Raw genomic sequence first — 55373 nt, 5'->3', positions numbered from 1 at the left:
CCGCGAGCGTACGGTCTCCCGGCGCTGGGCCATCGACCCGGAGAATCCCGTGGTGCTCGGCCCGCACGGCACCCGGCTGACCCCGCGCGGGTCGACGGCGGTGTTCCTCGCCTCGGTCCGGGGCCGCAGCATGCCCTGGTCGGCGACGGACGTGGCGATGGTCACCGAGCTGGGCCGGGGTCTCATGGAGATCGCGGTCGTGCACGCCCGGCAGCTGCTGGCCCTGAACACCGAGCTGAGCCGCAGCAACATCGACCTGGACTCGTTCGCGCACGCCGCGGCGCACGACCTCAAGGAACCGCTGCGGGGGATCGCCAACACCGCGACGTTCATCATCGAGGACGCGGCCGACGAGCTGGACCCGGTGAGCGTGCGGCGGCTGGACTCGATCCAGCGCCTCGCGACCCGGATGGACGAGCTGCTCAACGCACTGCTGTACTACTCCCGTCTCGGGCGTACCGAGCTGCGCCGGGAGCCGGTCAACCTGCGGGCCGCGGTGCTGCACGCGCTGGAGGTGGCCGGGCCGCGGCTGGAGGAGGCCGGTGTCGAGGTGGAGCTGCCGGACCCGGCGCCGATGCTGGCCGCCGACCCGGTGCTCTTCGACGAGGTGCTGGTCAACCTGCTGGTCAACGCCGCCAAGTACGCCCGGGTGGACGGTCCGCGCCGGGTGGCCGTGGGCTGCGAGGGTTCGGCGCTGTTCGTCCGCGACAACGGGCTCGGGATGCCGCCGCACCTGCGGGAGCAGGCGTTCCAGCTGTTCCGGCGGCTGCACCCGAAGGCGGATCAGCCGGACGGCTCGGGTGCCGGGCTGGCGATCGTGCGGCGGATCGTGGAACGGCACGGCGGCCGGACCTGGGCCGAGGAGTCCGCCGGTGGGGGTACGACGATGTGGGCGACGTTCCCCGAGGATCAGGGTCTCGAGCGCCAGTAGTCCAGGGTCTGCTGCAGCACCGTACGGAAGAGGGCGAAGTTGATCGGCTTGTAGATGTAGCTGTCCGCCCCGGCGGCGTAACAGGCGTCGGCCTCGGCCTGGTCCTCCGACGACGTGAACACGACGAGCGTCAGCCCGGCCAGGGCCGGTTCGGAGCGGACCCGTTTGATGACGTCGAGGCCGCCCTCGCCGGGCATGTTCAGATCCAGCAGGACCAGCCGGGGCCGGATCGCGCCGGGGGCGGTCAGCCGGGGCAGTACCTCGGCGCCGGAGCGCAGGAATTCCAGCTCGACCGCCGGGTGCGACTTCCCGATCGCCCGGCCGATCGCCTCGACGTCCTCGTCGGTGTCCTCGACGACCAGGATCAGGTCAGCCATCGTCGGGCTCCCCGGCTCGGACCGCCAGCACGGCGATGTCATCGGAACCTGCGCCACCGAACGCGGCGGAGGCCTGGCTCACCTCGTGCACGAGCGTCTCGACCGGGGTGTCACGGAGGCGTTCGAGCGTGGCGGCCAGCGCCTCGTGCTCGAACATCACCCCGTCACCGTCCCGGCTCTCGGTCAGCCCGTCGGTGAACATCAACAGGGTGTCACCCGGCGCCAGGTGCAGCCGGGAGTGGCCGATCCGGGGCTGGGGGAGCACACCCAGTGGCACCCCGCCGCCCCGGGCGGGCTCGGCGGGCCGGCCGCGGCGCAGCACGATGGGGACCGGATGGCCGGCCGACATGTAGCGCACGCCGAGCCCGCCCCCGGCGGCCGGGCGCAGCGTGGCCATCCCGGCGGTGACGAACCGCCACGAGCCGTCGCGGCGCAGACCGGCGTTGAGGCGGGCGAACGCGCGGGCCGGTGACACTCCCTCCTGCAGCAGCGTGCCGAGGGTGTGCCGGGCCATGCCGGTCAGGGCCGCGGCCTCCGGGCCTCGGCCGCACACGTCGCCGATCAGCGCCGACACGACCCCGTCCGGGCGGGCCACCACGTCGTAGAAGTCGCCGCCGACCTCGGTGACCCGGTCGCCGACCGCGTACGACGCGGCCATCGTGAGGCCGGCGACAACGGGCAGCCGGCTGGGCAGCAGGTGCTGCTGCATCGTGACCACGTCGCGGCGGAGCTGTTCGTACAGCTCGCCGTTGTCGATCGCGAGCGCGGCCCGGTAGGCGAGGTCGCGCAGGAAGTCCGGCGGTGGGATCCGGTCGTCGTCGCGGTCGAACAGGAACAGCAGCACCCCGAGCACCCGCCCGCGCGCCCGCAGGACCTGGGCGTGGATGGTCCGGGTCCCGGTCGTCTCGAGCAGGCCGGCCTGGACCCGCTGCAGCGTCCCGTCGACGGCCTGGCTCGCGAGTTCGGTCAGGCATCCGGCGGTTCGCGGGTCGGCGAGCGCGGCGTCCAGCCGCCGCATGTCGACGTGCACACCGTTGCGCAGCACCAGCTTGTGGTCCTCCCGGACGTAGACGAGGCAGCCCTCGGCGATGGCCGGCACCGCCATCCGGGCCACCCGGTGCATGGTCTGGGTGGTGTCGAGGACGGCGTCCATCTGCAGCGAGGCCTCGGCCAGCAGGGCATCGCGGACCTGCTGTTCCTCCTCGGCCCGGCCGGACAGCAGCCGGCGCACCGCCTCCCGGGTCACGTCGATGACCTGCCCGAGGCAGGCGGTGACCCGGTCCGGGTCGGCCTGCTCATCGGTGATCGCCATGATGGTGCCCGGCGCGTCACCCGGCACCTCGAAGCCTGCGATCACCGCCGATCGCGCGCCCCGGTCGCGGAGCCGTTCGAAACCCGGGCCGTCCATCCCGCCCTGCTGAGCGATTCGTCGCGCCAACGGCCGGTCTTCGACCGTCAAGGGCAGACCGGCCCATCGGTACGCGGAGACGGCGCCGTCCCGGTCGTGCCGCAGCCCCCATACGGCCAGCACCCCGGGCTCGCCGAGCAGCGGCGGCAGCACCAGCTCGGCCAGCTCGTCCCGGGCGCTGATCATGGAAACGGCACTCCAGAGGCGGTGCAGCGTGGCCGCCCACCTCATCTCCGACCCGTGCACCCCGCGCACCCCCTCGTCCATCGTCTTCACGCAGCGTAATAGGCCAACGGGCCGCGGCAAGTATCCGATGATCGTTGCACTGGTGCAAGTAATGGGTCGGCGCCGGGCCGGCGGATGAGCCCGGCGGACGTGCGACCGGCCCGGCCACGCACGGAGATCCGTGGTGGCCGGGCCGGTCGCTGATGCTTTTCGGGACCCGTAGGTCGTACTTATGTGGTCGGTCTTGTTCCGCCTTGTTCCGGTTTATTCCGGGACGCGGCGGTAGGCGCCGTCGCTGGCGCTGGTGGCCATCGAGGCGTAGGCGCGCAGCGCGGCGGAGACCGGGCGGACCCGGTCGACCGGGCTGTAGGGCTTGAGCCGGCGTTCCTGCTCGTGGCGACGCTGGGCCAGGTCCTCGTCGGTGACGTTGAGTGTGATCGAGCGGCCCGGGATGTCGATGGTGATCTCGTCGCCGGTCTCGACGAGCGAGATCAGGCCGCCCGAGGCCGCCTCCGGGGAGACGTGGCCGATGGAGAGGCCGCTCGTGCCGCCGGAGAACCGGCCGTCGGTGATCAGCGCGCAGGCCTTGCCCAGGCCACGGCCCTTGAGGAAGCTCGTGGGATAGAGCATTTCCTGCATGCCGGGGCCGCCGCGGGGGCCTTCGTAGCGGATGACCACGACGTCGCCCGCGAGGACCCGCTTGCCGAGGATGCCGTCGACCGCGTCGTCCTGGCTCTCGAAGACCCGGGCCGGGCCGGTGAACTTCCACAGCGACTCGTCCACGCCGGCGGTCTTGACGACGCAGCCGTCCGGAGCGAGGTTGCCGAACAGGATGGCCAGGCCACCATCGACGGTGTACGCGTGCTCGACCGACCGGATGCAGCCACCCTCGGCGTCGGTGTCGAGCGTCGCCCAGCGGTTCTCGGTGGAGAACGGCTGGGTGGTGCGGACCCCGCCGGGAGCCGCGTGGAAGAGTTGAAGTGCCTGCTCGGTGGGCTTGCCGCCGCGGATGTCCCAGTCGTCGAGCCACGACTGCAGGTCGGGGGAGTGCACCGAGCGGACGTTCGTCCTGAGCGCGCCGCCGCGGTTGAGCTCGCCCATCAGCGCCGGGATGCCACCGGCCCGGTGGACGTCCTCCATGTGGTATTTCGGGCTGTTCGGGGCGACCTTGGCCAGGCACGGCACCCGGCGCGAGGTGGCGTCGATGTCGGCGACGCTGAAGTCGAGCTCGGCCTCACGGGCCGCGGCCAGCAGGTGCAGCACCGTGTTGGTGGAGCCGCCCATCGCCACGTCGAGCGCGACCGCGTTCTCGAACGCGTCCCGGTTGGCGATGCTGCGGGGCAGCACGCTCTCGTCGTCGTTCTCGTAGTACTGCTTCGCGATGTCGACGATCAGCTCGCCGGCCTTCTCGAAGAGCGCCTTGCGGGAGGCGTGCGTGGCCAGCGTCGAGCCGTTGCCGGGCAGCGCCAGGCCGATCGCCTCGGTGAGGCAGTTCATCGAGTTGGCGGTGAACATGCCGGAACACGAACCGCAGGTCGGGCACGCCGAGCGCTCGATCGTGCCGAGCTGCTCGTCGGTGACGCTCTCGTTGGCACTGGCCGACATCGCGTCGACGAGGTCGAGCTTCTCGTGCACCACACCCTCGATGGCGACCGTCTTGCCGGCCTCCATCGGGCCGCCGGAGACGAAGACCGTCGGGATGTTGAGCCGCAGCGCGGCGATCAGCATGCCGGGGGTGATCTTGTCGCAGTTCGAGATGCAGACCAGGGCGTCGGCGCAGTGCGCGTTGACCATGTATTCCACGGCGTCGGCGATGAGCTCGCGGCTGGGCAGCGAATAGAGCATGCCGCCGTGGCCCATGGCGATGCCGTCGTCGACCGCGATCGTGTTGAACTCGCGGCCGACCCCGCCCGCCGCGGCGATGGAGTCGGCGACGAGACCGCCCATGTCCTTGAGGTGGACGTGCCCCGGTACGAACTGGGTGAAGCTGTTGGCAATCGCCACGATGGGTTTGCCGAAGTCGTCGTCGGTCATGCCGGTGGCGCGCCAGAGGGCGCGGGCGCCGGCCATCGTCCGACCGTGTGTTGAGGTCCGGGAACGCAGCTCAGGCATTACTCCATACTGCCACCGCCGGTAAGGACCGGCACCGTGTCGGGGAGCACGTCGTCCACAGGTCGGGACGCCCCGGGTCTCGTGTAAATGATCGTTGTACGGCAGAGTGTCCCCGTGCACTCACCGTCCGGCGTGGAGCTGGCCGGGCTGGCGAGCTTCCTGATCGCTGTCCCGGCTGTGGCAGTGCTGGCCAGTTCCGGTCGCCGGCACACCGGGGCGGCCCGCCGCGCCCACCAGTTGCTGGCCGCCGGCGCCGCCGTCACCACCGCCGCCGCGCTCGCCGGGGCGCTGAGCGCGCTGATCATGGCGCACGGCACCGATCCGCACCTGCGCACGCTGGGGCAGACGGTCGCGGTGGCCATGGCGCTGGGCACCGTCACCCTGCTCACCGGCACCCTGATGCTGCCCGGAGCCGCCGAGAACCGCCGGGCGGCGCTGCGGCACCTGCTCGACGGCCTGATCATCGCGGCGTCGCTCTGGTTCGTCGGCTGGGTGCTGGTCTGCCCGCCGACGAAGATCCTGGGTTCCGTCACCCCGGTGCAGTGCATCTCCGTGCTGCTCCCGGCCGGTGTCGCCGCGGTGGCCGTCGGCCTCACCACGATCCTCGCCATGCACGCGCACCGGCCCCGGCACATCACGGTCCGGGTCGCCGCCGGGGTGACCGTCGTCGCGGTCGCCGCCACCGCGCTGTCCAGCGGCATCTGCCAGGGCTCGGCCGCGCTGGTACTGTTCAGCGCCGTCCTGCTGCCGGCCGGGCTGTTCGTCGTCGCGCGCGGGGTCCGCACCGCGGATCTCCCGGTCACCGTCAGCGGGGACATCATCCAGCGCGGCTCCGGGTACGCGTTCGTCCCGATGGCCGCCATGATCATCGCCGGCACGTTCCACATCCTGGCCGGTGGCCAGTTCACCGCGTGGGGCTTCTTCGGTGTCTGCGTGGAAGGGTTCGCGCTGGTCACCCGCCAGTATCTGGCGCTCGGTGACGTCCGCGACCACACCCTGCTGCTCCGGCAGCGGGAGGCGCACTTCCGCGAGCTGGCCCACACCGATCCGCTGACCGGGCTCGCCAACCGCCGCGGCCTGGTCCGGGCGCTGCGCGAACGAGATCCCGGCCGGCGCACCCTGGTCAGCCTCGACCTCGACGGCTTCAAGAACGTCAACGACATGCGCGGGCACGACGTCGGCGACCTGGTGCTGGCCGAGGTCGGCGACCGGCTGCGGCGCAACCTGCGCGACGGCGACGTGGCGGCCCGGCTCGGCGGCGACGAGTTCGCGGTGCTGATGGCGGCCACCCCCGACGAGGCCCTCGCGGCCGGCCGGCGGCTGCTCACCGTGCTCTGCGAGCCCTACGAGACCGGCGCCGGACCGGTCTTCCTCTCGGCCAGCGTCGGCGTGGCGGGATCGCCCGCCCCGGGTGACACCGGCGAGCTGATGCGCGACGCCGACCTGGCCCTGCGCTATGCCAAGCAGCGCGGCAAGAACCGCGTCGAGCGTTACCAGAAGCAGTACGACGAGCTCCTGCGCCGGCACAGCGTGCTGGAGACCGAACTGCGCCAGGCCATCGACCGCGGTCAGCTGCGGCTGGTCTTCCAGCCGGTGGTCGCTCTGCCCTCGGTACGCCCGGTGGGTGCGGAGGCCCTGCTCCGCTGGACCCATCCGGAGCTGGGCGCGGTGCCCCCGGTCGAGTTCATCCCGGTCGCCGAGGAGTCGGATCTGATCTGCGTGCTCGGCACGTGGGTGCTCGACCAGGCCTGCGCGCAGCTCGCCCGCTGGCTCGCCGCCGGCCACGACGTGTGGGTGTCGGTCAACCTGTCACCCAAGGAGCTGCACGCCGCCGACTACGCCGGTCAGGTCGCCCGGGTGCTGCGCAAGTACGGCGTACCCCCGCAGCGGCTCGTGCTGGAGGTCACCGAGCACGCCGTCGCCACCGACATGGACGAGCTGATCCGGCGTCTGGTCGAGCTGCGGTCCACCGGGGTGCGGATCGCGCTGGACGATTTCGGCGCCGGGTATTCCTCGCTGGGCCAGCTGCGCAAGCTGCCGGTGGACATCCTCAAGATCGACCAGACGCTGGTGGCCGAGCCCGAGTCGCGTACCGGCATGGCCGCGCCGCTGGTCGACGTCGTGGTGCGGCTCGGGCACCGGCTGGGGCTGGAGGTGCTCGCCGAGGGCATCGGCACCCCGGCGCAGCGCGAGGTGGTCGAGGAGGCCGGCTGCCGGCTCGGGCAGGGCTCGCTGTTCGGCTGGGGCGTGCCACCCGAGCACCTGGAGGCCCAGTTGCGCAACGCGCGGCAGTCGGCGACCCGTCCGGTACCCGTCGCGCGGGCGCGTCCCAGTGTTACGCCGAGCGCACCGGCGCGCAGCCAGATCGTCATGCTCGGACCCGGGATGCGGCAGGTCAGGGCCGTTCTGCCGACCGACCCGTCCTTTTCGGGTGACCAAGATGTGAGATCAGTTGACGCACCACGTGAGATGGGGCAGTCTTAGCCGCATGTGTTCGTCGTTCCTCGTAGTACTTAGTTGAGCGCGCTGCCCCCGCTGAGTTTCTGGGCAGTGCGCTAGGTCCCGTGCGAAAGCACGCGGGCCTTTTTTGTTGCTCCGGGACGACCTAAAACCGACTGAAGGTCTCAAGCCATGACTAGACCCACGCCCGAGTCCCTCGCCCACCGAGCTACCCCGGCCACCGTCGCCGCGGCCACCGTGACGCCCGCCGTAACCCCGGTCGCGCCGACCGCGGTCACCGGCGCCAGTTCGCTCGTGCGGTCGCTCGAGGCGCTCGGCGTCGAGGTCGTCTTCGGCATCCCCGGCGGCACGATCCTGCCGGCGTACGACCCGCTGTACGACTCCAAGATCCGGCACATCCTCGTCCGCCACGAGCAGGGCGCGGGTCACGCCGCCACCGGATACGCCCAGGCCACCGGCAAGGTCGGCGTCTGTATCGCCACCTCCGGCCCGGGCGCCACCAACCTGGTCACCGCGATCGCCGACGCCTACATGGACTCGGTGCCGATCGTGGCGATCACCGGACAGGTGTCCCGGCCCTCGATCGGGACGGACGCCTTCCAGGAAGCGGACATCCAGGGCATCACCCTGCCCATCACGAAGCACAACTTCCTGATCCAGACGCCTGAGGAGATCCCTGAGGTCCTGGCGGAAGCCTTCCACCTGGCGTCGACCGGGCGCCCGGGTCCCGTGCTCGTGGACATCCCCAAGGACGTGCAGCAGGCGCAGACCACATTCGCCTGGCCGCCGGTGCTCGACCTGCCCGGCTACCGGCCGACGCTGCACCCGCACGGCAAGCAGATCCGCGAGGCGGCCCGGCTGATCGCCGCCGCCAAGCGCCCGGTGCTGTACGTCGGCGGCGGCGTGCTCAAGGCCGGCGCCACCGACGGGCTGCGCAAACTCGCCGAGCTCACCGGCATCCCGGTGGTCACCACGCTGATGGCGCTCGGGTCGTTCCCCGACTCGCACCCGCAGCACCTGGGCATGCCCGGCATGCACGGCACCGTCCCCGCGGTGTACGCGCTGCAGAAGTCCGACCTGCTGATCGTGCTCGGCGCCCGCTTCGACGACCGGGTGACCGGCAAGCTCGACTCGTTCGCCCCGGACGCCAAGGTGGTGCACGCCGACATCGACCCGGCCGAGATCGGCAAGAACCGGCACGCCGACGTCCCGATCGTGGGCGACGCGCGGCACGTCATCGACGAGCTGATCGCCGCGATCACCGGGCCCAGCGCCATCGATCCCTGGTGGGCCGCGCTCAACGACCTGCGCGAGCGTTACCCGCTCGGCTACGACGAGCCCACCGACGGCACGCTCGCCCCGCAGTACGTGATCGAGCGGATCGGCGAGCTGGTCGGCCCGGACGCCGTCTACGTCGCCGGCGTCGGCCAGCACCAGATGTGGGCGTCGCAGTTCATCAAGTACGAGAAGCCGGGCACCTGGCTCAACTCGGGTGGCGCCGGCACCATGGGATACGCGGTGCCCGCCGCGATGGGCGCCAAGGTCGGCCGGCCCGACACCGCGGTCTGGGCGATCGACGGCGACGGCTGCTTCCAGATGACCAACCAGGAGCTCGCCACCTGCGCGCTCGAGGGCATCCCGGTCAAGGTCGCGGTCATCAACAACGGCAACCTCGGCATGGTCCGGCAGTGGCAGACCCTGTTCTACGAGGGCCGCTACTCCAACACCGAGCTGGGCACCCACAAGCACCGCATCCCCGACTTCGTGAAGCTCGCCGAGGCGCTGGGCTGCGTCGGGCTGCGCTGCGAGTCCAAGGACGAGGTGGACGCCACCATCAAGGCGGCCATGGAGATCAACGACCGGCCCGTGGTCATCGACTTCACGGTCGGCAAGGACGCCATGGTCTGGCCCATGGTGGCCGCCGGCACGAGCAACGACGAGATCATGTTCGCCCGGGACGTGCGCCCCGCCTTCGAAGAGGACGACCTGTGAGCACCCTCAACAAACACACACTCTCCGTGCTGGTCGAGAACAAGCCCGGCGTCCTCGCCCGGGTGAGCGGCCTCTTCTCGCGGCGGAGCTTCAACATCGACTCCCTGGCGGTCGGCGAGACGGAGAACCCGGACGTCAGCCGCATCACGATCGTGGTCAACGCCGACTCCTCACCCCTGGAGCAGGTGACCAAGCAGCTCAACAAGCTGGTGAACGTCCTGAAGATCGTCGAGCTGGACCCGCAGCAGTCGGTCCAGCGCGAGCTCCTGCTGGTCAAGGTGCGCGCCGAACGCGCCGTGCGCGGCCAGGTGCTCGAGACCGTCGAACTCTTCCGGGCGAAGGTGATCGACGTCGCACCGGACACCCTCACGATCGAGGCGACCGGCAACCCCGACAAGCTGGACGCGTTGCTGCGCGATCTCGAGCCGTTCGGCATCAAAGAGATGGTGCAGTCCGGCCTGGTGGCCATCGGCCGCGGCTCGCGCTCCATTACCACCGGCCCAGCGCTTCGCGCCGCCTGATCAGCATTTCCATTTGAAAGGGAAGTCATGACCGCGGAAACGTTCTACGACGACGACGCCGACCTGTCCATCATCCAGGGGCGCAAGGTCGCCGTGATCGGGTACGGCAGCCAGGGTCACGCCCACTCGTTGTCGCTGCGCGACTCGGGCGTCGACGTCGTGATCGGTCTGAAGGACGGCTCCAAGAGCCGCGCCAAGGCGGAGGAGCAGGGCCTGAAGGTCCTCACCCCGGCCGAGGCCTCCGCCTGGGCCGACGTGATCATGGTGCTCGCTCCGGACACCGCGCAGCGCAAGATCTACACCGAGTCGATCGAGCCCCACCTGACCGCGGGCAAGGCCCTCTTCTTCGGTCACGGCCTCAACATCCGCTTCGAGCTGATCAAGCCGCCGGCCGACGTCGACGTGGCCATGGTCGCCCCCAAGGGCCCCGGCCACCTCGTCCGCCGCCAGTACGTCGACGGCAAGGGTGTGCCCGCGCTCATCGCCGTCGAGCAGGACCCGACCGGTGGCGCGCAGGCGCTCGCCCTGTCGTACGCGAAGGCGATCGGTGGCACCCGCGCCGGCGTCATCAAGACGACGTTCAAGGAAGAGACCGAGACCGACCTGTTCGGCGAGCAGGCGGTCCTCTGCGGTGGCGCGGCCGCGCTGGTGCAGACCGGCTTCGAGGTGCTGACCGAGGCCGGTTACGCCCCCGAGATCGCCTACTTCGAGTGCCTGCACGAGCTCAAGCTGATCGTCGACCTCATGTACGAGGGCGGCATCCAGCGGATGCGTTACAGCATCTCGGACACCGCCGAGTTCGGCGATTACACCCGTGGCCCGCGCGTGATCAACGCCGGGGTCAAGGAGGAGATGAAGAAGATCCTCTCCGAGATCCAGTCCGGCCAGTTCACCCGTGAGCTGATCGAGGACGACGAGAACGGTGGCCCGCTGCTCAAGAAGTACCGCGAGCAGGGCGCGGCCCACCCGATCGAGGTCACCGGCAACAAGCTGCGCGGCATGATGAGCTGGGTCGACCGCCCGCTCACCGAGACCGCCTGATATCTGTACGCCACGCCCGGGCCGCATCGTCATGATGACTGTGCGGCCCGGAGTGCGTGACGGGTTGATTACCTGAAACGTGGGCGTTACGTGCCGCTTACCTGATTGGCGTCGTCATCGAATTGTGCACTGTTCAGGCACTTGCGGGTGGTGTCGAACAGGTAGCCTCGCCGCATGCGACTGGCTGATTCTTTCCGGAGTGAGCGCTTCGGCGCGGTCCGGATTCATGAGCTCCAGAGGGTGATCGAGCTCGACTCGGGCGCCGTGCACGATACCGGCCAGCGGAACCTTTCAGCTGGTAGCCGCGTCGTGCCGCCGGAAGCAATGCGCGCTGTCGAGTCGCAAATGGTAATCGTCGTACCGTGCATGAATGAGACACGAAGCGTCATCGAAGGCGTGCTCTCCGGAATTCCCCACGACTGCCTCATTGTGCTCGTATCGAACAGCGACAGGAAGCCGGTCGACCGATACGAGATCGAGGCACAGACACTCGAGCAGTTCTGCCGGCTAGCCAACCGGTCCGCCATTGCCGTCCATCAGAAGGACCCCGGACTCGCGGCGGCCTTCAAAGCGGCCGGCATGGAAGAGCTCATCGGCGACGACGGTCTGGTCCGCAACGGCAAGGGCGAGGCCATGCTGATCGGCATGGCGGTGGCGGCGATGACCGGCCGCCGTTACCTCGGCTACGTCGACGCGGACAACTACGTACCGGGCGCGGTCAACGAGTACTGCAAGGCGTACGCGGCGGGCCTCCATCTGGCCGACAGCCCGTACTCGATGGTCCGCATCTCCTGGCACTCGAAGCCCAAACTCCGCGACGGCCGGCTGTTCTTCAGCCGCAAGGGCCGCAGCTCCCAGATCACCAACGAGTGGCTCAACAAGTTCATGGCCGAGTACTCCGGCTTCGGCACCGAGGTGATCGCCACCGGCAACGCGGGCGAACACGCCATGAGCCTCGACCTGGGCCTCAAACTGCGGCTCGCGGGCGGCTTCGCGGTCGAGCCCTACGAGTACATGGACCTGTTCGAGCAGTTCGGCGGCGTCCTGGAGAGTAACGACCCGGACGTGATGGCCAGCTCGGTGCCGATCATGCAGATCGAGACCCGTAACCCGCACTTCCACGACAACAAGGGGGAGGACCACGTCCAGGGCATGCGCATGCAGGCCCTCAACGTCGTGTTCCACTCCCCGGTGACCCCACCGTCGGTCCGTCAGGCCATCGTCGACTTCATGGTCTCCCAGGGCGCCCTCGAGGTGGGTCAGGAACCCCCGAGGGAACGGGTCTATCCGCCGGTGGGCAGCCTGGACCTCGAACTCCTCTACGACGGCCTGGACGCGGAAGCCCTGACCTTCCGCCAGTTCGACGGCCGGGCGTCGGCCGGCCTCGCGCCGTTCCCCCCGATCGTCCGCAACTCCATCCCGCGCCAGAAGGTCTGACAACACCCAACCGGCGAGCGTGGCGGCGCTTGCCGGTTCTCCGTTTCTGCGCCTACCCGCCCGGGTTGGCGATGCGCCGCAGAGCCTGCGCATAGCGTTTCGTGAAGTAGGCCTGGACCAGCCGGGTAGCCGGCCCGCCGGCCCGAGCCAGCAGCGTGGCGGGCCGTGAGAACGCCCAGATCTGCGCCCGGACATCCCCCGATCCGGTCAGCTGAACGGCGAACGCCTCCTCACCCCGCTCCGGATGACCGGGCAGCGTCCCGTAAGCGAAGCCCCGCCGATCCGGCTCCTGGATGACGTAGACCACTTTGCACGGCACCCGCAGCCCGACCGGCCCGACCCCGAGCCGCAGCGCCACCACCGTCCCGGGCGCTGCGACCCCGGGCGAACCGGTGAACCGGAAGCCGGCACCACGATGCATGTCCCAGCGCATCAGCCCGTCGGCGGCCCGCTCGAACGCCTCCCGCCCGGCCCCGATCGACACATCCAGCCGGACATGCCCGTACCCGGCGGGCAACTCGGCGTCCCGGGTGGCGCCCACTTCCGCATAGGTCAGATCGAACTCGCCCATGTCAGCGCTCCTCCGGCGACTCGGGCCGCTCGTTCCCCGGTCCGGGATCCCGCACCGGCCCCCACTCCGGCCCCCACTCCGGCGGGGTGGACGCGGGAATGTACTCGGTCGGAGCCTGCTGGGCCGTCGCCTGAGGCGGGTGGGTAACGGCCGTGACCTGCTCAGGGACCGCCGGGCCGGCAACGTGCTGTCCCGGCCAGGTCTGCGGCCCGGGTGGCGCAGCCGCAGCCGCAGGTGCTGCCGCCGTCGCCGCCGCAGCGGTTGGGGCCGCCGCCGTCGGGGGCGTTGCTGCTGCCGGTGCCGCCGCTGGTGCCGCCGGCTCCGGCGATGCCTGCGCGGGTTGCTGGGTCCAGACCGGCGTCGCGGGCGCGGGCTGGCCCGGCCGGCCCGGCTCCTGCCACGAGGCTGGCTGGCCCGGCTGGCCCGGCTGGCCCGGCTCCTGCCAGGGCGCGGGTTGGCCCGGCTGGCCCGGCTCCTGCCACGGGGCTGGCTGGCCTGGCTGCCACGGGCCGGGGTTGCCCGGTTGGCCCGGCTGCCATGGCCCCTGCCCCGGCTGGCCCGGTTGCGGCCACGGGCCCGGCTGGCCTGGGTAAGGCTGGCCCGGGTAAGGCTGGGCGGGATACGGCTGGGCGGGATACGGCTGGGCTTGGTATGTCTGGCCTTGCGTCGGCTGGCCTTGCGTCGGCTGGGCTTGCGTCGGCTGGGCGGGGTAGGGCTGCTGCGGCTGCGTCGTATAAGGAGTCCAGGGTTGGCCCGGCGGTGGAGTGGCCGGGTACGGGCTCTGCCATGGCTGGTAGGCCGCCGGCGGTAGCGGGGTGCCCGAATCCGCCAGTTCGTTGAGCCAGTCCCTCTCCGCCTCCGCCCAGACCCGCCGGGCCGCGAGGTACAGCGGGCTCTGCCCGGTCAGGATGGGCAGAGTGATCCCCAGCCCCAGGATCAGCGCGAGCAGTCCGTAACGGACACCGTCGTTGTTGGTCTCGTCCAGCACGCCCTGCACGAGGCTGATCAATCCCGCCAGCACGACCAGCGCTCCGGTCAGGTGCACGCCGATCGTGGAGCCGTCGCGCACCAGGGACCAGGCGACCGCCGCCACCATCGCGGCGCATGCCGCGAACAACGCGGTGAGCAGCCCTTGACCGGCGGCCTCGCCGACGCTGTCGCCGGTGATCTCGGAAAAGCCGGTGGTCACCACCAGCGAGACGGTGGTGGCGATGACCAGCAGCACCGCGAGCACGACCAGGAAGGTGGCCGAGACCACGGCGCCGAAGGGCACGCGGAGGGGCGGCTGCGGCACCGCGTGCGTCGAGACCTCGTCGGTCTCGTCGGTCTCGTCGCCGGGTTCGTCGGCCGGGGCTGTCGTCATGTCAGGAGGTTATCGGCCGGGCGGCAAGGGGGTGGGGGCCCTGTGGATAACCCGGCCCGACCGCCCGCGGTCCCTGTGGACAACGGCCGGCCCGCCGCGGCCGGCCGTGCAGGATGGGCGGACACCCGATGGTCGTCGATCCGGCGGCATCACCGTGACGAATGCGCCGGCACATTTCCAGCGTGTGAGGACTGTTATCGCGTGATGACATAACGTGGTTTCCGGCCCCCTGCCCAGCACCGCCCGATGATCTGCGAGATGGAGACTCATGACTCCCGTCGTACTGATCGCTGAAGAACTTGCCCCCGCCGCCCTCGATGTCCTGGCCTTCGATTTCGACGTGCGACACGTCGACGGGACCGACCGGTCCGCCCTGCTCCGCGTGCTTCCCGAGGCCGACGCGCTGATCGTGCGGAGCGCCACCCAGGTCGATGCCGAGGCCTTCGCCGCCGCCTCCCGGCTCAAGGTGGTCGCCCGCGCCGGCGTCGGTCTGGACAATGTGGACGTCATGGCGGCGACGTCCCGTGGCGTCATGGTCGTCAACGCACCGACCTCCAACATCGTCTCGGCCGCCGAGCAGGCCATCGCTCTGCTGCTCAGCGTCGCCCGCAACACGGCAAGTGCGAGCGCGGCGCTCAAACGCGGGGAATGGAAACGCTCGCGCTACACCGGCGTCGAGCTGCAGGGCAAGATCGTCGGAGTGGTCGGGCTCGGCCGGATCGGCGTCCTCTTCGCGCAGCGCATGGCGGCGTTCGGAACCCGGCTGATCGCGTACGACCCCTACATCCAGCCGGCCCGGGCGGCGCAACTGGGCGTACGCCTGGTGGGGCTGGACGAGTTGCTGCGTGAGAGTGACTTCATCTCGGTGCACCTACCGCGTACCCCGGAGACCTTGGGCATGATCGGGGAGAAAGAGCTGGCGACCGTCAAACCCGGCGTGCGCATCATCAATGCCGCCCGTGGCGGTCTCATCGACGAGCAGGCCCTCGCCGACGCCCTGGCAGAGGGTCGGGTGGCGGGCGCCGGTCTCGACGTGTTCGTGACCGAACCCGCCACGTCCTCGCCGCTGTTCGGTTTCGACAACGTCGTGGTGACCCCGCATCTGGGCGCGTCGACCGTCGAGGCGCAGGACAAGGCGGGGCTCGCCGTCGCGCGCAGCGTCAAGCTGGCGCTGCAGGGCGAGTTCGTGCCCGACGCGGTCAACGTGCAGGCCGGTGGCGTCGTGGACGAGGACGTCCGCCCGCTGCTGGGGCTGACCGAACGGCTCGGCAAGGTCTTCACCGCGGTGGCCGGTGGGATCGCGGCCGGCGTGACGGTCGAGGTGCGCGGCCAGATCGTCTCCCATGAGGTGGCGGTCCTCAAGCTCGCCGCCACCAAGGGTCTCTTCGCGTCCGTTGTGGAGGAGCGGGTCACCTATGTGAACGCCCCGCAGATCGCGGCGGACCGCGGCGTCGAGGTCGAGCTCTTTGTCGACCGCGAGGCCTCCGAACACGACAACCTCGTCACCGTACGAGGTGCGCTGCCCGACGGGCGCAGCGTGAGTGTTGCCGGGACGGTGGCGGTGGCCGGTGGCCGTGAGATCCGCAAGCTGACCCGGCTGGACGAGTTCGAGCTGGAGCTCGGTGCGGGCGGAGTGCTGTTGTTCTTCCGCTACGCCGACCGGCCGGGCATGGTCGGCCGGATCGGTTCGATCCTCGGGCAGTCGGGCGTCAACATCGCGGCTATGCAGGTCGCCCGGCGGGAGGCTGGTGGCGAGGCGTTGATGGCCCTGACCGTGGACTCCTCGGTGGACGCCGAACTGCTGTCGACGGTCGCGGAAGCGATCGGCTCGGCCAGAGGCAGCATCGTCGACTTGCGCGAGGAGTGAGAGGAATGGTCAGCGCGCCTTCACCGGCGGGGGATAGACGGTGCCGTCCTGCAGGTCGAGCAGATCCAGATTCAGCTCACCGGCGAGTCGCTCGATCGTTTCGAGTACGGCGTCCGGGCACCGTTCGTCCAGGCGCATCGTGATGTGGTCGGCGGCGGCGTGCAGCGGTGCGGTGGCCCAGGGCGAGCCGTCGAGGGTGGCCCGGGGCCCCCGGTCCGGGTAAGCGCTGGTCAGGGCGTCATAAAAGGCGACGACGCGCGGATCGGCCGGCCGTTGTGGGTGCTCACCGCGAGCGCAGCGTGCGTTGGCTGCCCGCACGTCGTCCGGCAGGTCCGCGTTGTCCATGGCCCACACCACGAGGTCGAAACTCACCGGCGCATGGTGCCATACAAGCGACCGAGACATCCCATTGTCGCGCCGACACGCGGGGGATGCGTCTTGCGCGAGATTAGTCCGCATCGCTAGCGTTGGTCCATGCCGTGCGGGCGCGGCGGATTTGTCTTCGGGTGACATCTCCGTGGTTGTCCCGTGTGGTGGTTGCACCCTCGGCGGGCGCGAGCCACGCGTACTCGTCGTGACAGCCCCCGCGATCGTTGCCGCGATCAGCGGGGGTTGTTCGCGTCCGGCCCCTGACGCCCGCCGCGCCCGCCCGGCCCGCCCGCTCTGCCAGATCCAGCCCGCGCGGAACCCGCTCTGCCAGGCCGGGTTCGCGCGAACCCGGCCCGCGCGAACCCGGAGCCGCCGAACCCGGCCCGCGCGAACCCGGAGCCGCCGAGCCCGGAGCCGCTGCTTCTGCCGGCCGGCCGCTCTCGGCCTTCCCCGCAGGGCTCCTGCGAAAGCACCGCTTCCGGTGCGCGGCTTGATCCGTTGGCCGGGGCTGTGGCCTGTTGGAACAGTGGTGACGAGTCACCTGGCTGAACGAACGCTTAACCACACTCTGGGACCGGCGTACCGAAGATCGGGACAGGCGGCTAGGCTCGACCGGTCGGTACGAGCGAGGGAGTGGACGTGACGGTGGCGCGGATCGCGGTGGTGGCCGGTGACGGCATCGGGACCGAGGTGACCGCGCAGGCTCGCAAGGTTATCGAGGCCGTTCTTCCCGGCGCCGAATACAACGAGTATGACCTCGGCGCCCGCCTCTACAACCGCACCGGCGAGGTCCTTCCGCAGGCCGTGCAGGACGAGCTGGCCGGCCACGACGCCATTCTGCTCGGTGCGATCGGCGACCCCAGTGTGCCGCCCGGCGTGCTCGAGCGGGGCCTCCTGCTCAAGCTTCGCTTCGACTTCGACCAGTATGTGAATCTTCGCCCGTCGCGGTTGTGGCCCGGGACCGTCAGTCCGCTCTCCGGGATCAAACCCGGTGAGATCGACATGGTGGTTGTCCGGGAGGGCACCGAGGGCCTCTACGTCGGCGCCGGCGGGGTGCTGCACAAGGACACCCCGGCCGAGATCGCGACTGAGGAGAGCCTCAACACGCGGTACGGCGTCGAGCGGGTCGTGCGGGACGCCTTCAGCCGGGCTCAGCGGCGGGAGCGGCGGCATCTGACGCTCGTTCACAAGACGAACGTGCTCACTCACGCCGGAGGGCTCTGGGCGCGCACCTTCAAGGCTGTCGCCGCCGAGTTCCCCGAGGTCGCGACCGAATATCAGCACATCGACGCCGCGAGCATGTTCATGGTGAGCAACCCGCAGCGTTACGACGTGGTCGTGACCGACAACCTCTTCGGTGACATCATCACCGACATCGCCGCTGCCGTCACCGGTGGCATCGGCATGGCTGCCAGCGGCTCCGTCAACCCGGAGCGGAAGTACCCGTCGACGTTCGAGCCGGTGCACGGGTCCGCGCCGGACATCGCCGGTCAGGGCATCGCCGATCCGGCCGCCGCGATCCTGTCCGCGGCGCTGCTGCTCGAGCATCTCGGTCACCCCGACGAGGCCCGGCGAGTATCCGAGGCGGTCGCGGCCGAGGTCGCTTCCCGTGCCCCGGGAGCGCCGCTGCGTACCGCCGAGGTCGGGGACCGGGTCGCCGCCACCGCGGCCGCCTGATCCCACCCGCCGCCCATCAGGCGGCAAGGCATCCGCGCCGATCAAGCCGGCCCGGGCGGCACCAGTTCCGACCAGGCCTGATGGCCCGAACTCCGGCCGGCGGCTCCAGCTCCGAAGCCCACAAGCGGGGCCAAGGTTCCGAGAGCTACAGGGCAGGGCCAGGGTTCTCAGTCTGCAGGGCGGCCAGGGCTTCGAGGGCTGTAGGCGGGGCCAGGAGCGGTGAATGCTCTGAAGCCCGCAAGGGGTGGCCAGGGTCTCGAGGCCCGCAGGGTGGCCCAGTTCCTGGGGTGTGCAAAGCGCGCCAAGGCCTGGTAGCGCGCAAGGGCGGCCAACGCCGGAGCGCGCGTCGGCGACGATGCCCAAAAGGTGCCGCGCCCGACGGCCAAGAGCCCGACGCCAGAGCGCGATAGGCAAGCGCCTGACGGTCACGTGCGTGAACAGTCGACGTGGTGGCGAGTTCGGGGGCGAACAGCCCGCGTAGGTCGGCGTGGTCCAGGTTGTTGCCGGCGGGTGCGCGGGTCGTACCACCCTGCGGCCGCCCACTAACTTGCTGTGCGTGACCGGCTGGTTACGTCCTGGGCTGGGCTCCGCTGTTAACGGCCGTTCGGGGTAAATTCATGGGGCACTGCGGGTGCTCCCTCATGCTCGATTCCATTCTTCATTGTGAGAGAAAGCAGGTCTGCTGCCATGAGCGGTGGTGACAACCTCGACTTCGAGATTCGTCCGAATCCGGCGCCCGTAAGCGACGCGGACCGCGCGTCGATGCTGACCAACCCGGGCTTCGGGCGGATCTTCACCGACCATATGGTCACCGTCCGTTATGCGGAGGGTAAGGGGTGGTATGAGCCCCGGGTGGAGGCTCGTGCTCCGATCCCGATGGATCCGGCGGCCGCGGTGCTGCACTACGCCCAGGAGATCTTCGAGGGTCTGAAGGCGTACACGTTGCCCGACGGCGGGATCGCGATGTTCCGGCCGGATGCCAACGCGAAGCGGTTCGCCCAGTCGGCTCAGCGGATGGCGATGCCGGCGCTGCCCGTCGAGACGTTCATCGAGTCGCTGCACCGGATCATCACGATCGACCGGCAGTGGATCCCGCAGAGCGAGGAAGGCAGCCTCTACCTGCGGCCTTTCGCGTACGCGAGTGAGGTCTTCCTCGGCGTTCGCCCCGCGATGGAATATCTCTACCTTGTCATCGCGTCGCCGGTGGGTGCGTATTTCAGTGGTGGGGTGAAGCCGGTGACCGTGTGGGTGACGCCGGATTACACCCGGGCCGCCCCTGGTGGGACCGGTGCCGCGAAGTGTGGCGGTAACTACGCGGCCGGGCTGTCCGCTCAGGCCGAGGCCATCGAGCACGGCTGTGACCAGGTGGTCTACCTGGACGCCGTCGAGCGTAAGTACATCGACGAGCTCGGGGGCATGAACATCGTCTTCGTGCAGGACGACGGGACGCTGGTGACGCCGCCGCTGACCGGCACGATCCTGCCGGGCATCACCCGGGATTCGGTGCTGAAGCTGGCACAGCGGGCCGGGCGCCGGGTCGAGGAGCGGCCGGTGAGTTTCGACGAGTGGCGCGACGGTGCGCGGTCGGGCCGGATCCGGGAGACGTTCGCCTGTGGCACGGCCGCGGTGATCACGCCGATCGGCACGGTGAAGTCCCCGGAGGGCGAGTTCACCGTGGCCGACGGCAGTTCGGGTGAGGTCACGATGGGCCTGCGCCAGCAGCTGACCGACATCCAGCGGGGCCGGGCGGAGGACCCGTTCGGCTGGGTCCACCGGGTCCCCCAGGACTGAGCAGGGCTAGGCCGGATCCAGCAGGTGGTCGCGCATGGCGGCCACCTGCTGGTCGGAGACGCCGATCTCCCGGACGTACGCGGGCACTGAGCCGTAGCGGGCACGCAGGTCGCCGAGGAAGAGGTGCATCGCGTCGGCCGGGCAGTTGTACATGTGGTACTTGTCCTGGATCAGGTGCGGCCTGGACTTCCGCAGATAGTCGGACAGCGAGGCCATCGACGCCTGGGTCAGCGCGTAATCCGCGGCGATGTCCTCGTCCGAGACCCCGAGCAGGGACAGTGCCAACGCGCACACCACGCCCGTACGGTCCTTGCCGGCCATGCAGTGCACGACCGCCGGCGCAGCCGCGGGGTCGGCGATGAGCGTGAGCGCCGCGGCGAGCCCGGCCCGGCCGTCCTCGGCGAAGTTGAGATAGCGGTCCGCGAGCCACCGCTCGTGCGGCAGGTCCGCCGGTTCCGGCACGCTCTGCCAGTCGACGTGCTCGATGACCAGGTTGTGGTAGTCGAGGCCATCGGCTTCCGGGACCCGGCCGTTCTCGGTGACCTCGACGACCCGGCGCAGGTCGATCACGGTCCGGACGCCGAGTGCCTCGAACGTCGCGAGGTCGTCGCCCTTCAGGCGGTGCAGCGAGTCCGAGCGGAACAGCCGCCGCCAGCGGACCGTACGGCCGTCGATGCCGTGGTAACCGCCCACGTCGCGGAAGTTGTAGGTGGTGGCGAACGTCAGAGTGCGGGAGTAGCTCACATCGCACCCTAACCCGTCCCGGAGTCTGGACTTCCGTCCCAAAATCGGGCTGGCAGTGGCATGCTTCCGTACGTGACCCACCACTACGTGCTGATTATTCGCACCTTGCGCGCCGGCTGACGATTCCCGCCGCCGCGCAGACCTCCCGCATCCGCGGGGGGTCTTTTTGTTGGGCCACCCCCGTTCTCAGGAAGGAAGCTCGCATGGTCTACCAGGTCTTCGACACGACGTTGCGTGATGGCGGCCAACGCGAGGGCATCAGCTACTCGGTGGCCGACAAGCTCGCGGTCGCGCGGCTGCTGGACGAGTTCGGTGTCGGCTTCATCGAGGGCGGGTGGCCGGGTGCGATGCCCAAGGACACCGAGTTCTTCGAGCGCGCCAAGACCGAGCTGCAGCTGACGAACGCGGTGCTCGTCGCGTTCGGCGCGACCCGCAAGGCCGGTATCGACGTGGCCGCGGACAAGCAGGTCAAGGCGCTGCTCGACGCGGAGACCCCGGTGGTCTGCGTGGTCGCGAAGTCCGATATCCGGCACGTCGAGCGGGCGCTGCGCACGACCGGCGAGGAGAACCTCGCGATGGTCCGGGACACCGTCGCGCACCTGGTCGCCAACGGGCGCCGGGCGTTCGTCGACTGCGAGCATTTCTTCGACGGCTTCCGGTACGACCCGGAGTACACGTCGTCGGTGGTCAAGGCCGCGTTCGAGGCCGGCGCCGAGCGGGTCGTCATGTGTGACACGAACGGCGGCATGCTCCCGTCGATGATCACCGCCGCGATCAACGACGTGGTTGAGCGCACCGGGGTCAGCCCCGACCAGCTCGGCATCCACTGCCAGAACGACACCTCCTGCGCGGTGGCGAACACCATCGCCGCGGTCGAGGCGGGCGTCGAGCATTTCCAGTGCACGGCCAACGGCTACGGCGAGCGGCCCGGCAACGCCGACCTGTTCGCCGTGGTCAGCAACCTGCAACTCAAGCTCGGGCTGAAGCTCCTACCGGACGGATGCCTCGAGAAGGCGACGCGGGTGTCGACCGCGCTCGCCGAGATCGCCAACATCGCTCCCGACACCCACCAGGCCTATGTCGGGGCCGCCGCTTTCGCTCACAAGGCGGGGCTGCACGCGAGTGCGATCAAGGTGGATCCGCTGCTGTACAACCACGTCGATCCGTCGGTTGTCGGCAATGACATGCGGATCCTGGTGACCGAGATGGCCGGCCGGGCCAGCATCGAGCTCAAGAGCCGTGAGCTCGGGCTGGACCTGGCCGGCCACCCGGAGACCCTGACCGAGGTGACCCGCAAGGTCAAGGAGCTCGAGGCCGGCGGCTGGTCGTTCGAGGCCGCGGACGCGTCGTTCGAACTGCTGGTCCGCGATGCGCTGCCGGGTGCGGCCCTGACCAGGCCGTTCGGCCTGGAGTCCTACCGGACCCAGACCGAACACCGCGAGGACGGCACGGTCGTTTCGGAGGCCACCGTCAAGATCCGGGTACGCGGTGAGCGCGTGATCGCCACCGCGGAGGGCAACGGCCCGGTCAACGCTCTGGACGAGGCGCTGCGGGCGGCGCTGACGCAGCACTACCCGGAGTTGAAGGAATTCCAGCTCGCCGACTACAAGGTGCGCATCCTCGAGGGTTCGCACGGCTCCAACGCGATCACCCGGGTGCTGGTGGAGACCAGTGACGGCGGCCGGGACTGGACCACCGTCGGCGTCCACGAGAACATCATCGAGGCCAGCTGGAAGGCCCTCACCGACGCGCTGACGTTCGGGCTCAAGTAGGCGGATCATTCGCGCCTGGTCATTCGCGCCTGGTCATCACGCGCAGGGTGATGACCAGGCCGGCGATCGACCAGGCGGCGAGTACGGCGAACGGCAGCAGCGGGACGCCGCCCGGCGGTGAGGTCAGCGCGTCGCGGACGGCGTTCGCCATGTGCTCGAACGGCAGCACGTGGTGGATCGCCTGGAGCCAGCCCGGCAGCCGGTCCGCCGGGAAGTTGATCGGCGAGAACATCAGGGACACGAAGATCAGCGCCTGGGAGACCAGGTTGGTGACGGTCGGTGGCAACGCGTACGCGAGAGCGAACCCGATGGTCGTCGCGGACAGTGCGACCAGCAGCATCGCGGGTACTACCAGCCAGCTCACGTGCAGGTGCAGGTCGAAGCGGATGATCGCGGTGACGAGTCCGAGGACGAGTCCGGGCAGCCCGGTGACCAGCCAGGTGGTCAGGTCGGCGGCGAGCACCGCGGTCCGGGGGACCGGCAGCGTGCGGTTGTAGGCGAACGTCCCCTGCGCCTTCGCCTCGGCCACGACCTGTGGTGCCATGACCATGCCGATGGTGATCAGGCCCAGGGTGGGTGCGCCGGTGGACAGGTACAGCGCGGTGGCCGGGTCCACCTCCGGCATCAGGTAGGCGAAGCCGATGACGATGCCGACCGCCAGGAACGTCTGGATGATCAGGAAAAGTGGCAGCAGGAACCGCATCCGCAGCGCGGTCCAGCGCACCAGCAGCAGATAGCTACGCAACCAGGACCGCATCGGATTCCCCTCGGGTGAGGCCCACGTAGACGTCTTCGAGTCCGGCGGGATTGAGCGAGAAACGGTCGGTGTGCCGCCCGGCCCAGGCGACCGCCTCGACGGAGTCGGCCGCGGCCAGGGTCAGAGTGAGTCGATCCCCGTCCCGCCGCCCGGAACTGGCCCACCGCGGAAGAGGCCCGTCGAAGGACAGGGACAGCTGCATCTCGCGGCCGGCGGCGAGCGCGGCCGGCGTCCCGGCGGCGACGACCCGGCCGTGGTCGAGCACCACCACGTGGTCGATCGTGCGTTCGGCCTCGGCGATGTTGTGGGTGACCAGCACGACCGCGTGGCCGGCCGTGGCCAGGGCACGGACCTGGGCCCAGAGCAAGCGGCGGCGCACCGGGTCGACGTCGTTGGTCGGTTCGTCCAGCATCACGAGCTTGCCGGGCATGACCGTCGCCATACCGAACGCGGTCAGCCGCCGGATGCCTCCGGAGAGTTTCTCGGCGGGCGAGTCCGCCCATTCCTCGATGTCCAGTGCGGCCAGTAACGCCGAGGTCCGCCGGCGGACCTCGCGCAAGGATCCGCCGCGCAGCCTGCCGACGATCTCGATGGCCTGGCGGGCGGTGACCCCGGTCAGCGGGGCCTGGGCCTGCGGCTGGAACGAGCAGACCGTCCGGGCCCAGGCGGCCTCGGCGACCGGGTCGCGGCCGAGCAGCTCGACCCGGCCGGACGTGGGGCGGACCAGCCCGACGACCTGGCTGAGAAGTGTGGTCTTGCCGGCGCCGTTGTGCCCGAGCAGGCCGACGACCTGGCCCTCGGCGACATCGAGGCTGATGCCGTCGTTGGCGCGCACCCCGCGCCGGTACTCCTTGGTCAGGGACTCGATGTGCAGCATCACCATTCACATACCCTTCGGTATTCGGATACCGCTTAGTATCTGGATACCGTGGAGAATGTCAATCGGTAGGATGCGGAAGTGACCGAGCGACTGACCCGTGCCGAGCAGCAGGCACGCACCCGCGAGAAGCTCCTGGACAGTGCGGAGACCCTGTTCGGCGAGCAGGGGATCCATCAGACGTCGCTGGATCAGATCGCTGCGGCCGCAGGCCTGACCAAAGGCGCGATCTACGCCAACTTCGGCGGCAAGAAGGAGCTGATCACCGCGATCGCGGAGCGCAAACTCGCGGAGGACGTGCCGGTCCGGCCGCGGGAGTCGCTGGAGTCTTGGATCGGGGCGCTCGGCGGCGACTTCGAGACCAGCATGCCCAAGCCGGAGATCCGCCGCTTCGCGCTGGCGTTCGTGGAGCTGTGGCTCAACGGCATGCGCGACGAGGGGAGCACCGAGACCGTGCGGCAGTGGCTGCGCCGGGTGCGGGAACTCCACGCGCGCGACGCCGAGGCGCTGGGGGTGCACGATCCGCAGCGGACCGCCGCCCTGCTGCTCGCCTTGGATGTCGGCATCGGGCTGCAGAGCTTCATCGACCCCGAGGCGGTGCCGCCCGAGTTCTACACCCGGGGGATCGAGGCGGTGCTCCGGGCTACGCCGCCGGAATGACGACCGACGCGATGACCGCGCGGTGGTCGCTGTCGCGGGTGGTGTGCACCGAGACCGCTCCGACGCCCAGGCGCTTGTCGACCAGCACGTGGTCGATGGTGACCGGCGGGATCGGGGCGCCGTCGTACGGCCCCCAGGTGCCGATCAGGCCCTGCCCGGTGGCGTCGGCCGCGTCCCGGTAACCGCCGTTGATCAGGTCGCGCAGCGGCTTGTGGTCCAGCGTCGAGTTGAAGTCGCCGAGCAGGATCCGGGGCGGGCCGTTCTTGTCCGCGCGCGGTTCGGCGGCCAGGTCGGACTTCCAGTCGTCCAGCGCGGAGACCGCGTACGGGGCCGCCGGGTGCGCCGACTCGATCACGATCGCTCCGGCCCCGGGCGGCTGCACGGTGCCGTACGCCTGGTTGAACAGGCCGGCGCCGTTACGGCGTACCCCAGGGTCGGTGATGGGAAAGCGCGAGTAGAAACCCGAACCGCTCGCACCGGGCTCCGCGCCCAGCGTGGAGTAGGGCAGCAGGGTGCCGAGACCGGCCTGCTCGAGCCGGGTCGCCGCGTTCGGGCTGAACTCCTGCAGGGCCAGCACCGCCACGTCGTTGTCGCGCACGTAGCCGACGATCTGCTCGGCGTCCGCGTTGCCGAACAGCATGTTCTGCGTCATGACGGTGACGGTCACCCCGGTCTGCGGGCCCCGGTCACCGTCGGTGAACGCGCGGGGGAGCACGGTGAGCGCGAACAGCGCCACCGTCACCGCCGCCACCGAGGCGGCCAGCCAGCGCCGCGTCGCCAGAGCCAGGATCAAGGGCACCACCGAGGCGGCCGCGATGTACGGCGTGAACGCGAACAGCTGCACCAACAGCCCCCGCTCCGCGCCGGTGATCCGGATCAGCACCCAGGCGACCGCGGGCAGGATCAGCAGCCACAGGAACACGTGCCAGACGGTCCGGCGGACCCGCGCCGGTCTGGCGAGCGGCTCCGAGCTGGTGATCGTCATGGCGGGAACGGTATCCGGCCGGGGCTACCCGCACCGAGGTATCCCGTCGTACGTCACATCACCGGTACGGGTTGAAGTTCTGCGCCGCCATCAGGAACCACGCCGTGGTGCCCACGTGCTGCCGGGCGAAATAGCCGAACTCGAACCCGCTGTCGAACGAGCTGGTGGCCGCCACGATGCCGCCGCCGGCCGGCAGCGGGGTCCCGGTCCAGGTCCCGCCCTCGCCCGGCGCGGACAGGAAGCCGTCGCTGGTCCGCCCGACCGTCTGGCCGGCGCCGAGCGACTCCTGCGCGCGTACGGTCTCGTGCAGCAGCTCCCGGGCCCGCGCGGCGTCGCCGGGGGCGTCGCGTTGCAGCAGGGCCAGCGCGACGTGCGAGTTGCCCTCCAGCCAGACCGCGTCCCCGGTGCCGCGGGCGTGGCTGCTGTACGTCACCCCGGACACGCTGCCGTCGGTGTTCCACAGGTTGCGGGTCGCCCAGTCGACGGCCGCGTCGTAGCGCGGGTCGCCGAACCCGAGCAGCTCCCACGTCTGCGCGTCCTCCGGCACGTTGCCGACGTTCAGCGCGTTCGGGTCCTCCCCGTCGAGCCCGCCGAGCGTGCCGGTCCAGAAGTGCCCGCCGCCGCGGTGCCACATGGCCCGGACGAAGTCCGCGGCGACCTCGGCCCGGCGGTTCCAGCCACGGTCGCGGGTGAGCTTGGCGAGCAGGTCGAACAGCGCGTACACATCGATGTTGTGTTCGGTCGAGGCCCACCGTTGCGGCGTCTCGCCGTCGGCCTGCAGCCCGCCGTGGTAACCGCCGTAGTGGTAGGGCGAGCGCCGGTCGGCGATCCAGGTGCCGAGCGCGACCGCGCCGGCGAGGTACTTGCCGATCCGGGTGTCGGTGTACAGCTGGGCGAGCGCGAGCCCGGCCCAGGCCAGATCGCCGGTGGACGAGCCGCCGAAACCGAACGGCCAGAGATGCGCGGCTCTGCCGTCCGTACCCTTCAGGCCCGGGAAGTAAGGACCTTGACCGTAGAAACGCATGGGACCGGACGCGTACGCCTGCCGCAGCCGCCCGTCCGTGTGCGCGGCGTCATGGTTCTGGGCCCAGAGCAGGGCGTCGCCGATCAGCCGGGCGCGGCGCACGTTGGCGACCGTCGGATTCGCCAGATAGGCGAGGGTCGCGAGCGCGTTGTCGTAGACGAACGCGGTGGTCATCAGCTCGGACTCGTTGTTGTAACTCTGCAGCAGCCGGGGCTCGCCACCCTGCACGTACGCGTCCTGCACGACGTCGAGGTAGTGGTAGGCCCGCTCGACCGGCGCGCTCAGCCCGGCGTCGACGACATCGCGCGGCGAGGAGGCGCTGGTCTCAGGGGCGAGCCGGGGCGCTCCCGCCGCACGGGGAACCGGTGCGATGTGACCGGTGAACGTGGCCGCGGACACGGTGAGGTTCGTGGGCATATGGCCCCCTTGACTGCCAGGTCACCGCCGGTGCGACGGTGACCTGGCACTCTACTCACACGTCAGCGATCAGGTCCGGGCGTCGACGACCTCACCGATCTTGCTCGCCACCAGCTCGTCGCGGATCACCGCGGCGTCGCCCTCGACCACCAGCGTCAGCGTGTCCGGGTGCAGGTGCTCCGCGGCGGCCGCCGACACCTCCTCGGCCGTGGTCTCCAGCAGCTTGCGGCGCAGCGTCGGGTAGTAGTCGTCCGGCAGCCCGTGGATCACCAGCGTGGCCAGCGCGCCGGAGATCGAACCGGGGGTCTGCATGTCGACCGACAACGACCCGGCCCGCCAGGTACGGGCGGTGGCGAGCTCGTCCTCGGTCACGCCGTCGAGCTGGGTCCGGGTGATCTCACCGACCGTGTCCGTCAGCGCGGGCGCGGTCACCGCGGTCTGCACCGACGAGCTCACCCCGAACCGGCCGAACCGGCGGGTCATCGCGAAGTCCGCGCGGATGCCGTACGTGTACCCCTTCACCTCGCGGATCAGGTGGTTGAGCCGGGACGTGAACGCCCCGCCCAGCACCGTCGCGGCCAGCGTGATCGGCACGTAGTCGGGGTGCGCGCGCTCCGGGGCCCGGTGCCCCAGCCGCAACGTCGACTGCACCGAACCGGGCCGGTCCACCAGCAGCACCCGGCGGCTCCCGCCGGCCGGCACCGCCAGCGGGCCCTCGACCGGCAGCTTCTCGCCGGCGGAGTTCGCGAACGCGGCCGCCCCGAGTTCCTCGAGGTCCAGCTGGTCGAGGTCACCGGCGACGAGCAGCACCCCCGGGCGCTTGAGCCAGGCCGCGTGGAACTCCGCCACGTCCTCGACCGTCACCGCCGCGGTGGACTGCGGATCGCCGTTCAGCGGCCGGCCGTACCGCTCGCCGGCCCCGAACAGGTCGGCCCGCAGCACGGCGTCGGCCCGCGGACCGGGCTGGGCCCAGTCCATCCGCAGCGCGGTCGCCTCGTCGTCGCGGACCCGGGCGACGTCCGCCGGGTCCAGCCGCGGGGTCCGGGCCGCCTCGGCGAGCAGCCCGGTGGCCCGCGACAGCAGCCCGACCGGCACCGAGACCCCGACCCGGAACGAGTCCCAGTCGACCGAGGTGCTCAGCTCGGCGCCCAGACCTTCCAGGGCCAGCGCGTACGCGGCCGAGTCGCGCGTGGTCGTGCCCTCTTCCAGGCATTTGGCGAGGACACTGGCCGTACCCTCACGGCCCGCGGTCTCCCGGGCGGCGCCGGCGTCGAGCAGCAGCGTCGCGGAGGCGAGCAGCTGACCGGGCATGTGGGCGGCGACGACCTCACCGCCGGCCACCGACGCGCGGCGCAGCTCGGGGAACACGTACGGCCGGGCCTCGCCCGGGTCGGGCCGCATAGCGACGAGGCTCATGCTGAGCCTTCCTTTCGCATGCCCTCGTGGCCCTCACCGTCAGGGCCGTTGCAGGCCGGCGGTAGGCGTAGTTCGGTGCAGTCGGTCATGCTTCGGTCCCTTCAGACTCGGGCAGGTAGGTGAGGGTGACCCGGGATTCCGGGTTCAGCGTGCGGGCGGCGTTGGCGACGTCCTCGGCGGTGACCGACTGCCACTGCGGCAACCGGTACGCGGCGGAGGTCGCGTCGCCGAACTGGGTGGCATACCGGCCGAGCGTGTCGGCGCGACCGCCGACCGTGGCCATCTGCCGCCACCACGACGTGGTCAGCAGCGCCTTGGCCCGTTCCAGCTCGGCGTCGGTGACCGGCTCGGTGGCCATGCTCGCCACCACCTCGGCGACCCCGTCGGTCAGGTCGGCGATGTCCACGCCGTCCTTCGCGGTGGCCGTGATGATCAGCGGTGCCGGCGCGTGCGCGAGGTCGACGCCGTACGAACCGATGTAGTCCGGCTGGGCGATCCGGGCGCCGTCGGCGAGCCGCTGGTAGAGCCGGCTGCCACGGCCGTTGCCGAGCACGGTGGCCAGCACCGTGACCGCGTCGTACCCGCCGGTGCCGAACGGGTGGGTGCGGTGCGCCAGATAGACCCGCGGCGCCGGGACGTTGCCGGTCACCGTCTCGCTGAGCGGGCTGGTCGCCGGCCCGGTGAGGTGGCTCGACGGGGCGGGTGGGATCGAGGAGACCGGCTCGATCGCACCGAAATACTTCTCGGCCAGCGTGAACACGTCGGCCGGCGTGACATCCCCGGCGACGGTCAGCACCGCGTTGTTGGGGGCGTAGTACTTCGCGTGGAACGCCTGGAACGTCTCCAGCGACGCGGCGTTCAGGTCCTCCATCGACCCGATCGTCGCGTGGTGGTACGGATGCCCCTGCGGATAGAGCAGGGCGAGCAGCCGCAACCACGCGTCGCCGTACGGCACGTTGTCGTACCGCTGGCGCCGCTCGTTCTTGACCACCTCGCGCTGGTTGTCCAGCGTCTCCTGGGTCAGCGCGGGCACCAGACCGCCCATCCGGTCCGCCTCGAGCCAGAGCGCGAGCTCGAGGTGCTCGGACGGGAGCGTCTCGAAGTAGTTCGTGCGGTCCGGGTTGGTGGTCGCGTTCAGCGAACCGCCCGCCCCCTGCACGTACCGCATGTGCTCGGTCTTGGCGACGTGCTGCGAGCCCTCGAACATCAGGTGCTCGAACAGGTGCGCGAAGCCGGTCTGACCGGCGGGTTCATGCCGGGAACCGACGTCGTACCAGAGATTCACGCAGACCACCGGAGCGGTGTGGTCGGCGCTGACGACGATGCGCAACCCGTTGTCCAGGCGCGCGGATTCGATGGGCCACGGAAAACCGGTCTCGGCGACCGGAGCGGGCTGAGCGGACACGCAACCTCCCTTATCGGATCCCAGTATCCAGGGATCCGGCCCTTCGGCCCGTTTTCGGTGCGGGTTGATGTCATGACTCGTGACGAAGGGGCCTGCCGTGGATAGTCGAACGATGCGGTTACTGGTGGTGGAGGACGAGGACGATCTGGCCGAGGGCCTGCGGGTGGGGCTGACCCGGGCCGGCTACGCCGTGGACGTCGCCGGCACGTCGGCGGAGGCGTCCGGCCGCCTGAGCGTGAACGACTACGACCTGATGCTGCTCGACCTCAACCTGCCCGACGGCGACGGCTTCGAGCTCTGCCGGGCCCTGCGGACCGGCACGCTGCGGACACCGGGCGACACGGAGGTACGCGTCCTGATGCTGACCGCGCGCGGCCGGGTCGACGACCGGGTCCGCGGCCTCGACGAGGGCGCCGACGACTACCTGGTCAAACCGTTCGCGCTGGCCGAGCTGCTGGCCCGGATCCGGGCCCTGCTGCGCCGCGACACCAGCGGTTCCTCGGCGGTGCTGCGCATCGGCGACCTCGTCCTCGACACCGCCCGGCACACGGTGACGCTGCGGGCCGCGCCGCTGTCGCTCACCCCGAAGGAATTCGGCGTCCTCGAATACCTGATGCTGCGCCCGGGCCACGTCGTTTCGAGCGAGGAACTGCTGGAACACGTCTGGGACGCCAACGCCGACCCCTTCACCCAGACGGTACGGGTGACCGTCGGCACCCTGCGCCGCAAACTGGGCGAGGGTTCCATCGACACCGTGGTCAGCCGCGGCTACCGGCTCGTGACGCCGTGAGGCGCCCCCGGGTCTTCCGGTCGATCCGCTTCCGGCTCACCGTGCTGTACTCGACGCTGCTGTTCGCGCTGACCGGGGCGACGCTGGCCATCACGTACGTCGCGGTGGCCCAGACGACCGAGGCGGCACCGCTCACCACCCGCGAGGCCAAGCTGTACGAGGGCCGCGAGTTCGTGTCCCGGGTCAGTTACGCCGACATCGGCCAGATCGAGGCGGCGGTCAACTACGACACCCTGCAGTACCTGCGGAACTACTCGCTGATCGCCCTGGGCGGCCTGTTCCTCGCCAGCCTCGGCATCGGCTGGGTGCTCTCCGGCCGCGCCCTGCGCCCGGTCGGCGCGATCGCCCGGACCACCCGCGAGATCCAGGCCACCGATCTCACCCGGCGGATCCACCTCGAGGGCCCCCGCGACGAGCTGCGCGACCTCGCGGACACCATCGACTCGATGCTCGACCGTCTCGACGACGCGTTCCGGGCCCAGCGCCAGCTCATCGACGACGCGTCGCACGAGCTGCGCAGCCCGCTGGCCATCATCCGCACCCACCTCGACGCGTCCCTCAACGCCCCGGAGGCCTCCCCGGACGAACGCGACCGGGCGGTGGCGATCGTGGACCGGGCCACCACCCGCATGTCCCGTCTCGTCGAGGACCTCCTCGCCACCGCCCGCCGGGACGCCGGCGGCCTCACCGACACCGACACCGACCTGTCCACCATCGCCCGCGAGGCCGGCGAGGAGTCCTTCCTCCCGGACCGCCCGCTGCACCTGCGCTACACGCTGACCCCGTCGTTGCCGCTGATCGGGGACGTGGACGCGCTGCGCCGGGCCGCGGGAAACCTGCTCTCCAACGCGGTACGCCTCGCCCCCACCGATTCCACCGTGACCGTCGCGACCGGTCGTACCGGTTCCTGGCTCTGGCTCGCGGTGGCCGACGAGGGCCCGGGCATCCCCGCCGAGGATCTCCCCAAGGTCTTCGACCGTTTCTGGCGGGGCCCCCAACCCGCCGCCACCAAGGACCGCCGCACCGGCCTGGGCCTGGCCATCGTCCGTCAGATCACCGAATCCCACGGCGGTCAGGTGGCGGCGTTCTCCACCCCCGGCCAGGGCAGCGTCTTCGTGCTCTGGCTCCCCGCCGCCACCCGCTCCGACGACACCCCACCCCCGGCCCTCAGCCCGCTCGCTTAGGGCCGACCTGGACCTGGAGGGCTTTGCGGAAGGCCCGGATGGCGGGTTGCTCGGCGGAGCCGGTGCGGACGCCGGTGAACAGGCGGCGGCGGGGGCGTCCGGGCAGGGGGTGCAGTTCCAGCGGGCCGTGGGTGCGGTCCGTCCAGAGCAGATCGGGCAGGAAGGCCACCGCGTGGCCGGTCTCCACGAGCCGGACCTGCAGCAGCAGGTCGCCGCTGACGATGCGGACGTCCGGCTCGAAGCCCGCGGCCCGGCACAGTGAGCGGGCCCACCGGCCGGGCACGATGTCGCCCGGGTCGAACACGAATGGTGCCCCGGCCAGATCGGCCAGGTCGCGGCGATGCCACGGGCCACTGGCCGGGACAGCCATCAGCATCTCGTCGTGGATCAGGTCCTCTTCGTCGATGCCGCGTTTGAGAGGCTGGGCGAGGCCCGGGTAATCCTCGCCGAGCACGACGTCGACGTTGTGGGCCAGCAGGCCCTCGAACGCGGGGTCGGCCTCCAGCTGGGTGATCTCCACCCGCAGGCCCGGATGTGCCGTGGCGAGGCCGGACAGCGCGCCCGGGATCAGCGCGAGCAGCACCGATTGGAACGAGGCGACCCGCAGCGTGCCGGTGACCTCGGTCATGCTGGTGGCCAGTTCGGCCTCCGCGAGCTCCAGCCGTTCGAGCACCGCGTCGGCGTGCCGGACCAGGATCCGGGCCTGGGCGGTGAGGCGCACGCCGCGTCCGACGCGCTCCAGCAGCACCGCCCCGGTCTCCGACTCGAGCAGGCTGAGCTGCTGCGATATGGCCGACGGGCTGTAGTTGAGGGCCTTGGCGACCGCGGCCAGCGTGCCGAGCCGATCGAGCTCGCGCAGGAGCCGCAGACGATAAATGTCCAACATTGCTAATGATTATTGCGCAGAAACGTTCGCTGGACGAACCGATCATCGGTGCGTGACAGTCGAGGCATGACCCGCCCCGCTGTCCTCATGGTGCTCGGCTCCTGCGCGTCCCTGCAGGTCGGAGCCGCCCTCGCCGCCAACCTCTTCCCGGTCGCGGGCAGCTCCGGGGCAACCGTGCTCCGCCTCGGCCTGGCGGCGGTCATCCTGCTCACGCTCGCCCGCCCCGCCGTCCGCGGCTGGCAACGCCACCAGTGGCGCGCGGCGATCCTGCTCGGCATCGCGATGGCCGGCATGAACGGCTTCTTCTACGCCGCCATCGAACGCATCCCGCTCGGCCCCGCGGTCACCATCGAATTCCTCGGCCCGCTCGTCCTGGCCGCCGTGCTCTCCCGCCGCCCCCGCGACCTGGCCTGGGTCCTGCTCGCCGGAGCCGGCGTGGCCATCATGGGCTTCGCCGACGGTGCGGCACCCCTGGACCCGCTCGGCGTCGCGTACGTCCTGGTGGCGGCCGTCTTCTGGGCCCTCTACATCCTGGCCGGCAGCCGGGCGGGCACCGTCATCCCCGGCAACGGCGGCCTCGCGATCGGCCTGTCCGTGGCCACGCTGGCCGTCCTGCCCCTCGGCCTCGGCGGTGCGGTCCGCGCGGTGAGCGCCCCGCCGCTGCTGCTGATCGCGGTCGGCACCGCGATCCTGGCGTCGGTCATCCCGTACACCCTGGAGATGGCAGCCTTGCGGCGTCTGCCCCGGCCGGTGTTCGGCATCCTGCTCAGCCTCGAACCAGCCGTCGCGGCCCTGGCCGGCTGGCTCCTGCTCGCCCAGCCCCTGTCCTGGCCGGTAGCGCTCGCCATCACCGTGGTCATCGCCGCCACCATCGGCTCCACCATCTCCGCGACCCGAGCCGCCGCCCGCCCCGAGTCCGCCCCGGCGCCCGAGCCCGCCTCCCGGCCCACGTCGGTTTCTGTCCCGGGCCGCGGCAAGGCCGCCGCTGCCCTCGATCGGCATCGCCCATCGGGTACCCGGCCCGGGGTGGCCGAGCCGGTGCGGTGACGCCCCTGCCGGGTGGATCACAACTGCGTGGCGGTACGAGCGGGCCAATGGAATGCTGTGGCCGACACTTCGCCGCTTTCCGGAAGGGGAACCCCATGGCCGACGTGCTGATCCGGCCCGGCCTGGCGATCCCCGAGGCGGAGCTGAACTGGCGATTCTCCCGTTCCAGCGGCCCAGGTGGCCAGGGCGTGAATACGATCGACTCGCGAGTCGAGTTGTCGTGGAACCTGCTCGCCTCCAGCCTGCTCCCACCCGCATTGAAGGAACGGGCGGTCGAGCGGCTCGGCAGCCGGCTGATCGACGGCGTCATCACCATCACGGCGTCCGAGCACCGCTCCCAGCTCCGTAACCGCGAGGCCGCCGAAGCCCGCCTCGCCATGCGGGTCGGTGAGGCCATAGCTGCCCCGCCCCGCCAGCGCCGGGCGACCAAACCCACTCGTGGCTCGGTCGAGCGCCGCATCGGCGAGAAGAAGCGCCGGGCCCAGATCAAACGGCACCGCCGCAGCGACGAGGACTAAAGCGATCTCGCATGTGCGACCCATACGCCCGTACGCGGTCAGGGGAGCTATGCCGCTTCGGTGGCGGGAGCGGTCGTGGTTGTGGCGGAGGTGGGCGGCGCGGGCGGTGCGCCCGAGTAGCAAGTGGGCCGATAGCGCCAAGGCGTTCATGCGGAGAGCGGCGAAGTTTGGCTTAGCAGGTGTGACGGAGTGACGGAGGTTGCGTCTCAAGGCGACCGGCTACTACATCGACCCCGAGTTCGGGGACGGCGAGGCGAAGTCCTGCTGCCCGCCGAACCCGGGCATCTGAAAGGGCAACTGATCGATGCGCACTGACTGGGCCACGTTGCCCGAGGCCGTCACGAAGGAAGTTGCCGACCGAGTCGGCGGTTCCTACATCTTGCCCGCCGCGACCGGTGATCACGCGGAGATCGCCGCAACCGTCACCGGGGCGGCCGGGAAGGTGTTCCTCAAGGCGGCTCATTCTGACCTCGGGGTTCGGTCGTTGCGCTTCGAGCTCCGGGCGAGTGAGGCCATAAGCGGGTCTCACTCGCCCGCGGTCAGGTGGCACTTCGAGAAGGCCGGCTGGCTGGTCGTGGGCTTCGAGCACTGCGAAGGCCCGCACGCCGACCTGTCTCCTGGGAGCCCCGACCTGGACCTTCTCGGCAAAGCCTTGGCGGCGCTAGGCAGGACGCAGGCACCGGACGTGGGGCTGTTCAGCCCGAAAGGGCGGCTCGGGTTCGAGCACCCGGCAATGGAAGGCGAGACCCTCGTCCACACCGACCTCGGCCCCGCCAACCTCATCGTCACCCCGGACGGCCTGCGGATCGTCGACTGGGCGATGGCAACCAAGGCCGCACCGTGGGTCGAACTTGCCATCCTCGCCCAGTGGCTGATCGGCAGCGGCCACACACCCGCGCAGGCTGAACAATGGTTGGCGCGGTATCCCGCATGGCGCGAGGTCGGCCCTGACGTCCTCGACGACTTCGCGGCGAAGAACGCCGCGAAGTGGGCATCCAAGGCACAGCCGAACTCGCCGGCCTGGATGCGTGATCTCGCGGACTGGACCGGCCAGTGGTCGGATCATCGATGCAAAGGTGATCGTACGGTTTAACTCTCGCAGGCCCGGTGGAGCGCCGCAAGCCGTTCACGGAGCGCCTTGCGCCGTTGGATCAACCCCGGCTTGTTCAATCACACGCTCGATCACATTGAGATGCCCGTACGTGTCAACGAAGTCCCTGACACGTACTCCTCCAGGCGCGCCATGCTGACGGCCATGGGCGAGGGACAGCCTTTGCCCTTGCAAACGTAACGAGCGGGTCGGCGAGGCCATCGCTGCCCCGCCCCGCCGGCGCCGCGCCACCAAACCCACTCGTGGCTCAGTCGAGCGCCGCAGCGACGAAGACTGACGTGCGAAGGCGTCAGTAGTTGTTGGGAGCCACAGCCTCACGGTTCTCCTGAGCAAGAGCCGGCCCGAGCAGTTCCTCGCAGACCCGGATCAACCGAGCCCGCAGAGCCGACGCCCGCCGGGCGAACTCCCGCTGCCGGGCGACGTACTCCTGCTTCCCCTCCGGCGTCTCGATCTTGACCGCCGGGTGGCCGTACGACGAGAGGTCGTACGGGCTGGCCTGCATGTCGAGCAGCCGGATGTCACCCGCGAGCGCGAAGCAGTCGAGGGCGAGGGCTCCGGGGACGGCCGGGCCGAGCTTGGTCGCCCACTTGTGGCAGTCCATCGCGGCGTGCAGGCAGCCGGGCTGGTCGAGGTCGACCTGGGTGGCCCGGGTGGGCTGCAGGCGGTTGAGGCCGACCGCTTCCGGGGTGAAGAAGCGGAACGCGTCGAAGTGGGTGCAGCGGATCGGGTGCTGCTCGACGACCTTGTCCGTCTCCTCCTGGCCGAGGCGCAGGGGGAGCTGGTGGCGGCGCTGCTGGGGCTGGCGGTAGACCATGGCCCATTCGTGCAGGCCGAAGCAGCCGGCGAACGCGGGGCGGGACGCGGTGGCGCTGAGCAGGCCGTGGATGTAGCGGACGCTCTCGCCCCGGGCGTGCATGAAGGCGCCGACGTCGAGAGTCACTATTCCGTCGGTCTGGGTGGTGTAGAACTTCCAGCCGGACTGTTCGGCGAGGGCTCCGTCCGGGGCGGCGCCGAGGCCGGTGCCGACTCCGGGGTGCCAGCGGCGCAGTTGGGCCGGCCGGGTGCCGTAGTAGTCGTACAGGAAATCCTCTATGGCGTGCTTCTCGCCGATCGCCTTGCGGGCGCGGTGGTCCGCGGTCATCTCGTCGGCGCGCTCGGCGTGGGCCCGGGCCAGCGGGATCCAGCTGACACTGGGCAGCACTGTCACCAGTGCCTGCCTCTCGCTGATCCCCATCGCACCAGCGTATCCAGCAAGTCCAGTCCTATCGAGCCCTGGCGCCGCCAGTTGTGAGGAACGCCCGAACGAGGTCTGCCACCGTGCCGGGTGCGTTCATGTCCGGAGCGTTGTGGTCTAGGCCGGGGGAGCACGTGTACGCGGCCCCGGGGATCAGCTCCGTGAGGGCCACCTGGATCCGGAGCAGCCACTCGGGGCTGCGTGTTCCCGAAAGGATCAGCGTCGGGGCGGTGATCGCGGCGTACCCGTCGGTGTCCGATTCTGATCCGGCCGCGGCGCGCAACTCGGCGGGGAGGGCGGCCAGCATTGCGCGGGTTTCCCGGCCTCCGGGCGTGTGCAGCATGATCCAGGCGAAAGCGGTCCATAGCGGCATGGGCAGCGGGCCGATCGGGGCGAGGCCGGTCCCGGCGAGGAACGTCGCCATGGCGGTCGCGTCGCGCCCGGCGGCCACCTGACGTTCGAGGTCGGGCAGGAAATCGGTGGGGATGGCGCCGCCGAGGTTCACCGCGGCCTCGTACAGGACCAGTTTGTCCAGCCGGCGGGTCCGCGCGAGGTTGAGGGCGACCAGGCCGCCGAGGCTGTGACCGAAGACTTCCCGCGCGCCGGTCGCGTCGAGCACGGCCGCGGTCTCCTCGAGCTCACGTTCCATCGTGTACGGGACCCCGGGCGGCCGGTCCATCACATGCACTGTGCGGATCCCGGCGAGCCGGGCCGCGAACGCCGCGTAGTGGTGGGCCCGGCGCAGGCCGCCGGGGATGAGGACCAGGCCGGGCCCCGAGCCGCTGCTGATAGTTGGCATGCCTGTAAATGTAGTACACCTACTACATAGTTGATAAGGTGCTCGTCATGACGACAGTGACGGGGGCGCTCGTGGCCGAGGTGGGGATGCCGGTCGACGAGCCGGTGCTGGAGGTCCGCGACCTGCGGATGCGTTACGGCGCTACGGACGTGCTCGACGGGGTGTCGTTCTCCGCCCGGCGCGGCGAGGTGATCGCCCTGCTCGGGCCGAACGGCGCCGGCAAGACCACCACGATCGAGATCCTCGAGGGGTTCCGGATGCGCTCGGCCGGCGAGGTCCGGGTGCTCGGCGCCGACCCGGCCACCGCGGGCGAGGCGTGGCGGGCGCGGCTCGGCGTGGTGCTGCAGTCCTGGCGTGACCATGGCAAGTGGCGGGTCCGGGAGCTGCTGCACCACCTGGGCACCTACTACGCCGATTACTCGACGCCGCAGATCACCCGGCCGTGGCCGGTCGACGAGCTCATCGCGGCGGTCGGCCTGACCGCGCAGGCCAAACAGCGGGTCGGGCGGCTCTCCGGGGGTCAGCGCCGCCGGCTCGACGTCGCGATCGGCATCGTCGGCCGCCCCGAGCTGCTCTTCCTCGACGAACCCACGGTCGGCTTCGACCCCGGCGCCCGCCGGGAGTTCCACGACCTCGTGCACCGGCTCGCCGATGTGGACGAGACCACGATCCTGCTCACCACCCACGACCTCGACGAGGCCGAGAAGCTCGCCGACCGGATCCTCATCCTGGCCGGCGGCCGGATCATCGCCGACGACTCGGCCGACCGGCTCTCGCTGCGGGTCGCCGGGGAGTCCGAGATCCGCTGGACCCGCGACGGCTCCCGGTTCGTGCACTCGGCCGGCGACGCCACCGGCTTCGTCCGCGACCTCTTCCGGCAGTACGGCGACACGATCGCCGACCTGGAAGTGCGCCGCGCCAGCTTGGAGGAGACCTACATGACATTGGTACGTGAATCCGAGGCCGGCCGACGCGCCGAGGCCGCCAGCACCTTCGAGGGGGCATTGTGAGCGACTTCTCCACGGCCGCGCGGACGGGCTTCGCGCGCGGCGGCATCGAGATCCGCCAGACGTTCACCAACCTCGCCGATCTCTGGCAGTACATCTTCCCGGCGGTCGCGCTGTTCGCCACGGTCTTCTTCATGCGCGGCTCGACCGTGCCCGGCACCGACATCGCGCTCGGCGCCCGCACCCTGCCGAGCGCGCTGGGCATGGGTGTGGCGTTCTCCGGACTGGTCACCGTGGCGATGCTGCTCGTGACCGACCGCGAGGACGGCACCCTGCTGCGGGCCAAGGCCACCCCGAACGGCATGTCCGGCTACCTGGTCGGCAAGGTCGTGCTGGTCGGCGGGATGTCGGCGATCGCCCTGGTGCTTCAGCTCATCCCGGGCCTGTTCCTGGTGGACGGCCTGCACCTCGACGCGTACGGCGTGTTCACCCTGGTCTGGGTGCTCCTGCTCGGGTTCGTCGCCACCATGCCGCTCGGGGCCGTCCTCGGATCGCTGTTCAAGTCGCCGCGCAGCATGGGCCTGATCATGCTGCCGCTGGTCGGGCTGATCGCGATCTCCGGCGTCTTCTACCCGATCACCGTGCTGCCGGGGTGGGTCCAGGGTGTCGCCCAGGTCTTCCCGGTCTACTGGTTAGGCTTGGGCATGCGTTCCGCCTTCCTGCCCGACGCCCTCACGGTGTCCGAGCTGGGGCACTCCTGGCGGCACCTCGAGACGTTCGGCGTGCTGGGCCTGTGGGCGGCCGCCGGCCTGGTCGTCGCGCCGGTCATCCTGCGCCGGATGGCCCGCCGCGAGTCGGGGAGCGCGGTCGCCGCTCGCCGCGAGAAGGCCATGCTGCAGGTCCGGTGAGAGCCGCCGCATGAGTGCCGAGATCACGTACAACCGCATCGCCATGCTCCGGGCCGAGCGGGGCATCTCCCGGCGGCAGCTGGCCGACGCCCTGGGTGTGCACTACCAGACGGTCGGTTACCTGGAACGGGGCGAGTTCAGTCCGTCGCTGCACCTCGCGCTGCGGATCTGCGCCTATTTCGAGGTGCCGGCCGAGGTCGTCTTCGCGCTCGAGCCGTTCCCACGGCTCGGCACCGAGCCGGTGCCGCGCAGCGCGTAGCCTCGTCCCTGCGTAGTAGCAATCTCAGGGATGGGGATACCCGTGCGTTTCGCTCGTTTTGTTCATGCCGGTGGAGTCTCCTTCGGGATCGTCGAGGGAGAGGCGCAGTCGGGGACGGCCGGCCTGACGATCGCCGAGATCGACAGCATCCCGTTCCAGAACGTCAAGCTCACCGGCAACCGGTGGGCCCTGGCCGACATCCGGCTGCTCGCCCCGATCTTCTCCAGCAAGGTCATCGGGGTCGGCCGCAACTACGCCGACCACGCGGCCGAGCTCGGCAACGAGGTGCCCAAGGAGCCGCTGCTGTTCATCAAGCCGTCCACCACGGTGATCGGCCCGAACGACGCCATCCGGATCCCGTCGGTCTCCACCCAGGTCGAGCACGAGGCCGAGCTGGCCGTCGTGATCGGCGCCAGCGGTGCCCGCCGGGTCGACCGCGCCGGCGCGCAGAAGGCCATCTTCGGCTACACCGTCGGCAACGACGTGACCGCCCGTGACCTGCAGCGCAGCGACGCCCAGTGGACCCGCGCCAAGGGTTTCGACTCGTTCTGCCCGCTCGGCCCGTGGATCGAGACCGACCTCGACGTCAGCGACCTGGAGGTGCGGTGCGAGGTGGGCCGCAACCCCGAGGAGATGGAGGTGCGCCAGCTCGGGCGCACCAAGGACATGGTCTTCGACGTGCCGACCCTCGTCTCGTACGTGTCGCACGTCATGACCCTGCTGCCCGGTGACGTGATTCTCACCGGCACCCCGGCGGGCGTGAGCCGGATCGTCTCCGGCGACACGGTGTCGGTGAGCGTTCAGGGCATCGGCGAGCTGCGCAACCCGGTGGTCTCGCAGGACTGAGCGATACCGTCCAGCAGCAAGCGCAGGCCGCACGCGAACGCCGCCGCGGCCTGCGCCTCGGTGCCCCCGCCGTAGCCGTCGGCCCGCTCCCGGAACGTGCCCGGGCCCAGCGGCGGCCGGACCACCGGGACCTGACTGAGCCACGGGTGGGTGCGGTACATCACGACGGTGCTCTCCGCGTACCGACGGATCCGGTCCTGCCATGGCCCCTCGGCCGGCAGATCCCTGCTCCGCAGAACCTGATCGACCATCAGATCGACCAGAGCGGTCCGTAACGGAACGTACGTGTACAGCGTCATCGTCCCCACGCCGAGCCGAGCCGCGACCCGGGCCATCGACGCCGCGGCCAGTCCGTCCTCATCCGCGATCGCGAGACCCGCCCCGATCGCCGCGTCGATGCTCGACCCCGGTCGCCGGCCCGTCCGCGCGGGCTCGGGCGGGCTCTTCGCACGCCAGAGCCGGGGTCGAGGTCGTCCGGGGCTACCTGGGCCGTCCTGGGACGCTTCCCGCCGCGTTCGACGGCGTCGACCGGATGTATCTCGCACCACTGGTGCCGACCGCCGCCGAGACCTGCCGCCTGGCCGCCGCGGCCGGCATCGGCGACCTCGCCGGCGAGAAAGGCGGCCACTGGCAGCCCATCGAGGACGCGGTCGAGGCGAGCGGCGTGCCCTGGGTGCACCTGGAGCCCGGTGAATTCAGGGCCGACGCCACGATGTGGGCGCCGCAGATCCAAGCCGGTGACGTGGTCCGCGACGGCCTGGGGGAGTCGTCCGGCACCCCGATCGCCCACTCGGACATCGCCGCGGTGGCTGCCCACTGCTGCCCACGGGCCGGCCAGGGAAGACGTTCGCCGCGTGGGCCCGCGAGAACGTCGCAGCTTTGCGGGCCTCTGCGTAGTCGCGGGGTTACAGAAACGCTGGGTGGTAACCCGATTTGGTGGGCACCATGGGCTCAGGTAGAGTTTCTTCTCGGCGAGGCAAGCGCGAGCGAGTCAAGCCAGCAACACCGCTTTATAGCTTCACCTTGGGGTATGGGGTAATTGGCAGCCCGACTGGTTCTGGTCCAGTTAGTCTAGGTTCGAGTCCTGGTACCCCAGCGCTACGATCTCCCCGGAGATCGCAGATGCTGGAGCTCTGATAGACTTCCGATCAGAGCAAAAAGTAACACAGAGTTAGCAGTAAGGCTTTACCTGGTCCCGTCGTCTAGCGGCCTAGGACGCCGCCCTCTCACGGCGGTAGCGAGGGTTCGAATCCCTCCGGGACTACCAGCACCAAACGGCTCGTGTCTGATGACACGGGCCGTTTGTTTTTGCCTGCCGGTCGGGCCGACACTGACAGTGTGACGGATCACTTCGTACGCCGTGTCGACTTCGGATATTTCATCCGCCCCGCCTCGGAGACCGGCACCGGCTCACCCCGGGTCGAACCCTGCTTCGGTTACCTCATCGGCCATCCCGGCGGCCTCGTGCTGGTCGACACCGGCATGGGCGTCCACGACGGGGTGGATGCGCACTACCGCCCGCACCGGCGCGGCTTGACCGAGGCGCTCGCGGCGGTGGGAACCCGGCCGGACGACATCCGGTACGTGGCCAACTGCCACCTCCACTTCGACCACTGCGGTGGCAACGCGGACCTGCCCGGCCGCCCGATCTTCGCCCAGCGCGCGGAACTCGATCTGGCCCGCACCCACGAGCACTACCTGCCGGAATTCGTCGACGTGCCCGGGGTCACGTACGAGGAACTCGACGGTGAGGCGGAGATCCTGCCCGGTGTCGTGATCGTCCCCACACCCGGCCACACCGCGGGCCATCAGTCGGTGGTAGTCCGCCACCCGGACGGCACGGTGATCGTGGCCGGCCAGAGTCACGACCAGGCGACAGCGTTCACCGGGGACGTCCTCGCCCGCCGGGCGGCGGCCGACGGGGCGGCGCGGCCGTTACCGTTCGCCCCGGCCTGGATCCCCCGCCTGCTCGAGTTCGACCCGGCCCGGGTCGTGTTCGCCCACGACAACGCCGTCTGGGAGCCCTGAGAGAGCCGCCCCCTCACCCGGTCAGGCCTGCCCTGGGGGCCGCGGGGTGAGAGCACGGCAAGGCCGCGGGCCGAGAAGGGAAGGCTGGGCTCAGAGGCCGCTGAGGCGCTGGCCGGCGCGGACCACGGCCATCGCGTGGCGTTCGCCGGGGCGGCGTCCGAGGCGTTCGATCGGACCGCTTATTGAAATCGACGCGATGACCCGGCCCGTCCGGTCCCGGATGGGGGCGGAGACACTGGCCACACCCGGCTCGCGTTCCGCGACGCTCTGGGCCCAGCCGCGGCGGCGGACCTCGGCGAGCGTGCGGCCGGTGAACTTGCAGCGGGGCAGCAGCGGCATGACCGCTTCCGGGGGCTCCCAGGCGAGCAGGATCTGGGCCGCCGAGCCGGCCACCATCGGCAGGACCGAACCCACCGGCACGGTGTCACGCAGGCCGCTCGCTCGTTCCGCGGCCGCAACACAGATGCGTTCGTCGGCACGGCGCAAGTAGAGCTGCGCGCTTTCCCCGGTCGCGTCCCGCAGTGCGGACAACAGGGGCTCCGCCGCGGTCAGCAGAACGTCCGGTGCGGCGTTCGCGAGCTCGCCCAGACGGGGGCCCGGACGCCAGCGTCCCTGGGTGTCCCGGACCAGCATCCGATGGATCTCCAGGGCCTGGGCCAGGCGATGTGCTGTTGCCCGGGGGAGTTTCGTCCGGTCGACCAATTCGGCCAGGCTGGCGCCGTCGACGCAGGCGGCCAGGATGACCACCGCCTTGTCGAGAACGCCGACTCCGCTCATACTGTGTCCCACAAGCCGAAACATACCTCCCAGAATTTAGGATGTCCAGATGGTGGGAGTCACTCAGAATCCGAGGACCCTGGCCCAAAAGGTTTGGGACGACCATGTGGTGCGGAGTGCTGAGGGTGAGCCGGATCTGCTCTACATCGACCTGCACCTGCTTCACGAAGTCACCAGCCCGCAGGCCTTCGACGGGCTGCGCCTGGCGGGGCGGCCGGTGCGTCGAGTTGATCTGACGCTCGCGACCGAGGACCACAACACCCCTACCGGTTACGCGGACCCGGCGTTCAACACCCGCCGCGGCGACCTCATGACGATCGCGGACACGGTCTCCCGTACCCAGATCGAGACGTTGCGCAAGAACTGCGCCGAGTTCGGTGTGCAGATCCGCTCGCTCGGCGACGCGCAGCAGGGCATCGTGCACGTGATCGGGCCGCAGCTCGGCGTCACCCAGCCCGGTATGACGATCGTCTGCGGCGACTCGCACACCGCGACCCACGGCGCGTTCGGCGCGCTGGCGTTCGGCATCGGCACCAGTGAGGTCGAGCACGTGCTCGCCACCCAGACGCTGCCGCAGTCCAAGCCGAGGACGATGGCGGTCACGGTGGTCGGTGAGCTGCGCCCCGGGGTCAGCGCCAAGGACCTCATCCTCGCGCTCATCACGCAGGTCGGCACCGGCGGCGGCAACGGTCACATCGTGGAGTACCGCGGCGAGGCCATCCGCAAGCTCTCCATGGAGGGCCGGATGACGATCTGCAACATGTCCATCGAGTGGGGTGCGAAGGCCGGCATGATCGCGCCGGACGAGACCACTTTCGCGTACCTGAAAGGCCGTGAGCACGCGCCGAAGGGCGCGGAGTGGGACGCCGCGGTCGACTACTGGCGTTCGCTGGTGACCGACGAGGACGCGGAGTACGACACCGAGGTGATCCTGGACGCGTCGGCGATCAGCCCGTTCGTCACCTGGGGCACGAACCCGGGGCAGGGTGCCGCGCTGGACGCCGCCGTGCCGGATCCGGAGGAGTTCGTCGACGAGAGCGAGCGCAACGCCGCCCGCCGCGCGCTGGACTACATGGGTCTCGAGGCCGGTACCCCGCTCAAGGACGTCGCGGTCGACGTGGTGTTCGTGGGCTCCTGCACCAACGGGCGGCTCGAGGACCTGCGGGCCGCCGCCGAGGTGATCCGGGGTCACCGGGTGCACGAGGGGGTCCGGATGATGATCGTGCCGGGGTCCTACCAGGTGCGCGAGGCCGCCGAGCAGGAAGGCCTGGACAAGGTCTTCCTCGACGCGGGCGCCGAGTGGCGCTTCGCCGGCTGCTCGATGTGCCTGGGCATGAACCCGGACACGCTGAGCCCCGGCCAGCGCGCCGCTTCCACGTCCAACCGCAACTTCGAGGGCCGGCAGGGCCGCGGTGGGCGTACCCATCTGGTCTCGCCCGAGGTCGCCGCCGCCACCGCCGTGGTGGGCAAGCTGGCCGCCCCCGCCGACCTCTGACACGGAGAAACAGCCATGGACAAGTTCACCACCCACAGCGGTACGGTCATGCCGCTGCGCCGTTCCGATGTGGACACCGACCAGATCATCCCGGCCGTCTATCTGAAGCGGGTCACCCGCACCGGATTCGAGGACGGGCTCTTCAGCGCGTGGCGCGACGACCCCTCGTTCGTGCTCAACAACCCCGCGCACACCGGGGCCACCATCCTGGTCGCCGGTCCCAACTTCGGCACCGGCTCCTCGCGGCAGCACGCCGTCTGGGCGCTGCGGGACTGGGGTTTCAAGGTGGTCATCGCCGCCCGGTTCGGCGACATCTTCCGCGGCAACGCCCTCAAGGAGGGTCTGCTGCCGGTCCAGCTCGACCAGAAGGCCGTCGAGGCGCTCTGGGATCTGGGCGACAGCGAACCGGAGAAGCGGATCACGGTGGATCTCGCCGATCGTCAGGTGCGCGTGGACGACGCCGGGTGGTCCTTTCCGATCGACGATTTCAGTCGCTGGCGCCTGATGGAGGGCCTCGACGACATCGGACTGACCCTGCGCCACGAAGAGACGATCACCACGTACGAGAAGAGTCGCCCGGCTTACAAGCCGGTCGTCGTCTGAGCGCAAAACCGTTCCAGCAAAGGGATTCTCGCCCCTACCGGTTCGCCGGTGGGGGCGAAATCCGTTGCGACACAACGAATTTTTTCGAGCGAATGTTTGTGTCTGCTGGTCAGGGGGCATACGGTGCGCGCAGAATGGCTCGCATTGGGCCAGTTCTCACGTTCGGGAGGAATACCGTGAACAAGGCCGAGCTCATTGAGGCGCTCGCCGCCCGACTGGGGGACCGGAAGACGGCGACAGCGGCGCTGGATGCGGTCATCAGTGAGGTGCAGACCGCCGTCACCAAGGGCGACCGTGTTGCCATTACCGGTTTCGGTGTGTTCGAGAAGCGGGCGCGCAATGCGCGTACCGCGAGGAATCCACGCACCGGTGAACCAGTCAAGGTGAAGAAGACGTCCGTCCCCGCTTTCAAGCCCGGTACGGGTTTCCGGGAGATGGTCGCCAGCGGCAAGGTGGCCAAGGCCCCCGCCGCGAAGAAGACCACCACGGCGGCGAAGACCACCACCGCGACCAAGGCCGCTCCGGCCAAGGCGACGGCGACCAAGACGGCGGCGGCGAAGGCCACCGCCGGCACCGCGACTCCGGCGGCGACCAAGACGGCGGCCGCCAAGAAGCTCGCCGGCGCCAAGGCCACCCCGGCCAAGGCGACCGCCACCAAGACGGCTGCCACGAAGGCGACCGCCACCAAGGCCACCGCCACGAAGACGGCTGCCACGAAGGCGACCGCGACCAAGGCGACCGCCACGAAGGCCGCGGCCACCAAGGCGACCGCCACCAAGGCCGCCCCGGCGGCGACCAAGGCCACCGCCACCAAGGCCACCGCGGCCAAGAAGACCGCGGCGACCAAGGCGACGGCGACCAAGGCCGCCCCGGCCACCAAGAGCACGGCCGCCAAGAGCGCGCCGGCCAAGACGGCCACCAAGGCGACCGCTACGAAGGCCACCGCCACCAAGGCCGCGGCGACCAAGTCCGCGCCTGCCAAGAAGGCCACCGCCACCAAGTCGGCGGCCACGAAGGCGGCTCCGGCCAAGAAGGCCACCGCCCGTAAGACCACGGCGGCCGCCGAGGCGGCTCCGGCCAAGAAGTCCACGACCGCGCGCACGACCGCGGCCCGCAAGACCCGCTGACCCGTACGGCCGGAGCGGTCCGCTGAACCGCCGAGGCCACGGCACCAGTGGCCTGTAGGGCCGCCGAGGCGGCCTTATGAGCGACGAAAGGCGTCCACCCTAAGGGTGGACGCCTTTCGCGTGTTCCGGCGCTGTACGGGCCGCTGAGCCTACGGTCCGCAGCATGGAGCGCAGAATCCCCACCGAACGGGCCCGCGGGCTGGTCGCCCGCGCGCTGATCGCGGTCCTGGTCTTCGCCGTCGCGGTGATACCGGCCTGGACGCTCGGCGACGCGGTCGAACGCTGGACCGGGCAGCCGCTGCTGGACTGGCTGGTCACGTGCTCACTGTCCGGCCTGGCGGTGCTGGTGCTGGCGCCGTACGGGTCGTACCGCCGCCGGGACGCCGTGCTGGGCCTGGTGCCGTTCTACGGCTGGTACCTGACCAGCGTGCTGGCGTGGCGGGTGGCGTTGTTCCCGTTGCGGGACTGGGAACCCCGCGACGACGAGATGTGGCGGGCCCGCTGGCTCACCGGTGACCTGATCGGTTTCTGGCGGGTGGACCCGCTGCCGGCCCCGTCGCCCCGGCCGCCCGCCCGCCAGCGGACCGGCGGCGGGCGGTGAACGGGCTCAGATCCGGCTGAGCGCCGCGAGCTGCTCGCCCGACCAGGACAGGACCCATCCGTCACCCTTGGCCGTCTTGTACGGCGTGGGGTCGTCGGCACCGTCGAGCAGCGCCAGGATCCCCGGGATCACCTTGCCCTGGCTGCAGATCGCCGTCCGCGGGCCGGAGCGTAGCTCGAGGAGCCGGTCGACGGCCACCTTGACGCGTTCGGGGGTCTCCTCACCCTCGGCTGGTTCGGAGAACGCGGAATCCGCCACGATCGACGCGTCGCCCAGCCGGGCCGCGAGCGGTTCGAGGGTCTGCCGGCACCGCAGCGGCGTGGCCGCGACCAGCTGCAAGGGGGCGAACGCCGTGGCGACGGTGGCGACGGTCGCGGCCTGGGCCCGGCCGCGCTTGTCGACCGGCCGCAGCGCGTCGTCGCCCGTGAAATCCTTGCGTTTGCCGGCGTGGGCGTGCCGGATCAGCAGGGTCACCCCGGTCACCGGCGGCAGGGTCGCCACGTGCTCGACGAGGTTCCTGTCGTCCGGGTACGACAGGCGGTCCACCGCGTCGGCCGGCGACAGCCAGAGCACCTCGTCGACCTCCGAGGGGTCCTGCGGTGCGCCGTGCGGCCCGTCGCCGGCCCGCATCAACCAGAAGTCAACGGTCTTGGGTACGCCGCTGGGCATCCGGTAGGCGAGGCCGGGCAACCGCATCTGCGGCTCGGCCCGGACCCCGGTCTCCTCGAGGACCTCCCGGACGGCGGCGGCGAGCGTGTGCTCGGCCCCGTCGAGCTTGCCCTTGGGCAGGCTCCAGTCCGAGAGGTACGGCCGGTGCACGACGCAGATCTCGACACCGTCACCCGCCGGCCGCCAGACCACGCCACCGGCCGCGCGAACAGGCTGGGTCACCGGATCACGGCCTTGCCGATGGTCCGGCGCAGCAGGGCCTCCTGCAGGTGCACGTGCGGGTCGGCCGGGGTGGAGCTGCGCCGGTGCCAGGTGCCGTCGCCGGCCAGGTCCCAGCCCTCGCTGTCGTCGTTCATCGACAGGTCCAGCACATTGCGCAGGTCGTCCTGAGCGGACGGCAGGGTGACCCGGACCAGCGCCTCGACCCGGCGGTCCAGGTTGCGGTGCATGAGGTCGGCGGAGCCGATCCAGTACTCGCCGTCGTCGCCGGCACCGAACCGGAAGACCCGGGAGTGCTCCAGGAACCGGCCGACGATCGAGCGGACCCGGATGTTCTCGGAGAGCCCGGGCACACCCGGCCGCAGCGCGCACATGCCCCGGATCACCAGGTCGATCCGGACGCCGTCCTGCGAGGCCCGGTAGAGCGCGTCGATGGTCTCCTCGTCGACCAGGGAGTTCACCTTGAACTGCACCAGGCCGTCGCCGCCGTCGCGGGCGATGCGGGCCTGCTCCTCGATACGCTCGATCAGCCCCTTGCGGACGCCGTGCGGCGCGACCAGCAGGCGGCGGAACGCGGTCTGCCGGCTGTACCCGGTGAGCACGTTGAACAGGTCCGTGACGTCGGCACCGACCTCAGGATCGGCGGTGAGCATGCCGAAGTCCTCGTACAGCCGGGCGGTCTTGGGGTGGTAGTTGCCCGTGCCGATGTGGCAGTAACGCCGGATCTGGTTGCCCTCCTGGCGTACCACCAGGGCGGTCTTGCAGTGCGTCTTCAGGCCGACCAGGCCGTAGACGACGTGGCAGCCGGCCCGTTCCAGGGTGCGCGCCCAGCCGATGTTGGCGACCTCGTCGAAGCGGGCCTTGACCTCCACCAGCACCACCACCTGCTTGCCGGCGGCGGCGGCGTCGACCAGCGCGTCGACGATCGGGGAATCACCGCTGGTGCGGTACAGCGTCTGCTTGATGGCCAGCACGTTCGGGTCGGCGGCGGCCTGCTCGATGAAGCGCTGCACGCTCGTCGAGAACGAGTGGTAGGGATGGTGCACCAGGATGTCGGCCTCACGGAGCCGGTTGAAGACGCTGCGCGGCACCTCGCCGTCGGCCAGCTGCGGGTGGGTCGCCGGGACGAACGGGCGTTCCTTGAGATCGTCGCGGTCGCACTCGCCGTAGACCTGCCACAGCGCCGACAGGTCGAGCAGACCCGGGACGCGCAGCACGTCCTCGTCGTTCATGTCGAGCTCACGGGCGAGCAGGTCGAGGACGTGGTCGCTGATCGACGCGGCGACCTCCAGGCGCACCGGCGGGCCGAAGCGCCGCTGCGCCAGCTCGCGTTCCAGCGCCTGCAGCAGGTCCTCGTCGCGGTCCTCGTCGACCTCCAGCTCGGCGTTGCGGGTCACCCGGAACAGGTGCCACTCCAGGATCTTCATGCCCGAGAAGAGCTGATCGAGGTGTACGGCGATGAGCTCCTCGACCGGCAGGAAGCGCACGCCACGGCTGTCGTTCTGCACCGTCACGAACCGCGGCACGTTGTTCGGCACCTTGATGCGGGCGAACAGCTCCCCGCTGCTGTCGGCCGGGTCCCGAAGCACCACGGCCAGGTTCAGCGACCGGTTCGAGATGTACGGGAACGGGTGCGCCGGGTCCACGGCCAGCGGCGTCAGCACCGGGAAGACCTTCTCCCGGAAGTACGTGCGCAGCCGTTCCATCTCGGGGGCGTTCAGATCCGTCCAGCCGACCAGCTCGATGCCCTCGGCGACCAGCTTGGGCCGGACCTCCTCGCCGAAGCACGCGGAGTGCCGGGTGACCAGGTCGGCCGCCCGTTCGGTGATCATCTCGATCTGGGCGCGCAGCGAGACCCGGTCGCCGCCGCGCATCGGCAGGCCGGCCTTGAGGCGGCGCTTCAGCCCGGCGACCCGCACCATGTAGAACTCGTCCAGGTTGCTCGCGAAGATGGCGAGGAACTTGGCCCGCTCCAGCAGATGGGTGCCCGGGTCCTCGGCCAGGGCGAGCACCCGGGCGTTGAAGTCGAGCCAGGAAAGCTCCCGGTTGAGGAAGCGATCGTCGGGCAGCTCCACGCGTGCGTCCTCCTGGTGCTCCGGGAGATCCGGGAGCTCGGTAACGGGATCGGGCCTTTGCTCCACCATGCCGGATTGCTCCCCCCGCGGGAGGAATCTCCCGTTGGGGCCACGTCGACGAGAGGCGGGGAGCGGGGGCGGGGTGGTCATTCCACCATCATTGCCCGTCCGGGGTGAACGGGAAATGAACACGGCTCATGAGATTCCGGGAAGTTGGACCTTGGTCACATGACCGTCCGTCGTGGTGGCGACGTCGACCCGCTGACCGAGCCGCAGCAGCCGGAGCCCGGAATCCCGGAACGCCTCGGCCGGAAAGATCATCAGGGTGCCGTCGTCGAGCAGCAACGTGCCCGAATGGGTCTGGGGATCGAATGTGGCGATCGTGCCCTGCATACCCCAGACGCTACCGGGGCCGGGCCGTGCTCACCCGGCTGGCGTCACACTGCGCGATGAGTCCGATATCACGCAGCAATCCGCAGGTGTGCTCCCCGGCGCCGATCGCCAGCACCGCCCGCAGGTCGGCCGCGGTGTCCACGTCGTGCCGCAGGCCCGGCCAGTCGCCGATCAGGGCCAGGGCGCCCGACGCGGCATGCGCCGCCGCGGACCCCGGCCCGAAGTGCGGGTCGAGCGCGCAGGAGGTGCCGGCGGCGAGCAGGACCGTCCCGGTGCCGGCGGCGTCCGCGACGAAACCGCGGCCCGGCCCGGTGGCCAGCAGCGCCGCGCCGAGCTCGGCCGGCCGCAGCGCCGGGAGGTCACCGGTGAGCACCGCCCGCGGCCGGCCCGGACCGGCGACGGTGTCGGCGCCGAACCGCATGGCCGCGTTCAGGCCACCGCCCGGATCGGGCACCACCCGGGCACCCAGCGCGTCCACCGCGGCGGCGACCCGGGAGTCATCGGTGACCACCATCACCTCGCCGACCTGCTCACAGGAACCGATGGCGGTGACGGTGTCACGCACCATCGCGAGCACCAGCTCCTCGTGAACGGCATCGGACACGGCTCCCCGCAGGCGGCTCTTGGCCGCACTGAGACGCTTGACGGGTACGGCCACCGTCCAGTCCGATGCTGACACGCCGCCAATCCTGCCACCGGTCCGGCGGCACCCGCCCCTCGCCGGCGCCCGGGCATCGCCGCCCGGCCGGTCCCTCCCCGGGCCGCGCCGGTGGGCCTACCCTGGTTGGCGCGATCGGGACCAGGCATGATTTCGTCGCAGGTGTGGGGGAAGAGGGAGTAGCTGTGGGGCGACGCAAGCTCGGATTCTGGCGCCGATTGTCGGTCTGGCTGGTCGTGCCGACGCTGTGGATCTTGACCAGGCGCACCTGGCGCGGCATCGAGAACGTGCCCGCCGGCGGCGGCGTCATCATCACGCCCAACCACATGTCCCAGTTCGACCCCCTCCCGGTCGCCTACTACGTCTACCGGGCCGGGCGCTGGCCCCGGTTCCTCGCCAAGGCCAGCATCTGGAAGATCCCGGTGATCGGCTTCCTGCTCACCCGGACCTGGCAGATCCCGGTCGTCCGCGGCAGCGTGGAGGCCGCCCGGTCGCTGGACACCCTCGTCGACGCGATCCACCAGGGCGCCGCCGTGATCATCTATCCCGAGGGCACCACCACCCGCGACCCCGACCTCTGGCCGATGACCGGCAAGACCGGGGCCGCCCGGCTCGCCCTGGTCACCGGCGCCCCGGTCATCCCGATGGCGACCTGGGGCACCCAGGGCATCCACGACGTCCGTACCAACAAGGTCTCGCTGCGCCCCCGCCGCCCGATCAGCGTGGCCGCCGGCAAACCGGTCGACCTGAGCCGCTGGCTCGGCCACGCCCCGAGCCGCACCGTCCTCGCCCAGATGACCGAGGCCATCCAGCTGGCCGGCCGCGACCTCCTCGCCGACCTGCGCGACGAACCGGCCCCCGCCGCGTTCTACTCCCTGCCCACCCGCCGCGCCGACGGCGCCAGCGGCACCACTTCAGAAACGGAGCAGCCGGCATGACCGCCTGCACCGAACTTTTCTCACCGCGGGCGGTCGACGGCCGTGACCGTGAGGGCCAGAAGGGCATGCCAATGGGGGATTCGGCATGACCGCCTGCACCGAACTTTTCTCACTGCGGGCGGTCGACGGCCGTGACCGTGAGGGCCAGAAGGGCATGCCAATGGGAGATTCAGCATGACGCGTGCGGCGATGATCGGGTCCGGGGCCTGGGGGACGGCTTTCGCCAAGATCCTGGCCGAGGCCGGGTCCGACGTGACCATGTGGGCACGCCGCGAGCCGGTGGCCGCCGCCATCCGCGCGCAGCACGTCAACGAGAGCTCCCTGCCCGGCGTGAAACTGCCCGACCGGGTCACCGCCACCAGCGACCTCGCCGAGGCCGTCGCCGGCGCCGACATGGTCTTCCTCGCCGTGCCGTCGCAGACCCTGCGCGGCAACCTCGCCGACTGGGCCCCGCACCTGCCCGCCGACGCCACCCTCATCTCGCTGATGAAAGGCATCGAGCTCGGCACCACCAAGCGGATGAGCCAGGTCATCGTGGAGACCGCCGGCGTCGCCGCGGACCGGGTCGTCGTCGTCTCCGGCCCCAACCTGGCCCCCGAGATCGCCGCCGAGCAGCCCGCCGCGACCGTGATCGCCGGCACCGACCCGGCCCGCGCCCAGCAGGTGCAACAGGCTGTCGCCCTGCCCTACCTGCGCCCGTACACCAGCGACGACGTCATCGGCTGCGAGATCGGCGGCGCCGTCAAGAACGTCATCGCGCTCGCGTACGGCATGGCCTCGGCGATGGGCATGGGGGACAACACGAAAGCGTCGCTGATCACCCGCGGCCTGGCCGAGACGACCCGCCTCGGGGCGGCACTGGGTGCCGATCCGATGACGTTCGCCGGTCTCGCCGGTCTGGGCGACCTGGTGGCGACCTGTTCGTCACCGCTGTCGCGCAACCACAAGTTCGGCGAGCACCTCGGCCGCGGCGAATCGCTCGAGGAGGCCCAGCGCGCCACCCGCCAGACCGCCGAGGGCGTCAAGAGCTGCCTCGCGATCCGCGACCTGGCCCGTGCGAACGGCGTCGAGATGCCGATCACCGAACAGGTCGAGCGGGTGTGCCACGAGGGCGTCGACCCCCGGGTCGCGGTCAAACTGCTGATGGGCCGGGAGATGAAGCCAGAATGAGCGACAAGGGAGACGGCACGCTGGTCGTGCACGCCGGACTGCCCGAGCCGGTGCCGGGACAACCGTTCCTGCCCGGCCCGGTGCTGGCCGCCCCGTACCACCTCGACCCGGTCACCGGGCCCACCGAGAACGGTTACGGCCGCCCCGACAACCCCACCCGCCGGGCCCTCGAAGCGGCGATCGGCGAACTGGAAGGCGGCACCGTCCGCGCGTTCGCGACCGGGCAGGCCGCCATCACCGCCCTGCTGCTGTCGGTCCTGCGCAGCGGTGACACCGTGGCGCTGCCGTCCGACGGCTACTTCACCGTCCGCCAGTTCGCCGAGGGCACCCTGGCCGGCCTCGGGGTGCAGACGGTGCTCGTGCCGACCGCTGGTCCGTACCCGTCGTTCGAAGGGGTCCGCCTGGTCCTGCTCGAAACCCCGGCCAACCCCGGCCTGGACGTCTGCGACCTGCCCGCGGTCGCCGCCGCCGCGCACGCCGCCGGAGCGCTCGTGGCGGTCGACAACACCACCGCCACCCCGCTCGGCCAGCGGCCGCTGAGCCTCGGCGCCGACATCGTGGTGGCCTCCGGGACCAAGGCCCTGACCGGCCACTCCGACGTCCTGCTCGGCTACGTCGCCACCACCGACGCCGACCTGCTGACCCGGATCACCACCTGGCGCTCCCAGACCGGCGGCGTCCCGGGAGCCTTCGACTGCTGGCTCGCCCACCGGTCCCTGGCCACCCTCGATCTCCGCCTCGCCCGGCAGAGCGCCAACGCGGCGGCGGTGACCGAACTGCTGGCCGCCCGCGCCGACGTCACCGGTCTGCGCTGGCCCGGATCGGCGACCGACGCCGCGTACCCGATCGCGTCCGTCCAGATGCGCCGCATCCCCGGCATCGTCTCCTTCGACCTGGGCAGCGCGGAGCGCGTCGCCCGCTTCCTGCAAGCCTCCGAGCTGGTCTTCGCGGCCACGTCGTTCGGCGGCCTGCACACCACGGCCGACCGCCGCGCCCAGTGGGGCGACAGCACCCCGCCCGGCTTCCTGCGCCTGTCCTGCGGCATCGAGGACACCGCCGACCTGCTGGCCGACCTCACCACGGCCCTGGACGCGGCCTGATGGAGTGGAGCAGTTTCACCGGCACCGAGGTCACCGCCCTGGCCCAGGGTGAGAGCTTCTTCCTCGCCCCCGGCGAGCGGGAGTGCCCGGCGTGCGGCGACCGCGGCGTCCGCGCCTACGTGACGGCCCCGGAGAACGCCCGCCGCCCCACGCTGGTCAGCTACGTCTGGTGCACCTCGTGCCACAAGTTCGTCGGCACCCGGGCCAAGCACCCCGAAGGCCTGGTCTTCTCCGACCCGCTGGCCACCCTGAACGCGGTCGAGCGCCGGGACCTCGAACGCAGTCTGGTGGGCTTCCTCGCCCACCTCGACCACCTCTGGGAAACCGGCGCCCTGCCCCAGTCCTTCGCCGCGGCCTGACGGACTACCCGCCCACCACCGACAGCGTCCACGCGCTTCGGTTCTACGAGCGCGAGGGACTGCCGGCGGGCGGCGCCGCTACTCGGCCTTCGACGTCGACTGGATCCTGCTGTGCACCCGGTACGCCGAACCGGTCGCCGCCGGGCCGGGCAACGAGCTGGAGCGGCTCGAGCTGTTGAGCGCGTACGAGATCCGCTTCCGCGCCGAGATGGCCAGGCTGAACGAGAGCCTCACCGTCATCTCGGCCAGGGCGAGCCTGTACGCCGAGCACGTGGCGGCCAGTACTGCCGGGCCACTGTGGACCGGGGAGGCACCCAGCTGCCTGGCCCAGGAAGCCACGGCGGCGCCAGGTCGCTGAGCTGGCCTTTGTCGCCAGCGGCCACCCTGGCCCAGAGGCGCCTTGTCGCGAGCCGGATCCCGGCGACCGGCCGGT

The 55373-nt window shown here is 70.6% G+C and carries 52 protein-coding genes and 2 tRNA genes (1 of these 54 cut by a window edge); 31 read left to right on the top strand and 23 right to left on the bottom strand.

The window, feature by feature from the left end:
- Nucleotides 1-931, top strand: partial view of an ATP-binding protein gene (locus tag ACIA6A_RS04535; RefSeq protein ID WP_396095980.1) — the end only. 1316 nt of this gene lie to the left of the window's left edge; the window shows 931 of its 2247 coding nt (coding positions 1317-2247); its start codon lies off the left edge, out of view; the stop codon is at nucleotides 929-931.
- On the opposite strand, the gene ACIA6A_RS04530 is transcribed toward ACIA6A_RS04535, so the two are convergent.
- The 3 genes from ACIA6A_RS04530 to ilvD all read right to left on the bottom strand — a co-directional run bounded on the left by ACIA6A_RS04530 (nucleotide 910) and on the right by ilvD (nucleotide 5053).
- On the bottom strand, nucleotides 910-1308 hold the full coding sequence (locus ACIA6A_RS04530) for a response regulator (protein ID WP_396095979.1): 399 nt from the start codon (nucleotides 1306-1308) through the stop codon (nucleotides 910-912). The two genes, ACIA6A_RS04535 and ACIA6A_RS04530, sit on opposite strands and share 22 nt — an antisense overlap.
- The gene (locus tag ACIA6A_RS04525; RefSeq protein ID WP_396096451.1) at nucleotides 1301-2983 is read right to left on the bottom strand and encodes a PP2C family protein-serine/threonine phosphatase; all 1683 of its coding nucleotides are present in this window, start codon (nucleotides 2981-2983) and stop codon (nucleotides 1301-1303) included. Before ACIA6A_RS04525 ends, ACIA6A_RS04530 begins: the two co-directional genes overlap by 8 nt.
- Nucleotides 2984-3205: 222 nt before the next feature.
- A complete protein-coding gene (ilvD, locus tag ACIA6A_RS04520) occupies nucleotides 3206-5053 on the bottom strand; it encodes a dihydroxy-acid dehydratase (protein WP_396095978.1) in 1848 nt (615 codons plus the stop codon).
- Between the two features lie 114 nt (nucleotides 5054-5167).
- Between ilvD and ACIA6A_RS04515 the strand changes: the two genes are divergently transcribed.
- From ACIA6A_RS04515 to mpgS, 5 genes are all read left to right on the top strand, one after another.
- Nucleotides 5168-7537: a putative bifunctional diguanylate cyclase/phosphodiesterase gene (locus ACIA6A_RS04515; protein ID WP_396095977.1), complete on the top strand. Its 2370-nt coding sequence runs from the start codon at nucleotides 5168-5170 to the stop codon at nucleotides 7535-7537.
- A gap of 147 nt (nucleotides 7538-7684) precedes the next feature.
- Complete coding sequence (locus ACIA6A_RS04510; RefSeq protein WP_396095976.1) at nucleotides 7685-9505, top strand: acetolactate synthase large subunit; 1821 nt, start codon at nucleotides 7685-7687, stop codon at nucleotides 9503-9505.
- Nucleotides 9502-10026, top strand: a complete 525-nt coding sequence (gene ilvN, locus ACIA6A_RS04505; RefSeq protein ID WP_396095975.1) for an acetolactate synthase small subunit — start codon at nucleotides 9502-9504, stop codon at nucleotides 10024-10026. Before ACIA6A_RS04510 ends, ilvN begins: the two co-directional genes overlap by 4 nt.
- A 27-nt stretch (nucleotides 10027-10053) precedes the next feature.
- Nucleotides 10054-11067 carry a ketol-acid reductoisomerase gene (gene ilvC, locus ACIA6A_RS04500; protein ID WP_396095974.1) on the top strand — a complete coding sequence of 338 codons (1014 nt, stop codon included), beginning with the start codon at nucleotides 10054-10056 and terminating at the stop codon, nucleotides 11065-11067.
- 174 nt (nucleotides 11068-11241) lie between these two features.
- Complete coding sequence (gene mpgS, locus ACIA6A_RS04495; protein ID WP_396095973.1) at nucleotides 11242-12504, top strand: mannosyl-3-phosphoglycerate synthase; 1263 nt, start codon at nucleotides 11242-11244, stop codon at nucleotides 12502-12504.
- 52 nt (nucleotides 12505-12556) lie between these two features.
- Here mpgS and ACIA6A_RS04490 read toward each other — a convergent pair whose 3' ends face one another.
- Together ACIA6A_RS04490 and ACIA6A_RS04485 are read right to left on the bottom strand one after the other, a co-directional pair.
- A complete protein-coding gene (locus ACIA6A_RS04490) occupies nucleotides 12557-13075 on the bottom strand; it encodes a DUF1990 family protein (RefSeq protein WP_396095972.1) in 519 nt (172 codons plus the stop codon).
- Between the two features lies 1 nt (nucleotide 13076).
- Entirely contained in the window at nucleotides 13077-14438 is a 1362-nt protein-coding gene (locus tag ACIA6A_RS04485; protein WP_396095971.1) for a hypothetical protein, read from the bottom strand.
- 268 nt (nucleotides 14439-14706) lie between these two features.
- On the opposite strand from ACIA6A_RS04485, the gene serA reads away from it, so the two are divergent.
- The gene (gene serA / locus ACIA6A_RS04480) at nucleotides 14707-16305 is read left to right on the top strand and encodes a phosphoglycerate dehydrogenase (protein ID WP_396095970.1); all 1599 of its coding nucleotides are present in this window, start codon (nucleotides 14707-14709) and stop codon (nucleotides 16303-16305) included.
- Between the two features lie 9 nt (nucleotides 16306-16314).
- Here the strand turns inward: serA and ACIA6A_RS04475 are convergent, their stop codons facing one another.
- Nucleotides 16315-16650 (bottom strand): hypothetical protein, encoded by a 336-nt coding sequence (locus ACIA6A_RS04475; protein WP_396096450.1) that lies wholly within the window; start codon nucleotides 16648-16650, stop codon nucleotides 16315-16317.
- Nucleotides 16651-17313: 663 nt separating this feature from the next.
- Between ACIA6A_RS04475 and ACIA6A_RS04470 the strand changes: the two genes are divergently transcribed.
- Both ACIA6A_RS04470 and ACIA6A_RS04465 read left to right on the top strand, forming a co-directional pair.
- Complete coding sequence (locus ACIA6A_RS04470; protein ID WP_396095969.1) at nucleotides 17314-18351, top strand: 3-isopropylmalate dehydrogenase; 1038 nt, start codon at nucleotides 17314-17316, stop codon at nucleotides 18349-18351.
- Nucleotides 18352-19038: 687 nt separating this feature from the next.
- The gene (locus tag ACIA6A_RS04465) at nucleotides 19039-20142 is read left to right on the top strand and encodes a branched-chain amino acid aminotransferase (protein ID WP_396095968.1); all 1104 of its coding nucleotides are present in this window, start codon (nucleotides 19039-19041) and stop codon (nucleotides 20140-20142) included.
- Nucleotides 20143-20148: 6 nt separating this feature from the next.
- On the opposite strand, the gene ACIA6A_RS04460 is transcribed toward ACIA6A_RS04465, so the two are convergent.
- The gene (locus tag ACIA6A_RS04460) at nucleotides 20149-20886 is read right to left on the bottom strand and encodes a tyrosine-protein phosphatase (RefSeq protein ID WP_396095967.1); all 738 of its coding nucleotides are present in this window, start codon (nucleotides 20884-20886) and stop codon (nucleotides 20149-20151) included.
- A gap of 203 nt (nucleotides 20887-21089) precedes the next feature.
- Between ACIA6A_RS04460 and cimA the strand changes: the two genes are divergently transcribed.
- Nucleotides 21090-22658: a citramalate synthase gene (gene cimA, locus ACIA6A_RS04455; protein WP_396095966.1), complete on the top strand. Its 1569-nt coding sequence runs from the start codon at nucleotides 21090-21092 to the stop codon at nucleotides 22656-22658.
- A 19-nt stretch (nucleotides 22659-22677) separates the two neighbouring features.
- Here cimA and ACIA6A_RS04450 read toward each other — a convergent pair whose 3' ends face one another.
- Together ACIA6A_RS04450 and ACIA6A_RS04445 are read right to left on the bottom strand one after the other, a co-directional pair.
- On the bottom strand, nucleotides 22678-23415 hold the full coding sequence (locus ACIA6A_RS04450; RefSeq protein ID WP_396095965.1) for an ABC transporter permease: 738 nt from the start codon (nucleotides 23413-23415) through the stop codon (nucleotides 22678-22680).
- Entirely contained in the window at nucleotides 23396-24292 is an 897-nt protein-coding gene (locus ACIA6A_RS04445; protein WP_396096449.1) for an ABC transporter ATP-binding protein, read from the bottom strand. The genes ACIA6A_RS04450 and ACIA6A_RS04445 overlap by 20 nt, the downstream gene beginning before the upstream one ends.
- A gap of 81 nt (nucleotides 24293-24373) precedes the next feature.
- Between ACIA6A_RS04445 and ACIA6A_RS04440 the strand changes: the two genes are divergently transcribed.
- The gene (locus ACIA6A_RS04440) at nucleotides 24374-24952 is read left to right on the top strand and encodes a TetR/AcrR family transcriptional regulator (protein ID WP_396095964.1); all 579 of its coding nucleotides are present in this window, start codon (nucleotides 24374-24376) and stop codon (nucleotides 24950-24952) included.
- On the opposite strand, the gene ACIA6A_RS04435 is transcribed toward ACIA6A_RS04440, so the two are convergent.
- The 4 genes from ACIA6A_RS04435 to ACIA6A_RS04420 form a co-directional block, all read right to left on the bottom strand.
- Nucleotides 24936-25937: an endonuclease/exonuclease/phosphatase family protein gene (locus ACIA6A_RS04435; RefSeq protein WP_396095963.1), complete on the bottom strand. Its 1002-nt coding sequence runs from the start codon at nucleotides 25935-25937 to the stop codon at nucleotides 24936-24938. The two genes, ACIA6A_RS04440 and ACIA6A_RS04435, sit on opposite strands and share 17 nt — an antisense overlap.
- A 58-nt stretch (nucleotides 25938-25995) precedes the next feature.
- On the bottom strand, nucleotides 25996-27378 hold the full coding sequence (locus ACIA6A_RS04430; RefSeq protein ID WP_396095962.1) for a hypothetical protein: 1383 nt from the start codon (nucleotides 27376-27378) through the stop codon (nucleotides 25996-25998).
- 69 nt (nucleotides 27379-27447) lie between these two features.
- Nucleotides 27448-28794, bottom strand: coding sequence for a M16 family metallopeptidase (locus tag ACIA6A_RS04425; protein WP_396095961.1), 1347 nt, complete (start codon nucleotides 28792-28794; stop codon nucleotides 27448-27450).
- An 85-nt stretch (nucleotides 28795-28879) separates the two neighbouring features.
- Entirely contained in the window at nucleotides 28880-30199 is a 1320-nt protein-coding gene (locus ACIA6A_RS04420; RefSeq protein ID WP_396095960.1) for a M16 family metallopeptidase, read from the bottom strand.
- Between the two features lie 112 nt (nucleotides 30200-30311).
- Between ACIA6A_RS04420 and ACIA6A_RS04415 the strand changes: the two genes are divergently transcribed.
- Both ACIA6A_RS04415 and ACIA6A_RS04410 read left to right on the top strand, forming a co-directional pair.
- Nucleotides 30312-30989: a response regulator transcription factor gene (locus ACIA6A_RS04415; protein WP_396095959.1), complete on the top strand. Its 678-nt coding sequence runs from the start codon at nucleotides 30312-30314 to the stop codon at nucleotides 30987-30989.
- Nucleotides 30986-32173: a sensor histidine kinase gene (locus tag ACIA6A_RS04410; protein ID WP_396095958.1), complete on the top strand. Its 1188-nt coding sequence runs from the start codon at nucleotides 30986-30988 to the stop codon at nucleotides 32171-32173. The genes ACIA6A_RS04415 and ACIA6A_RS04410 overlap by 4 nt, the downstream gene beginning before the upstream one ends.
- On the opposite strand, the gene ACIA6A_RS04405 is transcribed toward ACIA6A_RS04410, so the two are convergent.
- Nucleotides 32157-33059, bottom strand: a complete 903-nt coding sequence (locus ACIA6A_RS04405) for a LysR family transcriptional regulator (RefSeq protein WP_396095957.1) — start codon at nucleotides 33057-33059, stop codon at nucleotides 32157-32159. The two genes, ACIA6A_RS04410 and ACIA6A_RS04405, sit on opposite strands and share 17 nt — an antisense overlap.
- Nucleotides 33060-33125: 66 nt before the next feature.
- On the opposite strand from ACIA6A_RS04405, the gene ACIA6A_RS04400 reads away from it, so the two are divergent.
- The 3 genes from ACIA6A_RS04400 (at nucleotide 33126) to ACIA6A_RS04390 (ending at nucleotide 35717) form a co-directional block, all read left to right on the top strand.
- A complete protein-coding gene (locus ACIA6A_RS04400; RefSeq protein WP_396095956.1) occupies nucleotides 33126-34106 on the top strand; it encodes an EamA family transporter in 981 nt (326 codons plus the stop codon).
- A 95-nt stretch (nucleotides 34107-34201) separates the two neighbouring features.
- On the top strand, nucleotides 34202-34624 hold the full coding sequence (arfB, locus tag ACIA6A_RS04395) for an alternative ribosome rescue aminoacyl-tRNA hydrolase ArfB (protein ID WP_396095955.1): 423 nt from the start codon (nucleotides 34202-34204) through the stop codon (nucleotides 34622-34624).
- Between the two features lie 304 nt (nucleotides 34625-34928).
- Nucleotides 34929-35717, top strand: a complete 789-nt coding sequence (locus tag ACIA6A_RS04390) for a phosphotransferase (protein ID WP_396095954.1) — start codon at nucleotides 34929-34931, stop codon at nucleotides 35715-35717.
- 307 nt (nucleotides 35718-36024) lie between these two features.
- Here the strand turns inward: ACIA6A_RS04390 and ACIA6A_RS04385 are convergent, their stop codons facing one another.
- Nucleotides 36025-36969 (bottom strand): 3-methyladenine DNA glycosylase, encoded by a 945-nt coding sequence (locus ACIA6A_RS04385; RefSeq protein ID WP_396095953.1) that lies wholly within the window; start codon nucleotides 36967-36969, stop codon nucleotides 36025-36027.
- A 28-nt stretch (nucleotides 36970-36997) separates the two neighbouring features.
- A complete protein-coding gene (locus ACIA6A_RS04380) occupies nucleotides 36998-37768 on the bottom strand; it encodes an alpha/beta fold hydrolase (protein WP_396095952.1) in 771 nt (256 codons plus the stop codon).
- Nucleotides 37769-37815: 47 nt separating this feature from the next.
- Between ACIA6A_RS04380 and ACIA6A_RS04375 the strand changes: the two genes are divergently transcribed.
- From ACIA6A_RS04375 to ACIA6A_RS04360, 4 genes are read left to right on the top strand one after another with little or no spacing between them, the layout of a single operon-like run.
- Nucleotides 37816-38778: an ABC transporter ATP-binding protein gene (locus ACIA6A_RS04375; RefSeq protein WP_396095951.1), complete on the top strand. Its 963-nt coding sequence runs from the start codon at nucleotides 37816-37818 to the stop codon at nucleotides 38776-38778.
- Nucleotides 38775-39623, top strand: coding sequence for an ABC transporter permease (locus tag ACIA6A_RS04370; RefSeq protein WP_396095950.1), 849 nt, complete (start codon nucleotides 38775-38777; stop codon nucleotides 39621-39623). Before ACIA6A_RS04375 ends, ACIA6A_RS04370 begins: the two co-directional genes overlap by 4 nt.
- 10 nt (nucleotides 39624-39633) lie before the next feature.
- Nucleotides 39634-39882, top strand: a complete 249-nt coding sequence (locus tag ACIA6A_RS04365; protein WP_396095949.1) for a helix-turn-helix transcriptional regulator — start codon at nucleotides 39634-39636, stop codon at nucleotides 39880-39882.
- A gap of 42 nt (nucleotides 39883-39924) precedes the next feature.
- Nucleotides 39925-40728 (top strand): fumarylacetoacetate hydrolase family protein, encoded by an 804-nt coding sequence (locus tag ACIA6A_RS04360; protein WP_396095948.1) that lies wholly within the window; start codon nucleotides 39925-39927, stop codon nucleotides 40726-40728.
- On the opposite strand, the gene ACIA6A_RS04355 is transcribed toward ACIA6A_RS04360, so the two are convergent.
- Nucleotides 40683-41027 (bottom strand): TetR/AcrR family transcriptional regulator C-terminal domain-containing protein, encoded by a 345-nt coding sequence (locus ACIA6A_RS04355; protein ID WP_396095947.1) that lies wholly within the window; start codon nucleotides 41025-41027, stop codon nucleotides 40683-40685. The genes ACIA6A_RS04360 and ACIA6A_RS04355 overlap by 46 nt on opposite strands.
- A 725-nt stretch (nucleotides 41028-41752) precedes the next feature.
- Here ACIA6A_RS04355 and ACIA6A_RS04350 point away from each other — a divergent pair.
- The 3 genes from ACIA6A_RS04350 (at nucleotide 41753) to ACIA6A_RS04340 (ending at nucleotide 42756) form a co-directional block, all read left to right on the top strand.
- Nucleotides 41753-41824, top strand: a tRNA-Gln gene (locus ACIA6A_RS04350).
- 95 nt (nucleotides 41825-41919) lie between these two features.
- Nucleotides 41920-41995, top strand: a tRNA-Glu gene (locus ACIA6A_RS04345).
- Nucleotides 41996-42066: 71 nt separating this feature from the next.
- Nucleotides 42067-42756 carry an N-acyl homoserine lactonase family protein gene (locus ACIA6A_RS04340; protein WP_396095946.1) on the top strand — a complete coding sequence of 230 codons (690 nt, stop codon included), beginning with the start codon at nucleotides 42067-42069 and terminating at the stop codon, nucleotides 42754-42756.
- Between the two features lie 90 nt (nucleotides 42757-42846).
- Here ACIA6A_RS04340 and ACIA6A_RS04335 read toward each other — a convergent pair whose 3' ends face one another.
- The gene (locus ACIA6A_RS04335; protein WP_023561932.1) at nucleotides 42847-43533 is read right to left on the bottom strand and encodes an IclR family transcriptional regulator; all 687 of its coding nucleotides are present in this window, start codon (nucleotides 43531-43533) and stop codon (nucleotides 42847-42849) included.
- 49 nt (nucleotides 43534-43582) lie between these two features.
- On the opposite strand from ACIA6A_RS04335, the gene leuC reads away from it, so the two are divergent.
- From leuC to ACIA6A_RS04315, 4 genes are all read left to right on the top strand, one after another.
- Complete coding sequence (gene leuC / locus ACIA6A_RS04330; RefSeq protein WP_396095945.1) at nucleotides 43583-45028, top strand: 3-isopropylmalate dehydratase large subunit; 1446 nt, start codon at nucleotides 43583-43585, stop codon at nucleotides 45026-45028.
- Nucleotides 45029-45043: 15 nt separating this feature from the next.
- Nucleotides 45044-45631, top strand: a complete 588-nt coding sequence (gene leuD, locus ACIA6A_RS04325; RefSeq protein WP_396095944.1) for a 3-isopropylmalate dehydratase small subunit — start codon at nucleotides 45044-45046, stop codon at nucleotides 45629-45631.
- 176 nt (nucleotides 45632-45807) lie between these two features.
- Nucleotides 45808-46758, top strand: coding sequence for an HU family DNA-binding protein (locus ACIA6A_RS04320; RefSeq protein WP_396095943.1), 951 nt, complete (start codon nucleotides 45808-45810; stop codon nucleotides 46756-46758).
- A 163-nt stretch (nucleotides 46759-46921) separates the two neighbouring features.
- Nucleotides 46922-47359, top strand: a complete 438-nt coding sequence (locus ACIA6A_RS04315; protein WP_396095942.1) for a hypothetical protein — start codon at nucleotides 46922-46924, stop codon at nucleotides 47357-47359.
- 6 nt (nucleotides 47360-47365) lie between these two features.
- Here ACIA6A_RS04315 and ACIA6A_RS04310 read toward each other — a convergent pair whose 3' ends face one another.
- The 4 genes from ACIA6A_RS04310 to cofC all read right to left on the bottom strand — a co-directional run bounded on the left by ACIA6A_RS04310 (nucleotide 47366) and on the right by cofC (nucleotide 51394).
- Entirely contained in the window at nucleotides 47366-48250 is an 885-nt protein-coding gene (locus tag ACIA6A_RS04310; RefSeq protein WP_396095941.1) for an NUDIX domain-containing protein, read from the bottom strand.
- Nucleotides 48247-50391 carry an RNA degradosome polyphosphate kinase gene (locus ACIA6A_RS04305; RefSeq protein ID WP_396095940.1) on the bottom strand — a complete coding sequence of 715 codons (2145 nt, stop codon included), beginning with the start codon at nucleotides 50389-50391 and terminating at the stop codon, nucleotides 48247-48249. The genes ACIA6A_RS04310 and ACIA6A_RS04305 overlap by 4 nt, the downstream gene beginning before the upstream one ends.
- A 126-nt stretch (nucleotides 50392-50517) precedes the next feature.
- Nucleotides 50518-50715, bottom strand: coding sequence for a cold-shock protein (locus tag ACIA6A_RS04300; RefSeq protein ID WP_396095939.1), 198 nt, complete (start codon nucleotides 50713-50715; stop codon nucleotides 50518-50520).
- A gap of 10 nt (nucleotides 50716-50725) precedes the next feature.
- Complete coding sequence (gene cofC, locus ACIA6A_RS04295) at nucleotides 50726-51394, bottom strand: 2-phospho-L-lactate guanylyltransferase (RefSeq protein WP_396095938.1); 669 nt, start codon at nucleotides 51392-51394, stop codon at nucleotides 50726-50728.
- 164 nt (nucleotides 51395-51558) lie between these two features.
- Between cofC and ACIA6A_RS04290 the strand changes: the two genes are divergently transcribed.
- The 4 genes from ACIA6A_RS04290 (at nucleotide 51559) to ACIA6A_RS04275 (ending at nucleotide 54940) form a co-directional block, all read left to right on the top strand.
- Nucleotides 51559-52311, top strand: coding sequence for a lysophospholipid acyltransferase family protein (locus ACIA6A_RS04290; protein WP_396095937.1), 753 nt, complete (start codon nucleotides 51559-51561; stop codon nucleotides 52309-52311).
- 174 nt (nucleotides 52312-52485) lie between these two features.
- Complete coding sequence (locus ACIA6A_RS04285; RefSeq protein WP_396095936.1) at nucleotides 52486-53481, top strand: NAD(P)H-dependent glycerol-3-phosphate dehydrogenase; 996 nt, start codon at nucleotides 52486-52488, stop codon at nucleotides 53479-53481.
- On the top strand, nucleotides 53478-54581 hold the full coding sequence (locus ACIA6A_RS04280) for a cystathionine gamma-lyase (RefSeq protein WP_396095935.1): 1104 nt from the start codon (nucleotides 53478-53480) through the stop codon (nucleotides 54579-54581). The genes ACIA6A_RS04285 and ACIA6A_RS04280 overlap by 4 nt, the downstream gene beginning before the upstream one ends.
- Nucleotides 54581-54940 (top strand): hypothetical protein, encoded by a 360-nt coding sequence (locus ACIA6A_RS04275; RefSeq protein WP_396095934.1) that lies wholly within the window; start codon nucleotides 54581-54583, stop codon nucleotides 54938-54940. The genes ACIA6A_RS04280 and ACIA6A_RS04275 overlap by 1 nt, the downstream gene beginning before the upstream one ends.
- Nucleotides 54941-55018: 78 nt before the next feature.
- Here ACIA6A_RS04275 and ACIA6A_RS04270 read toward each other — a convergent pair whose 3' ends face one another.
- Nucleotides 55019-55180: a hypothetical protein gene (locus ACIA6A_RS04270; RefSeq protein WP_396095933.1), complete on the bottom strand. Its 162-nt coding sequence runs from the start codon at nucleotides 55178-55180 to the stop codon at nucleotides 55019-55021.
- Between the last annotated feature and the right edge of the window lie 193 nt (nucleotides 55181-55373).

This window comes from Actinoplanes sp. NPDC051494 (assembly GCF_044454705.1).
GTDB lineage: Bacteria > Actinomycetota > Actinomycetes > Mycobacteriales > Micromonosporaceae > Actinoplanes.
The sequence above is the reverse complement of the archived record's forward strand: the minus strand, read 5'-3'. Positions and strand labels throughout refer to the sequence as shown.

Excerpts from the sequence above, each read along its gene's own strand:
- ACIA6A_RS04490 (WP_396095972.1), bottom strand. The coding sequence starts at position 13,075 with ATGGGCGAGTTCGATCTGACCTATGCGGAAGTGGGCGCCACCCGGGAC.
- ACIA6A_RS04335 (WP_023561932.1), bottom strand. The coding sequence starts at position 43,533 with ATGAGCGGAGTCGGCGTTCTCGACAAGGCGGTGGTCATCCTGGCCGCC.
- ACIA6A_RS04315 (WP_396095942.1), top strand. The coding sequence starts at position 46,922 with ATGGAGCGCAGAATCCCCACCGAACGGGCCCGCGGGCTGGTCGCCCGC.
- ACIA6A_RS04425 (WP_396095961.1), bottom strand. The coding sequence starts at position 28,794 with ATGAGCCTCGTCGCTATGCGGCCCGACCCGGGCGAGGCCCGGCCGTAC.
- ilvD (WP_396095978.1), bottom strand. The coding sequence starts at position 5,053 with ATGCCTGAGCTGCGTTCCCGGACCTCAACACACGGTCGGACGATGGCC.
- ACIA6A_RS04275 (WP_396095934.1), top strand. The coding sequence starts at position 54,581 with ATGGAGTGGAGCAGTTTCACCGGCACCGAGGTCACCGCCCTGGCCCAG.
- ACIA6A_RS04530 (WP_396095979.1), bottom strand. The coding sequence starts at position 1,308 with ATGGCTGACCTGATCCTGGTCGTCGAGGACACCGACGAGGACGTCGAG.
- ACIA6A_RS04355 (WP_396095947.1), bottom strand. The coding sequence starts at position 41,027 with ATGACGCTGTACACGTACGTTCCGTTACGGACCGCTCTGGTCGATCTG.
- leuC (WP_396095945.1), top strand. The coding sequence starts at position 43,583 with ATGGTGGGAGTCACTCAGAATCCGAGGACCCTGGCCCAAAAGGTTTGG.
- ACIA6A_RS04445 (WP_396096449.1), bottom strand. The coding sequence starts at position 24,292 with ATGCTGCACATCGAGTCCCTGACCAAGGAGTACCGGCGCGGGGTGCGC.
- arfB (WP_396095955.1), top strand. The coding sequence starts at position 34,202 with ATGGCCGACGTGCTGATCCGGCCCGGCCTGGCGATCCCCGAGGCGGAG.
- mpgS (WP_396095973.1), top strand. The coding sequence starts at position 11,242 with ATGCGACTGGCTGATTCTTTCCGGAGTGAGCGCTTCGGCGCGGTCCGG.
- ACIA6A_RS04510 (WP_396095976.1), top strand. The coding sequence starts at position 7,685 with ATGACTAGACCCACGCCCGAGTCCCTCGCCCACCGAGCTACCCCGGCC.
- ACIA6A_RS04375 (WP_396095951.1), top strand. The coding sequence starts at position 37,816 with ATGACGACAGTGACGGGGGCGCTCGTGGCCGAGGTGGGGATGCCGGTC.
- ACIA6A_RS04380 (WP_396095952.1), bottom strand. The coding sequence starts at position 37,768 with ATGCCAACTATCAGCAGCGGCTCGGGGCCCGGCCTGGTCCTCATCCCC.
- ACIA6A_RS04300 (WP_396095939.1), bottom strand. The coding sequence starts at position 50,715 with ATGCAGGGCACGATCGCCACATTCGATCCCCAGACCCATTCGGGCACG.
- ACIA6A_RS04485 (WP_396095971.1), bottom strand. The coding sequence starts at position 14,438 with ATGACGACAGCCCCGGCCGACGAACCCGGCGACGAGACCGACGAGACC.
- ACIA6A_RS04475 (WP_396096450.1), bottom strand. The coding sequence starts at position 16,650 with ATGGACAACGCGGACCTGCCGGACGACGTGCGGGCAGCCAACGCACGC.
- ACIA6A_RS04415 (WP_396095959.1), top strand. The coding sequence starts at position 30,312 with ATGCGGTTACTGGTGGTGGAGGACGAGGACGATCTGGCCGAGGGCCTG.
- ACIA6A_RS04280 (WP_396095935.1), top strand. The coding sequence starts at position 53,478 with ATGAGCGACAAGGGAGACGGCACGCTGGTCGTGCACGCCGGACTGCCC.
- serA (WP_396095970.1), top strand. The coding sequence starts at position 14,707 with ATGACTCCCGTCGTACTGATCGCTGAAGAACTTGCCCCCGCCGCCCTC.
- ACIA6A_RS04365 (WP_396095949.1), top strand. The coding sequence starts at position 39,634 with ATGAGTGCCGAGATCACGTACAACCGCATCGCCATGCTCCGGGCCGAG.
- ACIA6A_RS04405 (WP_396095957.1), bottom strand. The coding sequence starts at position 33,059 with ATGTTGGACATTTATCGTCTGCGGCTCCTGCGCGAGCTCGATCGGCTC.
- cimA (WP_396095966.1), top strand. The coding sequence starts at position 21,090 with ATGGTCTACCAGGTCTTCGACACGACGTTGCGTGATGGCGGCCAACGC.
- ACIA6A_RS04430 (WP_396095962.1), bottom strand. The coding sequence starts at position 27,378 with ATGCCCACGAACCTCACCGTGTCCGCGGCCACGTTCACCGGTCACATC.
- ACIA6A_RS04390 (WP_396095954.1), top strand. The coding sequence starts at position 34,929 with ATGCGCACTGACTGGGCCACGTTGCCCGAGGCCGTCACGAAGGAAGTT.
- leuD (WP_396095944.1), top strand. The coding sequence starts at position 45,044 with ATGGACAAGTTCACCACCCACAGCGGTACGGTCATGCCGCTGCGCCGT.
- ACIA6A_RS04450 (WP_396095965.1), bottom strand. The coding sequence starts at position 23,415 with ATGCGGTCCTGGTTGCGTAGCTATCTGCTGCTGGTGCGCTGGACCGCG.
- ACIA6A_RS04435 (WP_396095963.1), bottom strand. The coding sequence starts at position 25,937 with ATGACGATCACCAGCTCGGAGCCGCTCGCCAGACCGGCGCGGGTCCGC.
- ACIA6A_RS04305 (WP_396095940.1), bottom strand. The coding sequence starts at position 50,391 with ATGGTGGAGCAAAGGCCCGATCCCGTTACCGAGCTCCCGGATCTCCCG.
- ACIA6A_RS04285 (WP_396095936.1), top strand. The coding sequence starts at position 52,486 with ATGACGCGTGCGGCGATGATCGGGTCCGGGGCCTGGGGGACGGCTTTC.
- ACIA6A_RS04525 (WP_396096451.1), bottom strand. The coding sequence starts at position 2,983 with ATGGACGAGGGGGTGCGCGGGGTGCACGGGTCGGAGATGAGGTGGGCG.
- ACIA6A_RS04400 (WP_396095956.1), top strand. The coding sequence starts at position 33,126 with ATGACCCGCCCCGCTGTCCTCATGGTGCTCGGCTCCTGCGCGTCCCTG.
- ACIA6A_RS04270 (WP_396095933.1), bottom strand. The coding sequence starts at position 55,180 with ATGACGGTGAGGCTCTCGTTCAGCCTGGCCATCTCGGCGCGGAAGCGG.
- ACIA6A_RS04465 (WP_396095968.1), top strand. The coding sequence starts at position 19,039 with ATGAGCGGTGGTGACAACCTCGACTTCGAGATTCGTCCGAATCCGGCG.
- ACIA6A_RS04385 (WP_396095953.1), bottom strand. The coding sequence starts at position 36,969 with ATGGGGATCAGCGAGAGGCAGGCACTGGTGACAGTGCTGCCCAGTGTC.
- ilvC (WP_396095974.1), top strand. The coding sequence starts at position 10,054 with ATGACCGCGGAAACGTTCTACGACGACGACGCCGACCTGTCCATCATC.